The 57,671-nt window shown below is 54.3% G+C and carries 48 protein-coding genes, 1 tRNA gene and 2 riboswitches (1 of these 51 only partly in view); of the genes, 13 read left to right on the top strand and 36 right to left on the bottom strand.

Going from position 1 to position 57,671, the window contains the following annotated elements; translation table 11 throughout:
* The 6 genes from ACNQ6O_RS05330 to ACNQ6O_RS05305 form a co-directional block, all read right to left on the bottom strand.
* The coding region annotated (locus ACNQ6O_RS05330) for a DUF4347 domain-containing protein (protein WP_418052192.1) crosses the window boundary (this coding region is incomplete at its 3' end): on the bottom strand, positions 1 to 4,304 show 4,304 of its 7,182 nt. 2,878 nt of the annotated region lie to the left of the window's left edge.
* Between the two features lie 44 nt (positions 4,305 to 4,348).
* Positions 4,349 to 5,749 carry an efflux RND transporter periplasmic adaptor subunit gene (locus tag ACNQ6O_RS05325; protein WP_418052191.1) on the bottom strand — a complete coding sequence of 467 codons (1,401 nt, stop codon included), beginning with the start codon at positions 5,747 to 5,749 and terminating at the stop codon, positions 4,349 to 4,351.
* Between the two features lie 116 nt (positions 5,750 to 5,865).
* Positions 5,866 to 8,013, bottom strand: coding sequence for a hypothetical protein (locus tag ACNQ6O_RS05320; RefSeq protein WP_418052190.1), 2,148 nt, complete (start codon positions 8,011 to 8,013; stop codon positions 5,866 to 5,868).
* Positions 8,014 to 8,021: 8 nt separating this feature from the next.
* Complete coding sequence (locus ACNQ6O_RS05315) at positions 8,022 to 9,926, bottom strand: efflux RND transporter periplasmic adaptor subunit (RefSeq protein ID WP_418052189.1); 1,905 nt, start codon at positions 9,924 to 9,926, stop codon at positions 8,022 to 8,024.
* 116 nt (positions 9,927 to 10,042) lie between these two features.
* Complete coding sequence (locus ACNQ6O_RS05310) at positions 10,043 to 12,526, bottom strand: neutral/alkaline non-lysosomal ceramidase N-terminal domain-containing protein (protein ID WP_418052188.1); 2,484 nt, start codon at positions 12,524 to 12,526, stop codon at positions 10,043 to 10,045.
* 36 nt (positions 12,527 to 12,562) lie between these two features.
* Positions 12,563 to 13,870 carry a YncE family protein gene (locus tag ACNQ6O_RS05305; protein WP_418052187.1) on the bottom strand — a complete coding sequence of 436 codons (1,308 nt, stop codon included), beginning with the start codon at positions 13,868 to 13,870 and terminating at the stop codon, positions 12,563 to 12,565.
* A 266-nt stretch (positions 13,871 to 14,136) separates the two neighbouring features.
* Between ACNQ6O_RS05305 and ACNQ6O_RS05300 the strand changes: the two genes are divergently transcribed.
* Together ACNQ6O_RS05300 and ACNQ6O_RS05295 are read left to right on the top strand one after the other, a co-directional pair.
* Positions 14,137 to 14,589 (top strand): MgtC/SapB family protein, encoded by a 453-nt coding sequence (locus ACNQ6O_RS05300; protein WP_418052186.1) that lies wholly within the window; start codon positions 14,137 to 14,139, stop codon positions 14,587 to 14,589.
* Between the two features lie 38 nt (positions 14,590 to 14,627).
* A complete protein-coding gene (locus ACNQ6O_RS05295; protein WP_418052185.1) occupies positions 14,628 to 15,320 on the top strand; it encodes a haloacid dehalogenase type II in 693 nt (230 codons plus the stop codon).
* Here ACNQ6O_RS05295 and ACNQ6O_RS05290 read toward each other — a convergent pair.
* The 7 genes from ACNQ6O_RS05290 to ACNQ6O_RS05260 form a co-directional block, all read right to left on the bottom strand.
* On the bottom strand, positions 15,304 to 15,540 hold the full coding sequence (locus ACNQ6O_RS05290) for a hypothetical protein (protein WP_418052184.1): 237 nt from the start codon (positions 15,538 to 15,540) through the stop codon (positions 15,304 to 15,306). The two genes, ACNQ6O_RS05295 and ACNQ6O_RS05290, sit on opposite strands and share 17 nt — an antisense overlap.
* Positions 15,541 to 15,617: 77 nt before the next feature.
* Positions 15,618 to 17,285 (bottom strand): alkaline phosphatase D family protein, encoded by a 1,668-nt coding sequence (locus ACNQ6O_RS05285; RefSeq protein WP_418052183.1) that lies wholly within the window; start codon positions 17,283 to 17,285, stop codon positions 15,618 to 15,620.
* A 162-nt stretch (positions 17,286 to 17,447) separates the two neighbouring features.
* Entirely contained in the window at positions 17,448 to 18,056 is a 609-nt protein-coding gene (locus ACNQ6O_RS05280; RefSeq protein ID WP_418052276.1) for a trimeric intracellular cation channel family protein, read from the bottom strand.
* Between the two features lie 40 nt (positions 18,057 to 18,096).
* Positions 18,097 to 18,195, bottom strand: a riboswitch (glycine riboswitch).
* Positions 18,196 to 18,282, bottom strand: a riboswitch (glycine riboswitch).
* Between the two features lie 106 nt (positions 18,283 to 18,388).
* Positions 18,389 to 19,213, bottom strand: a complete 825-nt coding sequence (locus ACNQ6O_RS05275; RefSeq protein WP_418052182.1) for a lysophospholipid acyltransferase family protein — start codon at positions 19,211 to 19,213, stop codon at positions 18,389 to 18,391.
* Positions 19,210 to 19,968: a GNAT family N-acetyltransferase gene (locus tag ACNQ6O_RS05270; protein WP_418052181.1), complete on the bottom strand. Its 759-nt coding sequence runs from the start codon at positions 19,966 to 19,968 to the stop codon at positions 19,210 to 19,212. Before ACNQ6O_RS05270 ends, ACNQ6O_RS05275 begins: the two co-directional genes overlap by 4 nt.
* A 120-nt stretch (positions 19,969 to 20,088) precedes the next feature.
* The gene (locus ACNQ6O_RS05265) at positions 20,089 to 20,847 is read right to left on the bottom strand and encodes an alpha/beta fold hydrolase (protein WP_418052180.1); all 759 of its coding nucleotides are present in this window, start codon (positions 20,845 to 20,847) and stop codon (positions 20,089 to 20,091) included.
* Positions 20,847 to 21,953 carry a M14 family zinc carboxypeptidase gene (locus ACNQ6O_RS05260; protein WP_418052179.1) on the bottom strand — a complete coding sequence of 369 codons (1,107 nt, stop codon included), beginning with the start codon at positions 21,951 to 21,953 and terminating at the stop codon, positions 20,847 to 20,849. The genes ACNQ6O_RS05265 and ACNQ6O_RS05260 overlap by 1 nt, the downstream gene beginning before the upstream one ends.
* Positions 21,954 to 22,250: 297 nt before the next feature.
* Between ACNQ6O_RS05260 and ACNQ6O_RS05255 the strand changes: the two genes are divergently transcribed.
* A complete protein-coding gene (locus ACNQ6O_RS05255; RefSeq protein WP_418052178.1) occupies positions 22,251 to 23,993 on the top strand; it encodes an alkaline phosphatase D family protein in 1,743 nt (580 codons plus the stop codon).
* The gene (locus tag ACNQ6O_RS05250) at positions 23,993 to 25,153 is read left to right on the top strand and encodes a metallophosphoesterase (protein WP_418052177.1); all 1,161 of its coding nucleotides are present in this window, start codon (positions 23,993 to 23,995) and stop codon (positions 25,151 to 25,153) included. The genes ACNQ6O_RS05255 and ACNQ6O_RS05250 overlap by 1 nt, the downstream gene beginning before the upstream one ends.
* A 109-nt stretch (positions 25,154 to 25,262) precedes the next feature.
* Here the strand turns inward: ACNQ6O_RS05250 and ACNQ6O_RS05245 are convergent.
* From ACNQ6O_RS05245 to rpsB, 16 genes are all read right to left on the bottom strand, one after another.
* Positions 25,263 to 25,339: transfer RNA gene (locus ACNQ6O_RS05245), tRNA-Met, on the bottom strand.
* A 74-nt stretch (positions 25,340 to 25,413) separates the two neighbouring features.
* Positions 25,414 to 26,097 carry a ribonuclease HII gene (gene rnhB / locus ACNQ6O_RS05240; RefSeq protein ID WP_418052176.1) on the bottom strand — a complete coding sequence of 228 codons (684 nt, stop codon included), beginning with the start codon at positions 26,095 to 26,097 and terminating at the stop codon, positions 25,414 to 25,416.
* On the bottom strand, positions 26,097 to 27,275 hold the full coding sequence (lpxB, locus tag ACNQ6O_RS05235; protein WP_418052175.1) for a lipid-A-disaccharide synthase: 1,179 nt from the start codon (positions 27,273 to 27,275) through the stop codon (positions 26,097 to 26,099). Before lpxB ends, rnhB begins: the two co-directional genes overlap by 1 nt.
* A gap of 18 nt (positions 27,276 to 27,293) precedes the next feature.
* Entirely contained in the window at positions 27,294 to 28,085 is a 792-nt protein-coding gene (gene lpxA, locus ACNQ6O_RS05230) for an acyl-ACP--UDP-N-acetylglucosamine O-acyltransferase (RefSeq protein WP_418052174.1), read from the bottom strand.
* Complete coding sequence (fabZ, locus tag ACNQ6O_RS05225) at positions 28,085 to 28,519, bottom strand: 3-hydroxyacyl-ACP dehydratase FabZ (protein ID WP_418052275.1); 435 nt, start codon at positions 28,517 to 28,519, stop codon at positions 28,085 to 28,087. Before fabZ ends, lpxA begins: the two co-directional genes overlap by 1 nt.
* A gap of 14 nt (positions 28,520 to 28,533) precedes the next feature.
* Positions 28,534 to 29,559, bottom strand: coding sequence for a UDP-3-O-(3-hydroxymyristoyl)glucosamine N-acyltransferase (gene lpxD / locus ACNQ6O_RS05220; protein ID WP_418052173.1), 1,026 nt, complete (start codon positions 29,557 to 29,559; stop codon positions 28,534 to 28,536).
* A gap of 39 nt (positions 29,560 to 29,598) precedes the next feature.
* Complete coding sequence (locus ACNQ6O_RS05215) at positions 29,599 to 30,096, bottom strand: OmpH family outer membrane protein (protein WP_418052172.1); 498 nt, start codon at positions 30,094 to 30,096, stop codon at positions 29,599 to 29,601.
* Positions 30,097 to 30,139: 43 nt separating this feature from the next.
* Positions 30,140 to 32,458, bottom strand: coding sequence for an outer membrane protein assembly factor BamA (gene bamA, locus ACNQ6O_RS05210; protein ID WP_418052171.1), 2,319 nt, complete (start codon positions 32,456 to 32,458; stop codon positions 30,140 to 30,142).
* Positions 32,459 to 32,503: 45 nt separating this feature from the next.
* On the bottom strand, positions 32,504 to 33,853 hold the full coding sequence (rseP, locus tag ACNQ6O_RS05205; RefSeq protein ID WP_418052170.1) for an RIP metalloprotease RseP: 1,350 nt from the start codon (positions 33,851 to 33,853) through the stop codon (positions 32,504 to 32,506).
* Positions 33,854 to 33,906: 53 nt separating this feature from the next.
* Complete coding sequence (gene ispC, locus ACNQ6O_RS05200) at positions 33,907 to 35,091, bottom strand: 1-deoxy-D-xylulose-5-phosphate reductoisomerase (protein ID WP_418052169.1); 1,185 nt, start codon at positions 35,089 to 35,091, stop codon at positions 33,907 to 33,909.
* Positions 35,088 to 35,939, bottom strand: coding sequence for a phosphatidate cytidylyltransferase (locus ACNQ6O_RS05195; protein WP_418052168.1), 852 nt, complete (start codon positions 35,937 to 35,939; stop codon positions 35,088 to 35,090). Before ACNQ6O_RS05195 ends, ispC begins: the two co-directional genes overlap by 4 nt.
* Before the next feature lie 19 nt (positions 35,940 to 35,958).
* Entirely contained in the window at positions 35,959 to 36,729 is a 771-nt protein-coding gene (locus tag ACNQ6O_RS05190) for an isoprenyl transferase (protein ID WP_418052167.1), read from the bottom strand.
* A gap of 62 nt (positions 36,730 to 36,791) precedes the next feature.
* Positions 36,792 to 37,349, bottom strand: a complete 558-nt coding sequence (gene frr / locus ACNQ6O_RS05185; protein WP_418052166.1) for a ribosome recycling factor — start codon at positions 37,347 to 37,349, stop codon at positions 36,792 to 36,794.
* Positions 37,350 to 37,367: 18 nt separating this feature from the next.
* Positions 37,368 to 38,102: a UMP kinase gene (pyrH, locus tag ACNQ6O_RS05180; protein ID WP_418052165.1), complete on the bottom strand. Its 735-nt coding sequence runs from the start codon at positions 38,100 to 38,102 to the stop codon at positions 37,368 to 37,370.
* 193 nt (positions 38,103 to 38,295) lie between these two features.
* Entirely contained in the window at positions 38,296 to 39,165 is an 870-nt protein-coding gene (tsf, locus tag ACNQ6O_RS05175) for a translation elongation factor Ts (protein ID WP_418052164.1), read from the bottom strand.
* Positions 39,166 to 39,257: 92 nt separating this feature from the next.
* On the bottom strand, positions 39,258 to 40,007 hold the full coding sequence (rpsB, locus tag ACNQ6O_RS05170) for a 30S ribosomal protein S2 (RefSeq protein ID WP_418052163.1): 750 nt from the start codon (positions 40,005 to 40,007) through the stop codon (positions 39,258 to 39,260).
* A 250-nt stretch (positions 40,008 to 40,257) separates the two neighbouring features.
* On the opposite strand from rpsB, the gene map reads away from it, so the two are divergent.
* The 6 genes from map to dapE all read left to right on the top strand — a co-directional run bounded on the left by map (position 40,258) and on the right by dapE (position 47,539).
* Positions 40,258 to 41,028, top strand: a complete 771-nt coding sequence (gene map / locus ACNQ6O_RS05165; protein WP_418052162.1) for a type I methionyl aminopeptidase — start codon at positions 40,258 to 40,260, stop codon at positions 41,026 to 41,028.
* Complete coding sequence (locus tag ACNQ6O_RS05160; protein ID WP_418052161.1) at positions 41,029 to 43,674, top strand: [protein-PII] uridylyltransferase; 2,646 nt, start codon at positions 41,029 to 41,031, stop codon at positions 43,672 to 43,674.
* Positions 43,671 to 44,873: a succinyldiaminopimelate transaminase gene (dapC, locus tag ACNQ6O_RS05155; protein WP_418052160.1), complete on the top strand. Its 1,203-nt coding sequence runs from the start codon at positions 43,671 to 43,673 to the stop codon at positions 44,871 to 44,873. The genes ACNQ6O_RS05160 and dapC overlap by 4 nt, the downstream gene beginning before the upstream one ends.
* A complete protein-coding gene (locus ACNQ6O_RS05150) occupies positions 44,870 to 45,211 on the top strand; it encodes an ArsC family reductase (protein WP_418052159.1) in 342 nt (113 codons plus the stop codon). The genes dapC and ACNQ6O_RS05150 overlap by 4 nt, the downstream gene beginning before the upstream one ends.
* 104 nt (positions 45,212 to 45,315) lie before the next feature.
* Positions 45,316 to 46,344 carry a 2,3,4,5-tetrahydropyridine-2,6-dicarboxylate N-succinyltransferase gene (dapD, locus tag ACNQ6O_RS05145; RefSeq protein ID WP_114334011.1) on the top strand — a complete coding sequence of 343 codons (1,029 nt, stop codon included), beginning with the start codon at positions 45,316 to 45,318 and terminating at the stop codon, positions 46,342 to 46,344.
* 64 nt (positions 46,345 to 46,408) lie between these two features.
* Positions 46,409 to 47,539: a succinyl-diaminopimelate desuccinylase gene (gene dapE, locus ACNQ6O_RS05140; protein ID WP_418052158.1), complete on the top strand. Its 1,131-nt coding sequence runs from the start codon at positions 46,409 to 46,411 to the stop codon at positions 47,537 to 47,539.
* A 60-nt stretch (positions 47,540 to 47,599) separates the two neighbouring features.
* On the opposite strand, the gene ACNQ6O_RS05135 is transcribed toward dapE, so the two are convergent.
* Positions 47,600 to 47,818, bottom strand: coding sequence for a SlyX family protein (locus ACNQ6O_RS05135; protein ID WP_418052157.1), 219 nt, complete (start codon positions 47,816 to 47,818; stop codon positions 47,600 to 47,602).
* Between the two features lie 167 nt (positions 47,819 to 47,985).
* On the opposite strand from ACNQ6O_RS05135, the gene ACNQ6O_RS05130 reads away from it, so the two are divergent.
* Positions 47,986 to 48,525 carry a cold-shock protein gene (locus ACNQ6O_RS05130; RefSeq protein ID WP_418052156.1) on the top strand — a complete coding sequence of 180 codons (540 nt, stop codon included), beginning with the start codon at positions 47,986 to 47,988 and terminating at the stop codon, positions 48,523 to 48,525.
* Between the two features lie 64 nt (positions 48,526 to 48,589).
* Here the strand turns inward: ACNQ6O_RS05130 and ACNQ6O_RS05125 are convergent, their stop codons facing one another.
* Complete coding sequence (locus tag ACNQ6O_RS05125; protein ID WP_418052274.1) at positions 48,590 to 48,964, bottom strand: hypothetical protein; 375 nt, start codon at positions 48,962 to 48,964, stop codon at positions 48,590 to 48,592.
* Positions 48,965 to 48,983: 19 nt separating this feature from the next.
* On the bottom strand, positions 48,984 to 50,345 hold the full coding sequence (locus ACNQ6O_RS05120; protein WP_418052155.1) for a hypothetical protein: 1,362 nt from the start codon (positions 50,343 to 50,345) through the stop codon (positions 48,984 to 48,986).
* Between the two features lie 178 nt (positions 50,346 to 50,523).
* On the opposite strand from ACNQ6O_RS05120, the gene ACNQ6O_RS05115 reads away from it, so the two are divergent.
* Both ACNQ6O_RS05115 and ACNQ6O_RS05110 read left to right on the top strand, forming a co-directional pair.
* On the top strand, positions 50,524 to 51,432 hold the full coding sequence (locus ACNQ6O_RS05115) for a DUF1853 family protein (protein ID WP_418052154.1): 909 nt from the start codon (positions 50,524 to 50,526) through the stop codon (positions 51,430 to 51,432).
* A gap of 25 nt (positions 51,433 to 51,457) precedes the next feature.
* Complete coding sequence (locus ACNQ6O_RS05110) at positions 51,458 to 51,898, top strand: VOC family protein (protein ID WP_418052153.1); 441 nt, start codon at positions 51,458 to 51,460, stop codon at positions 51,896 to 51,898.
* A gap of 14 nt (positions 51,899 to 51,912) precedes the next feature.
* Here ACNQ6O_RS05110 and ACNQ6O_RS05105 read toward each other — a convergent pair whose 3' ends face one another.
* The 4 genes from ACNQ6O_RS05105 to ACNQ6O_RS05090 all read right to left on the bottom strand — a co-directional run.
* A complete protein-coding gene (locus ACNQ6O_RS05105; RefSeq protein ID WP_418052152.1) occupies positions 51,913 to 52,383 on the bottom strand; it encodes a hypothetical protein in 471 nt (156 codons plus the stop codon).
* Positions 52,384 to 52,641: 258 nt separating this feature from the next.
* Complete coding sequence (locus ACNQ6O_RS05100; protein WP_418052151.1) at positions 52,642 to 53,712, bottom strand: hypothetical protein; 1,071 nt, start codon at positions 53,710 to 53,712, stop codon at positions 52,642 to 52,644.
* The gene (locus tag ACNQ6O_RS05095) at positions 53,709 to 57,080 is read right to left on the bottom strand and encodes a hypothetical protein (protein ID WP_418052150.1); all 3,372 of its coding nucleotides are present in this window, start codon (positions 57,078 to 57,080) and stop codon (positions 53,709 to 53,711) included. Before ACNQ6O_RS05095 ends, ACNQ6O_RS05100 begins: the two co-directional genes overlap by 4 nt.
* The coding region (locus ACNQ6O_RS05090) for a bacteriophage T4 gp5 trimerisation domain-containing protein (protein WP_418052149.1) at positions 57,077 to 57,671 on the bottom strand (595 nt) is incomplete at its 5' end. The genes ACNQ6O_RS05095 and ACNQ6O_RS05090, both read right to left, overlap by 4 nt.

The following is a 57,671-nucleotide window of genomic DNA, read 5'->3' as shown; positions in this document are numbered from 1 at the left end:
CCGCTGCCGCTGAAGTCGGCCGCCGGGGTAAATTTCAACCCGGCACTACCTTCGGCAACTGTGATGAAATCGCCGTTGTTTATCTGAGTGATACCGTCGTTTTTATAGAGTGCTCCGTTAGTGATGCCACTGACCTTATAGTGAGTCACTTCGGAACCATCTGCGGGGTTTGGCAAAATCACCAGACCACTTGTCGATTGAATGTCCTCATTTGTGCTGGCATCGGTAACGGATGGGGTGTCAGCCATAGCGTTGACAGCCACATTCGCGCTAGCCGTCGTTGAGGAGAATGAAGAACTCCCGCCACCAAGCTCTACATATTCAATCTGAACATTGTCGATAGATAACTTGTTGTTTCCAGCGCCTGTTACTCCATCAGATACGTAAAAACGAACCTGCGTGTTTGAGGCAATATAAGCACTTATGTCGAGTGTTTGGGTGCCGACACCTTGGTTCGTACTCGCGTCAAATGTCACCAAAGTATCGTAGGTGGCACCGCCGTCTTTCGAAACCTGAGCGAACAGCTTGGCAGAACTCCCCAGCCCGTTATCGTAGGAAAACGAAAGTGTCGCACTGGTCGCGTTTTCCAGGTTAACTTCACGGTAAATATTGTTTCCAGCGCTGGCGACTTGGATCTTCAGCTCATTCCCAGAAACACTGATCCGGCCATCTTCTGCCGGGTTAGGCTTAACACCGCTTCCATCGACTTCGACCCAGTCAGTACTCCAAACGTTAGTGCCATCACTATTGCTATAAGAGACACTGCTGAACTCATCCCGTACGACCCACGGACTTTCCTCGATCGCCATGGACTCGCCATTGGCACCGTTAGTCTGATCCCAGGCATGGAAGGTAATTCCGTTGGCGACCGTACCGTTCCAGTTCGCATCAGGCACGAATCGCACTAGCGTGTTCACATCGGCAGCCAGCAAACGCGCAGCCGAGGTGCTTGGCGAACCAAACGCCGTCCAAACGCCACCGCCGTTGGTGGTGTACTCCCAAGTACCGTTGGTGTTATCGACCCCGACCACAGCAATACCAGCACTCGACCCACTATCGGCATCGGACACCTGCCCGGCAATCAGCTCCGAGACAAGGGTGCCTGAGTTATTAGAATCGTCTTCGTTGATCGGATTAAGGTCGTTAGCCCCGGTAAGTTCTGGCGCATTGTTACCGTTAGCGATCACAACATTCGCAGCAAACTCCGAGGTATCTCCATACGCAAGCTGGTCATCACTGCCCATTTGCCCTGCATCATCAATTCTGGTGGCAGTTGCAGTAACGTAATCCCCTTCGCTTAACGTAACGCCGCCTAGAGTGACATCAGTGAAACTGGCATCGCCATTAACATCGGTGGTTACTTGCGTGCTTCCTAAGTAGAAGCGACCTTCACCGTTGGTTGCATCCTGAGTTCCGGCCGTGTTACCAAAAAACTCGACCCTGTATCCGGCGCTTACACCATTGGTGTCGAGAGTGCCGCTCAGGGTTAGGTTCGTACCGGTGAGATCAGCCGTGGTGACTATGGGGTAATTTTGAAGATCATTGGCACCGCTATCGCCATCGCCGGAGTCGTTACTGGTCACGCCACTGGTGCCTAAATCGATTCCCAGGCCGCTATTGGAATGGATCTGGTTGCCAAGCACTGTATTGCCATTGCCATTTACAATATTGACACCGTCCAGCGCATTGAAGGCAATGAGGTTTCCAGCGCCTGTTTCGGTGCCGCCGATGAGGTTGCCTGTTGCACTTGATTGGATTTCAATGCCGTCGTCACTGCGATTGCCGCGATCCAGGGTGCCGCTTGCGTCGGTGCCGATGTAGTTACCCTGAAAGATGTTATTTGAGGTGTTAACTTCAATTCCTTCGAAGTTATTAGAGATGACGTTGCGCGCTGATGCGGTAGTGCCACCTATGGTATTACCGGAACCTGAGATGATCGCGATACCAACATCGGTATTACCTGAACCGGAAACACCGTCCGGGTCCAAGCCAATGTAGTTGCCCTGAATGAGGTGTGCAGTGACTCCTGTACCAGCAATGTTAATACCTTCATCGCCGGCGTTGGTGATCACGTTGCCCTCGTTAGCGCCAGTGCCTCCAATTGTGGCATAGGAGCCGATCAACTCAATGCCATCGTCACCGTTACCAACGCCCGTTGAACCCGCGCCTGACGTTCCGATCCAGTTGCCAGTGAACGTCAGGTGGTCGGCGCCTGCCTGAACGAGAATCCCGTCTCTTGTGAACCCGGTTATCATCATGCCTCGAACAATACTGTTGTCCGAGCTGGCCGAAAAACTGAGGCCGTCGACATTATTTCCCGCAGCACTGCCATCAATACGAATCACCGGTGTGCCGGAGAAATCCGGTTCAGAGGTGCCGTCAATCACCAAAGTATCGGTAATTGTGGGCAAGGCACTGTCTAGCGCGATGGTGTGCGCACCATTGACCAAAGGATCGGTAATATTGAACCGAATGATATCGGTAACATCGCTGTTACCCGGGTTGTTAGCAGCTAAGATAGCTTCACGCAGTGAAATCTTGCCATCAGTACCTTTATTGAGGAGTAATTCTTTAATCGAGGACGTGTTCCCATCGGCGACATCATTGGTGGTATCAACTATCACCTGACTGTAGTTGTACAACGCTAGGGCGTAGGGACTTTCCGTTCTTGGGGAACTATCGACCCCGACATCACTGCCATCGAGAAACATGGTAGCCGAGCCCGCGGTCGTGCCTATTCCGGTGGCTGTAAGGCTCAACACAAACACATCATTTTGCGTAACCGGTAGACCGTTGCTGCCCACCGACGCTGGTTCATTTCTAATCGTCGCTAGGATATCCCCTTTAGCCAGCGACTGACCGCCCACGGTGGTAGCAGCTTCGATTACTTCTATGCCCCTCAGCATATCTGGACTTATGCCCAACTTACTGATGTCAATCAGCGGTGTGGTTGTCCCTGTAGTGGTCCCTGCTCCAACCCCCGTCGGCACAAACAGGTCGATGGATGTGGTTACGGAGGTTGATGCAATGAGCAAGAAGCTACCTGCAGCAATATCAGTTCCACCGATGGTGGTGTCCTGCTCGATTAGGGTGACGCCCTTCAAGTCAGAAGAATCCACATCATCAAGTAAAACGGTAAAGGTACCCGCGCTGTAATCATTGAATGTGGATGGGCGAAAGACCAGTAGATCCTTTTCCTGTACCAACATATTTGCGCCGGTCGATGAATACGCTGCAAGTATCGTCTCTTCCTGCAAAAACGAAACAAGTACATCACCCGCTTTCAAATCAAAAGTGCCGTTTGCACCGCCGACAGTGATATCACGGGAAACGAAATGCAAGGCACCCGTATCGACGGGTTGATCAGTATCAACCGTCCCAATGGTGAAGGCATCAAAGTCGAGGACCATGGATAAGTCGCCAGAGGTTGCCTCGCCGTGCGCCAACGTTGCCCCGGAAAACTCAAGCACCTGCCCTTCTGTCCAACTATCCAAGCCATTAGCGCCTGATGACGTAACATCCTGGTCGGTGCTCAACCACAACACCGGTGACAGGCTGCCCTGCCACGTCGCCTGAACTTGCTCACTGAACGCAACATGAGCATCGATCTGACCAACGCTGTACTCCAGCTCCCAATCCCCACCCAGCCCCGCATTACCCGTAAGGTCATCCGATGCAGCAATATCGGCCCCCGTGAAGGTAGCAATACGATCGATCAGGGTTTGGCCATCGGCTGACGCTGCCAGCTCACAGCCATAGAACAAAATATCCGCGTCGGCATTCAGGTGTTCGGCCCAGGATTGCAGCTGGTATTGGTAAGCGGATAGGTTCTGGTTATTGAGCTGAGTATTGCCAAGGTCAACGGCACCATCCTCGCCATGCGAGATCAGGTGAATGGCATCAATTCCTTGGTAGCCTGGCAAGGCTGCTGTGATCTGCGCAATGCCATCGCTGTTATTGTCGAGCAAGATCACTTCAAAACGGCGGCTGTCGTCGCTGTTGGATAGCAGGTCATCAACAAGTTGCTGGTAATCCGGGGTATCGGTATCGACAAACACCAGCTCAAGACGGGGCGAGGCTTCTTCCAGAAGCGATGGTTCAGCAAGCGCGGCATCGGTTTGTTCTTTGTGCAGCTGAGCGGTCTGTTTTTCCAGAACGGCGGCGGTGTCATCCAGCAGTGAGGCCAGAGAATCGTCTGCAGCGGGGTTATCAACCGCTCCGCCAAACATATCTGCGGAGAACATCATCCGGGGCTCTAGAGCTTCGATGACTGGCGCCGTGCGTTTTTTTGTTTTCCTATCCATCAGGCGCCTAACTCCATTTAAGATGCCGCTTCGTCAAGGTTTACTTAACGGCGCGCCAATTCAGGGTAACAAGCCATTGGCTCGAAGGTGGCCGCCGATGCGAGGGAGGCGGCGATACTTTGTAACTGGTCTGGACTATCAGGCTCACCTGCTAAAGCGACATCCAGCCAATATTGTTCAATGTCTTTGCTATGGGGCGTGATTTCGGTAGCAATCCCATTTTGAGCAAGCATTTCCTGGCGCTTATGCGCGAAATCAAGCTTTCTAAAATACCCCAACGCGATACGACCCTTGCTCTCACCATGCGCTAAAACGAAGCGGTCTGTAATACCCACTTCATCAAGACGAGCAAGAAACTGCTTTACCTCTTGTGGGGTGGACGGTTCAACGGCTAACACTCGATAGCCCACGTCTACACTTGCGCTCGCGGTGCGTAACAACAGGCTTTCACTTCGTTGCTCCAGTTTCTCAGCAAGCAGTTCGGCCGTGCTTTTATCCTCAACCGGGCCAACGCTGTAACAGCGTTCCAATGAAGCCTCGCTAGCGCCTTCGATGGCAACAGCAGCACCCGCTTCGTCAGCCACCTGAGGGGGGAGATCCTGCGACTGCGGTAAAAAATTTAATTGGCACCGTAAGCCGGCAGGGATTTTGTAATCAGGGTTGGGAAGGCTTAAGCGCACGCCGTAGGTGCCGCTGGCAGCATCTGCCACACGATCAACACGCTCAACGGTTGCCCGGTAGGCTCCGGAGTTTGCTAGCCCCGTGCGTACATCCGCCTGCATACCCGGAACGATGCGTCCCAAGTAATCCACCGGCACAATCACTTCCACATGAAGGGGGTTGAGCTGAGCAACGCGAGCCACGGGTTCGTCTTCAACGAACTCACCCACCGATTTGAAGCGCTCCATCACCACGCCCTCAACCGGGCTGCGGATGCGGCGCTGCTCTAAAACCAACTGTGCTCGGCGATATTCAAGCTCGGAAATCGCTTTATTATCCTGCTCCTGTTTAACCTGTAATTCGGCGATGCGGGCTTCTGTTTTGGTTTTGTCCCAATCGTGTTGAGATATCGCAGACTTGCGTAAAAGTGCCTGCTCTCGATTTTGGGTAAGAGTGCCAAACCGGGCGCTCTCTTCGCGCAATTCAATCGCTGTATTCTGGTTGGCGCGAGCTCGCGCCAGATCCAGTGACGCTCGTTCTACGCTTGACTCAAGCTCGACGATCACTTCGCCTTTTTTCACCAGGTCGCTACGATAAACGTGAATGGCATCAACAACCCCAGGAACCACACTGCCGACATCAACAATTTCGCTCGGCTCCATGACGCAATCCTGCACGGGGATTTCGCCGTCCACTTCTTCCATCAAGTACTCGTCTGACTGGGCATTTCCAGCAAACAAAACCATGAGTACCAGCACCAATGACGTCCGTGTTTTCATTCTCATAGATAGACTCTTAAGCAACATGTTGATGGGTGATACTCCCCATACTCACTCCAAGCCGACACTTTCGAAAGGCAGGTATGTATTTGAATATGGAACAAAAACACCTATCCACAACATCAAAATGAAAGCCGGCTTAACAAAAGTTGGCGTCCACTTCGCAACCATTGGCTGGCTAACGGCTCAGCGCCATGATCAAAACGCACATAAGCACGCTCGCCCACACCCGCTAATTCAAGACTGACGGGCAGTGACAAGTCCACATGAAACACATCTTCAGCCGCCGTGGTTCCGCCGTTATCACTCATTTTTACGGCGATATTTCCGCCGCCAGCCGTACCCAAGGCTCGGCTGGGTAAAACCGTACTGCCCGCCGGGGTCTGGCGGCTAATATGTGCCGGCACCGTTTCACTCAGCCGTTCAGCAAAACGCACTTCAACTTGGGCTACTTGCTGGCGCACCAAGCCTATTTTCGATTGCGGCACGACCGCCCTGACGATCAATCGTTCCGGGCTGATCACATAACCGATCAACTCTCCTTTGCCCAGATAGCGGCCAACCAACCGGCTTTCATCGGGCAACACAAACACTCCAGGCACTTCGCTGCGAACAATCAGGGAGGCCTTCTGTTCTCTTAGCATAGCCAACTCTGCGTCAACCGATCGCAGCTCGGCATTGGCCATTTCAGACCGAACCCGCCGCTTCATTCGTTCGGCGGCACTGAGGATTCCCAACTCTCTGCGGCGCGCTTCAAGCTTTGCCATTTGCGTTTCCAACGACACCGCGCGCATTCGTATGAGCGGCGTATCCGCCGTTACCAAGGTTCCGGGCTCCACCAGCACTTCTTCCACAAAACCTTCAGCACCGCTATACAGCACGGCTTGTTCCGTAACCCAGACAACACCCTCGGTATGGCTAGTGAGCGATACGGGCACCCATAACAAGCAGGCACTCACACCGCCAATGACTAGGGCGGACACAGTTGCAGCCCGAGCCCGCCGGCCAGTCAATTGCCGCCCTTCAAGCAAAAATCGGGCGCCTCGATACAGCGGCAGTAAAAGCTGCATTCCGACGGCCCACACCCCCAATGCCACCCCGACAAAGAGATACTCTTCCGCCAGAAACAAAACGATGACGAATAGAATAAACAGCCGATACACGAGTGCCGCCAAACCATAAACACCAAACCAAACGGCTTCACCCTCGGCTGTTACCGGTGACCGAGCGGATGGAATCCCAAACAGATATCGCTGGATCAGATAGAGGTAGTAACGACTGGCACGGGTATACAGATTGGGGATCTCAGCAAGGTCCTGCAGGACGTAATAGCCATCGAACCGCAACAATGGATTAGCATTGAAGAGGAAGGTCGATACCGTACAGATCAGCAACGCGTTAAACGCCAGATCACGCACCAGGCCAGGCTCTACCGCCAGCCAGACGAACAGCGCCAGTGCAGCAATAAACAGCTCTACCAACACTCCTACCGCCCCGACTAACGCCCGTTTATACTTGTCGGCAATCTCCCAGGCGGCGGAGGCATCCACATAGGGCACGGGGGCAAGCACCAAGAGCGTAACCCCCATCTCATGGACTTCCCCACCCCACATCTTGACGGTAAACGCGTGCGCGAACTCGTGAATAACCTTGATGATAACGAAGGTCATCAGCATCAGAACAAGGTTGGCTGGCAAGAGGACATCCGCGTTAACGGAAGCGCTGATTTCCGGAATGTTCACCAAACCCAGTAGGCCTGCAAACCCCACCACCAGCAACCAGACGGCCGCCCCCATTGGAGAAAATACGGGGCGAACCCAAGGCATAAAGCGATTCAGTATGGTGTCTGGGTCCAGCAACGGAATCCGTATCGCCAATGGATTCATGACCGCCCGCTGCCTGCGGATACGGCGCTCATTCTGAAAACGGTTAAAAAACTCTTTCGCTTCGCTCGGCAACTCACTCCGCAGCAGATCCATGGCGAATAGCTGAGTCAGAATCAGCACGATATCGTCTTGGCTTGGTGCATCCTCGCCGAGAACCGCGTGTGTTTTGCTGAAGATCTCTTCCACGCTGTGCTCGCCATCAAGGCGACCGATAAATTCGTAGGCTGAGGCATTGAACCGAAGATGGCGCCCGCTGGCCTGATCACGCAGGAGATACCAACGCTCGCCACGGTACTGCCGAGGATAGGTTCGCACGTGCTTGCGCAGTCTGGGGCAAAGTGGGGCAAGCAAAGGCCAATTTGGGTTCGAGGATGCAGCGGTCATGTTTTCGGCTACCACCCCGCTGCCCAAACCCAAAGACGAATACGATCAACGATGGAATGGGTCCAAATCCAGAGCAAACTCTGTTGCCCCATATCGACCTTGGCCACTCCTCTCATGCCGGGGCGCAGTGATGATGCGGGGTCATCCAGCGAGGCTTCGACCCGGAAATAATTTCGGGTGTCTTTGGAAACCGCCACGGGAACAACTTGCTCAATCACAAAATCGAAGGTTGTTCTAGGCAACGCGGCTATGATCAGATGCCCGGCCTTACCTTTTTCCAGGCCAGCCGCGTCTTTTTCATCCACCTCCAACACCACTCGATAGCTTTCAAGTGGCGCAATCTCGTACAGCACCTGCCCGGTCTCAACCGGAGCCCCCAAAGACTGGCTGAGGTCACCACTCACTACCACGCCATCGAAGGGCGCGTAGAGTTCAGTCCGTTTTAGCTGCTCGTCCACCAGTCTGATTTCAGCACTGACCTGATCCAGTTGTGCTCGCAGCACACTGAGTTCAACTCTTTCACGCTTAGCCAGTGCATCCTGATACTCAGCTTGGATTTTGTTGTACTCACTTTGCCACTTCTGGCGTTCAAGCTGCAGGTTACGGTCGTCCAGCACCGCGATCAGCTGCCCGGTTTCAACTAGATCACCTGCCCTGACCTCTGCCTGTTTGACATAGCCATTTTGTGGCGCCGCCAACACCTGACGAACGGCACCTTCGATACTGGCCGGCGAAGTCATCTCATAGGTTCCGTCTACCACGGCAAGTACCGCCACTAGCAGCAAAACCGACAACAAGCCCATTTTTAACTTCATATAAGCCGGACCGAACACCCCAGCCGCCAGCTCTCTCAGTGCTTCGATACCTTTAGCCCAAGACGAGCGTTCTTCTCGCCGCTTCAATTCCAACGCGGGGCCCACCAAGTTAGCCAGCGATTGGCACAAGGCTATCGTTTCCTTGTTGAAGGGCTCACTCCCCCCACGCTCCAAGGTAATCGCACCGATGATGTTTGACCGGCCCCGTAGCGGGATGGTGCAGATCGCCATGCCCTGCTGCTCTTCCGCCAATTCGGCATGAGCCCGAGAGACCGCGGATTCCCGCTCTTTAATCGGGGGGTAAACCATGGTAATTCTTTGATCCACCGCCTCTTCCATGGCGGCCTCAATTTTTCGCACAAGCTGTGTACGGAGATCAAAGCTCGCCATGTGAGAGATCGCTTGAAGCCGTATGGGCAAGCCGCACCGAAACCCGACATTGACTCGTTCACACCCAAAGTGATCCGCTAACTGATTAGCCGTTTCCATAGCTGCGGCATGGGATGAAGAATGCCCGAGGATGGCGGTCATTGCCGCTAAAGAAAAAGCGCCGGCTTCCTGATCAGTAGCAAGTTGCTGTTGAATCAGGGTTTCCATCCATAAACCACCCCACTGCAATAACTGCAGTACAGCACGCTGCTGTGCCTCGGAACGTGGCGAGATCATAACAGCGACAACCGCTACCGGCTTCTGGTCAACCAGCAATGGACAGGCGAGCAGTTCACAAGTTCGCTGATTCTCAGGGCCATAGCGCTGGTGCGAGCGAACAATGCCTTTGTTTTTCAGGAGTGCTTGGTTAGCGGTTTCAATCAGAAGGGTTTCGCCTTCACCGACTTCGGGCCAGAGCGAGAGGGCTTGTCCCTGGCGCTGGGCATCCGCTGGCAAATATAGTGCCCCACGAATAATCCCGGTAATCATGCGGCATTGCCACGCCAACCAGCGTTGCGCCATGTCGGCTGACAGAGGGGGTGATTTCGTCGAGTTGCTTCCAGAATCCGAGGGGTTGTGTTCCGCTCGCTTTAGGGCTGCCACCTCGACAGTTCCATCTGAAAACTTATCAGATCCGAGGGGCGGTGGTACCAGCGAACTGTTTGGCATAGGGTGGCTCTTGAAGTGCAGTCCTTCGCATATGTAGATAAAAATAGCACGAAGCCACCCTATCGCCAGTTATCGAGTGTTATTTTTTGTACGATTTTCGAGCACTAAGGGGTCGATCAGGGGCAGATCGCCAGTGACCCCGCTACTTCGACCACCCCGCTGACACCTTCCCAAGCACCGCCTGGCTGCGCCACACCTTTGGCTCTCAGACGATAAGTGCCAGGCTCCAGATTCCTTGGCAACTGCCAGCTCACCGTCGCTTCCGATGCACCTGTAAACGGCAAATCTATAGCAAACGGCGGCAAGAATTTCGGATGCCAGGTGTATAAAAGGTTCGGGGCGCGGTCTGTTGCTACCACTTCCCAGTTGCCATCTTCGTTGAGTCGTTCTGCATAGGCATAACTGTCGTTCAGCATCAGATCGTTACGTGGGTGACTGGCCTGAAACCGGGCGGAGATCTCATCGCCAGGCGCCGCCACGGCCGACACATCCTCAAGCACCGTTCCGAAAGCCTGTTCGCCGGGGCTATCACTCGGAATATATAGAGGTCTGCGCAATACAGGTTTCACCTGCGGCAGATCCGGCCCAACAGGCAAAACGGTGCCCTGGACCATGGAATCCGCAAGCTTTCTGAGTTCTTGGCTCACGGCCGCCAGGCTCCATGGGCCAAACGCCGTTGAAGCGCCCTCATACTGCTGACTGGCGTACTCTTCTCGTGTGGTAAGGTAATGGATATAGCCATTCACAAGACCCGCAATGACCACCGTATCAACACCCACCGGCGCCAGCTCTTCCAGCACCATCTCCCGTAAACGCCGGGCAGACATAGTGGTGACTTCCCAAGGCAAGCCTACCAATGCCAAGTTACCAATCTGAAATATCTGCAAGGGATGGACCGCTGGTTCAAAATTAGACGTTAAACCTAGCAACCCCGTTACTGTGTTCGGTAACCCACCTGCAATTTCGCCAAGATTGGTTGGAAGCAAGATAGGCTTTTCAGCATGGCAGCCCAGCCCTAACAACGGCAGATGCTGCACGTTACACAACAGAAAGTCACTGACCACCTGTAGCGGCATAGCCATTTCGGTCAGACCCGCAAAGTCCGAGGCGGCACTTTTTAGGAGATCCGGCGAAACACTGCAGGTAAGACCTTCCTGACTGATGGGCCCCGGCCCATCTTCCGCGCCGGCCGGGAAGGAAACCCCAAGCGCAGCATTACAGGTTTGTTTACTGGCCACATCCAGTTCCGGCGGATGTTCTAGCCGGGAAAGGACCTTCGGGTCTGTGACGGTGACTTTGTTCATCTGCACGTGCAGCAGCCGATAATCCACACCACCGGTTAATAGCTGCCCTTCTTGCCAAAGCTCCAGCGCACGAGCCAGTTGTTTGGTGCCGGAGATAGCATTGGAATCCATCGGCGTTTCGCCGCCACCTCGGCGAGGGTCCGGATGCGGAAACTCATTGATGAAAATATTCGGGGAAGCATCTCCCTCATCCGCTTGAGCAAACGCTGCTACGAAGCTGTCTTTACCCGGGTCTGCCCGATATTCCGTTGCCATGATTTCCTCGAAACCGAGCGAGGCAAAGCCTTTGACATCGGAGCTGACGTAAGGAACTTCCGGTCCCATCACCGTCGGATGCACACCAAACCAGTTAATCACACCAACCGGGCTGCCACTCTTACGGCGCAGATTGAGTTGCACCATGGTTTTGGCAACATCCACTTCCTCGCCACGGACATTCACGTACTGCTGCCGTTCCTGCTCCGGGTTCATCGCGTAAGCCGGGCGCGAACGGTTAATGTTGGTGTTCAACAACTCCCCTACCGCCATTTCGATGGGGGCGGTTTGATCGTTGGCTTCGATATTTCGATGCGCACGGACAATGGCATCAACAATGCCATTAACGATGGTTTTGTAGACGAGAGAATCAAACCCTAGATGCAACGCGTTCCCGGCTTCGTGGTGTGCATAGCCGGCTGGCCCGTTATGGGTATGAGTAGCCGACAGCATAAGGTTGTCGGCGGTGTAATAAGCCGCCAACTCAGAATCTTTTGCCAAAGCGTCAAGAACGCCATTGCGAATAGAGCCCCACATCAAACCAATGTCGGCCGAAACGAACATCACGCGTTTGCCGTTGCAAGGTGATTCTATAGCAAACGCACGAGCATACTGACGTTGGTGAAGCCCGAGCATCACTTGACCGGTATCTTCCCAGCCCGCACCGCTTTTCAGGGCAATGGGGCCGGTAATATCCGACAACCCACTGCCGAAGCGAAACTCCTGGTTATTGGCACACGAACCGGCCACCGCTTGGACAATCGTCTGAGCGCTACGCGTTTCAGGACCCACCATCGAAGGCGCATCCCTTCCTTTGCCGACAGCTCGCAGCGGGCTTTCGATCACGCATTGGGCCAGCTCTGGATTAGCGAAAGCGGCCACACTTTGACTTGCTTCAACCGGAGGTTTGGGTTCTTTATGGTCAGCCCCTTGCTGTGCAGCAGCAGAACCATCCTCATCGCCGCCACAAGCCATTAGCAACGCACTGGCAAACGCCAACCCGAAATGACGAGACACTGTACGGTTTTTGTTGTTTTTCATCAGAGTTCCTTTTGATCGCTGCCAGTGATTCAGGTGTCAGAACGGCGTCGTCCAGCCATCAGGCACGCTGCCTTCGCGGATACGTTGCGGGTGGTCTCCCACATCTACTCGGACTACTTCCTCAGCCCGCTCGATATTGATCACTGACATTTGATCCGTGCCGCTCCAAGACACAAAGCAGTTCTCGCCAGAAGCATCACGGGTGATCCAATAGGGCTTCTCGCCCAAGCCTTCCAGCAATTCATATTCGAACGTTTCACGATCAACAATGGCCACGTAGTCGCTCATGGTCCCGGCGACACACAGCTTTTCGTCACCGCCGCCCATTGAGATTCCGTGGTGTGCTGAATCATTCACATACAGCTCAACCGGTAAGTCAGGGACACGGTTAGGTAGATTGGCCACGCGGGTAATTTTGTCGTTTTCCATATCGTATTCCACGAACCCGTGGAAGAAGGAGAGCTGGAAGTAGAAGAATTTTTCATCCTCGGTGTGCGCCATGGGGCGAATGGCCGGGCTCATATCGGGGTAACCCGCTTCCGCCAGCTTTTCACTGATGTCGAAGCTTTTGATGTCTTCCCAGGTTTCTGTATCAACCACTTTGAAGATGCGCTCGCCCTTGGTGTCCTTAAGTGCTCCACGGTCTGCCGCAGTGAACACGTGCCCGATGCTGGCGTGATAGATCTTCTTGCCGTCTTTCGAGTACACGTTTTCATGGGGTGAGTTACCGGTCGGGAAACGGGCTTTCTCTTCGCCAGTCCATACATCCAGAATATGAACCACCTTGCCGGTTGAGGCTGATACGGCAACCTCTGTGCCATCCGGTGACAACGCCATGTGGTCAGAGCGAATGCCCTCCACCTCGAACCGCCACACAATGTCGTTGGAAGCAATATCGATGGCTACGACATCCGCAAAACTGGGGCGCGAAACAATTAACAGCTCTCCGTTTCGGGTGCTGTACATGTCGTCTACGTACTGGTTGTGGCCTTCTCCGATCAACAACGCGATGCCATGAAACGCAGCCAACTTGACCGGATTGAGCCAAATTTCTTGCATCCGCTCGTCTTTATCAGGGATGCCATTGATGCGGCCAATCTTTACGTAGCTTTCGCCATCAATGACATCGATGACGCCATCCCAGTTACTGCCAACAAACACCACAGGTTTGGCACCGTCTTCAACAGGAAAGGAGGCTGAAGGCTCGTTGTCAGGTTGTGTTTGCTCCGTTGGGTTTGGGGCCGAGGTGTTGCGATCATTGTCACCAGTGCTTTCACTCTCGCCCATGCAGCCGGACAAGACCAGAGCCATCAAAAAGGGTGTAAGGGGGGCAGTTAAACGCATCGAAAGGGCTCCATATTGTTATCTATTGTTGTTCTCTGACCAAGCCACAAAATAACGTGACAGTTAGTCGTATTGAATTATGAGTACAGCGTCACATTTTCGGCTATGGCAGAAATGACAGAGCCATTGGCAGAATCGTCAATTCGGCCAATCAATGCCCTTCGGCGCACTCTCCCCACCACGGGAAACTCACCCGCGTTCGAGCCAAGCTCAGGAGCTGCTATCCTGTTCTAAAAGAAAACAATGCTTCACCACTGGAGAGGACTATGGACGAGAGCGAAATCCCCCTGCTAGACATGATCATTCGCTTTTTAGCCGCGGCCGGGCTTGCCTTTTTACTTGGTCTGGAGCGGGAATTAAGAGGGAAACCGGCGGGGCTGAGATCTCATATGTTGGTATCGCTTGGCGCTTGCGCTTTCATCATGATGGGTATGCACATTCTGCTGGCCACGGCGACAGGCGACCCCTCAGCCCGCATAGATCCCAGCCGCATTGTTGAAGGCGTTGTTGGCGGCATTGGATTTTTAGGCGCAGGTTGCATCATACAAAGCCGCGGCAATGTTCAAGGCATCACAACTGGCGCATCCATATGGATCGCTGGCGCCATTGGTGTAGCATGCGGGCTAGGCACCATAGTACTGGCAGGCTTGCTGACAGGCTTTGCTCTGATTACGGTGGTTGTTTTGGGCCGTTTTGAACGTGAAGTTATCGAGGACTGATCGAGCCCACATTCGCCTTGCCAGAACGAGGATGCCGCATGACCAGCAAGAAGTCCGCACCGATCATCGTATTCGATGTTAATGAAACCCTTCTCGACATTACCACCCTAGAACCCTTGTTTGAGCGCATGTTTGGGGACCCAGGCATTCTCCGGGAGTGGTTTGCACAGCTGGTGCTCTACTCCCAAACGATGACGTTGTCCGGCCTTTATACACCCTTCAACAAGCTGGGCGCAGCGGCTCTACAAATGACCGCTACAACTCACCAGATAACGTGCACCGATAACGATGTTGAAGAGTTAGGGGCACGAATGCGCAACATGCCGGCCCACCCGGATGTCGTCCCTGCTCTCACCCGCTTGAAAGATGCTGGATTCCGGCTAGTCACGCTGACCAACTCCCCCAGCGCTGCTTCACCGACGCCGCTGGATGAAGCCGGTTTAAGCCAGTTTTTTGAGCGTACTTTTAGCGTTGAGGCAACGAGCAAGTTCAAGCCGGCCCCGGAGACCTATCAACACGTGGCACAAAAGCTCTCTGTCCGGACATCGGAGCTGTGTCTTGTAGCCTGCCACCTTTGGGACACCATAGGTGCACAGGCCGCTGGCTGCCAGGGCGCTTTTCTTGCGCGTCCTCATAACGCGTTCTTACCCGCGCCCGGCGTTCCGCATCCTGACTTTATGGCATCAGACCTAACCGAATTGGCTGAGCGGATCATTAACAACGCGCTCTAAAGGCCTGTTGCCCTAAAGCAAAAAAACTCATCGACTCAGTGCTCTGCACTCCATCTGACTCAACGGGCGGCTCATCAGGTCCGGGACTCACTTTTGGCGGATCGTTGGGCAGATTTTCTCCACCATCCGAACCACCCTGCCCTCCACACGCGGCCAAAGCGGAAACACTGGCACCACCAATCAACAACTGGCGCAAAAAAACGCGGCGATCGTTACTCATGCCAGAGCCTCCTCTTGTACTTTATGTTCTGGCGCCAACGGAGGCGTAGTGCGCTTGGGCGCGCAGGGAACCTTGCTCTACTGAATGTGGTTGTCACCACTCGCGGTATACCAACCCATTGCAAAGTGCTCTTGATTACTAGGCTCTGATACGGTTTCTAAATGGAACCAGTCTGCCTGGCACCGCTCTGGCGTAACATCCAGAACCATATAACCGCGGTGGTAAAAATCGAGCCATTTGATGTGCGGGTTTGCGGGGATCAAATAACCTTTAGCCAAATCCGAGATTCCCTTGGTGGGCGCGCCTGGCGAGGTAACCGCCGGAGTAACGAACTCAACCGCCAACGCCCCTTCACCCGTGAACCGGTTATAGGCGAACCAGTTACCGGGATCGATGCTTACATCCATCGCCCATGAAGAATGAATATCACCGGTCAACACCACCGCATTATCCAGGCTCATCGCCTCGATACGCCCTAACAAAGCACGGCGACTGGCTTCATAGCCATCCCATTGGTCATAGTTCACTTGCGCACCACCGCCCAAATCCAGGTTGGGCATATCGGGCAAAGCGCCCAGCGTCAGCGGAGACAACATCACTTGCTGGCCCAGTAAATGCCACTGGGCACCGCGGATTTGAGAATGTTCCAATTGTTCGAACAACCACTTCTGCTGGTCATCTCCGAGCAGAGAGCGGTTTCGGTCACGAGCCGTGACCGGGGAATCGGTCTGCTGGTCGCGGCCGATCAGACGGGTATCCAACATCATCAGCGAAGCAAGCTGGCCAAACTCGAACGACCGGTAGATACGAACTTGCCGGTCAGGCAACACGGGGCTTATCGGCATCCATTCATAGTAGGCCTGCACCGCAGCCCGCTTGCGGTCCGCGTAGCTGCCTTCGCCCTCATTATGGTCCTCTGCCCCATCCGACCAGGCGTCATTCGTGATTTCATGATCATCCCAGACACAGATAAACGGATGTTGGCGGTGGCACTCTTGAAGATCGACGTCGGTGCGGTTGAGCGCATAACGGCGCCGATAATCTGACAAGCTGACGATTTCATGGGGAGGGTCGAGCGGACGAAGCTTTTCCACCCCTGGATCGCCATACTCGCCCGAGCCGTATTCGTAGATGTAATCACCCAGAAACAACACAGCATCCAGATCACGGCGGAAGGCAACTTTGCGATAAGCGTTAAAGAAGCCATAGGAATAGTTTGCGCAGGCCATGACTGCCAATCGTAAATGCTCGAGCGACTGATGAGCGTACGCGGTTGTTTTGGTTCGCCCTATCGGCGAGAAGTAGCCGAGAGACTCAAACTGATAGAACCAGATGGTATTCGCCTCGGGGAGCATCGCGTCAATTTTGATGGTGTAGTCTGCTTGTGAGCGGGCATAACCCACGCCTTCGTATACCACATCGCTAAACTCGGGGTTCCGTGATACACGGACAATAACCGGTATCTCATCCAGCCCTTCGGCAGTAATCCGAGTCCACAAGATCACTTGCCGAGCTAGGGGGTCGCCGCTTGCAACGCCATGCTGAAACGGCGAAGGCCCGCCCCAATCGGGCATTGCGGGCTTTTCGAAACCAGGCGTTCCAACCACATCGGAGCCACCACCATTTCCATCAGGGGACGTAACAACAGTATCAGCCCCGCCAGACCCCGCTCCGTTGCAGGCAGATAAAGCCACCAGCGATACGCCGGCAGCGCTGCTTTTCACCAAAAAGTCCCTGCGCTTCATCAAATACCCCCGTGATGATTTCGATTGGCCGCAAGCATGACGCGAGGATGTGTCAGCTTTGTGAGTCGAGCACGGCTAATGTGAACCTATGTCACGTTTTCGAAATGGCAGCAGAGACGATGGCAGGGCCTTCTAGGCCAATAATGTCGAGCGGGAGAGGATTTAAAGCTGTTCTTCCCAGCGGTCTTGGGAATAACTGAACACTGGCAGCGAAACATTCCAGCGAATGGCCACCATACGCAAGAAAAGGCCCAGACTGAAGGCTGCGAGCAGCGTAATGTTTTCACTCACGCCTTCGTGAATTAAAAATAGATAGAGCACAGCGACAATCAAGGAAACACTAGCATAGAGTTCATGACGCAGTACCTGAGGGGTACGATTGCACATAATGTCTCGAATAATACCGCCAAAGATGCCTGTGGTAATTCCAGCCATCACAACTACGACGGTGTCATATCCCAAACTCAGTGCGACATTGCAACCGATCACAGTAAAGGCCACCAGGCCAACAGCATCAAGGACGAGAAAAAGCTGGTTGAGATGCCGCATGAAACGCGCGAGCACAACCGTCACCAAACCACCGGCAATGGTCATGTAGATATAGCGGGGATGCTGGGTCCAAGTCACCGGAAAGTTACCCAGAAGAATGTCTCGGACTGTCCCACCGCCCAAGGCAGTAAAAAAAGCAATCACGGCAACGCCGAACAAGTCCATATTTCTTCGGCCCGCGGCAAGGGCTCCAGACATGGCTTCAGCGGTAATAGCAATCATATAGATAGAGGTCAACACACAGGGCTCCTGCGTTTCTGTCGCCTCTCCCCCTGTCCCTGATACCTGAGAGTTTACAGAACATGATTCTGCTTGCCCCTTCGGTGGACTGCCTTGGCAGCCTCTCTCCAGACGGCTTTGAATGATGGCCGCAGTACATGTGCCTGAGCGTTTATGGGAGGTTGCGCCTTCGGCGGGGCTAAGGAGCCCACTCTCCTGCGGAGCGCGGCATTATAAATAGACACCGGTAAGGCGTCGAGCAATTCAGAAAGCAATCCACTATTAGACTAAAAACTTTTAAGATGATCACAGAAGGACGATGGCCAAACACGCTATCAGTATTCGGTTGGCCTGCATGCTTTGTGACATAGCAACCCCATACGCCCATTTTTTTCACGCAATGTCACTAGCCCTTGGCTGACTTGCTTGTGAAGCATTTGGGCTAAATCGGCGGGATTATCACTGGCGGAAACTGCCACAGGTGGGTGGAACATAACATCCACTCGCACCGCAGGCTTTTTTAACAGGCGGCATAGGTGTGCGACAAAATCATCGTCACCCGTAAATGGTACTAACCAGTCAGGTTGCCCATCTCGGTGGTAAGCAAGCGTTATCGCCTGCACCGAGCACTTAGCCTCGATTGCCGCCCCGAGCATGTGCGGGTGAAACCGTTTCACGCTTTCACCGGTGGTTGTCGTTCCTTCGGGAAACACCATGACTGAACCCCCGCCTTGCAAAGACGAGACCAGTTTTTGTCGCACCTTAGCGGAATCACCTGCCCCCCTCTGCACAAAAATCGTACCGATTTCGCGCGCAATCCAACCAATCAGGGGCCAGGAGGCCACCTCGCGCTTGGCTAAAAATCGTAATGGAAGGCCCGCAGCCAGAATGGGAATGTCGGTCCAGGAAACATGATTGCACACACGCAATGCCGAGCCTTCCATTGCCAAACCGTGGGTCTGGATGCGCATGTCCAGCAATCGGCATAAACCAGCAGAGTACCAATTCACCGGAATGGTTCGGTCGATTCGTTGCCTGCTACAAAATTCAAAGGCTCGGACCAATACAAGGGTTGCCATACTGATCAACAAAAACCCTAAAAAAGCACTCAGGCGCGTGAAGAAGCGGAGACTCTCGACAAGGCTCTCTATTTTGCTCAAGCGATCTTGGCCTCTAGGTTGTAGCGCCGCGCATAACGGGCGGCCAAGTTGTCCACGTTCAACAGCACCAGCAGATCTGCACAACGAAAAGCAGGGTCCCAGCAGGGATCACCACACACCTCGGCACCCAAGCGCATATAGCTGCGGATCAGCGGCGGAATCACAACTTTGTCTGTTTGTTTACACTGGCTGGCAAGGTGAGGCAACGTGCGCTTCGGCGTGACTCGGAACTCCTCTGCTGCAAGGTACTCCTGTTGAACCTGCTGGGTGACCCGCCAGGCCTTGTAACCACCGTCAAGCATACTGATACTGGCGCAGCCCAGCAGATAGTCGATGCCGTTCTGAACCAGATACTGTGCCACTTCGGACCACAGCATGCTTAGCGCCGCTCCCGAGCGAAAATCACTGCGAATACAGGTTCGGCCAAGCTCCGCAAACACGCCGGAGTTCCGTTTCAGGCGATCGAGATCGAATTCCTCTTCCGAATAAAAACCACCAATTTTCGCAGCTACCTCACCGTGCAGAAGCCGCGTGGTTGCCACCACCTCGCCGCTCTGATTCATTACCACGAAGTGTTCGCACCAAGGGTCAAAGCGATCTTGGTCAATACCGGCATCCGTCTCCATGTCAGCGCCATATTCGCTGGTGAATACCTCATACCTTAGCTGTTGGGCCGCAATAATTTGGGCCGGCTCTGTTGCTACACCGGAGGTAAGCTTTCGGCCGCTGCTGGATGCTCTGGACTGACTCTGCATTCTCTAACCCCTTCCAATGGCTGATTCGCTGCCCGCTGACCTACAGCAGACCGATTTAAACCGAGATTAAAGACGGAGCTTTACAACCAGATGAAGGATTTACGATGAAGCGATGACAGTTCAGTCAGTGCGAGCCTGAACGCATTCATCAACTGGAAAGTAAGTATTCAATTGCTCGATCAGCCACGGGGAATCGTCCAGCGGCAAATCATGACCAGCGTTAGGGTGCACCTCAAAGGGACACCCAAGCGACTCAGCCAGATCCCGGCTGCAACGCCAGTCTGTCAGGCGATCGCGATAACTGGCCAACACAAGGGTTGGCATTTTGGGAGCCTTAAGTGGTGGTTTATAGCGGGAGGCCGCATAGAGCTGGCGAATCGCATCACTGCGCCGCACCGGGCGCTCACGTTGAATTGCCTGCCATTGCTGAGCGACCTCACAGCTAATGGGGAGGTTGCTCGTAAGAGCCAGAATGGCGCGTTCCCGCACATCACTGTCGGCTTGGGCCAGCATGCGCATGACATTTGCCCATTGAGCGGGGCGCATTCGCCGCCATGGAGCGCTAAGTCTGGAACTGGAGGAAATCAGCACCAGACTCGCACAATCTCCAGGCCGATTGAGTGCCCAGTCGAGCGCCACCATGCCTCCGAGAGACAGCCCGATCAGCCCTAGCGGGCGTGGCAGCCAGCGAGTCACCCGGTCAGCAAATTGGCGAGCCTCCATAATGGAGGTGGGCGAGCGCAAGTCCCGAGCTAGCCCTGTGCCAGGCAGATCGACTGTATGGAATCTATCTTCGGGGCGTGCCCGTCGAAGCTGGTCTGGCCAGTCGCCCCAGTGAGCACTTTCCCTTGCCAGTCCACGAATCAACAACCAATCCATTACAGGTTCTCGCCCTTACTGTACCAGTGCGTTCTGGCAGCTGCCCTCAGCCACTCGCCTTCAGACGGGGTGGGCAGCCAGCTGCCGTAATTAGCGCTTGCATTGAGCAGGAAATCAAACAAAAGCATATGGCTGCGAAGAACCCGGTGATGACGATGTATCACCAGAGGATTGAACAGCCCTTCCCGGCTGAACAACTGGCGGGGACGCTTGCGCAACCAGCGCCACGAGCCCATTTCAAGAGTCAGCGGAAGCCAAGGGGCGCTGGCCTCACGATTATGGCGTTTATAAAAGTAGTCCCACAGATCACCATGGGTAACGTAATGCGCCGATTGCGGCTCAAACTGATAGTCGTGATGGGGGTAGGCTTGCTCCCAAAGCAGCTTCAGCGCCATAACGGACGAGATGTTACGCATTGGGCGGCGCCGGTAGGCGTAGGGAAACCATATCTGATCACGCCAGCCGAAGCCTGAGTGGCAGTCGAGCGACACGCTGAATGGCCGGCCGGGCAACACCTCTTCGATAATACTCTGCAAGGCCAGGTTCTCAGGCTCCATCCCTTGTTCGAGCTTGCCTCTGTACCATGGAAGTAATGGTGATATACGCTGCCCGCCCACTAGAAAGGTACTCGGGCTCTGGGCCGAAATGGGCGCATTGCGCATAAGATCCACACCGGCAGGATTGCTGCGCCGGCTCAGGTACATACCGCCGGGATTGAGCATGGGCACAACCACCAACCGCACCTGCTGTAAAAGTTCAGCCAGATGCTCATCCCAGCGCAGCCTGTTGGCCAGGTTTTGCAGCCATGCCGTAACCACTTGGGTGCCGATGCGCTCCAGCCCGTGCACGCCGCCTAGTAGAAGCAGCGCAGGACGGTCCGCTGGCGCATCGCCAACATCGACACGGTAAATTGGCAACTCAAGCGAGCCCACCGGAATACTCGCGCTCACCTGCACGGAAAATTGCCTTGGCGATTCAGCTAGGGTGCGCTCCAACTCAATCAGCTCAGGTAAGCGTCGGCGCAACTGACGCCGCTGCTTTCCATCACGCAGTCCCTGTTGTTCTGGCACCACCTTGATGTGAGTGAGGTCACTAAGTTCAGTCATGATTCCATCTCATATCATTCGGTGCGTGCCTGCAGTCGGCGAAACGCGGAGTAATAGCGGACAACATAGACTTACCTCTGGCAATTTCGTCAAACATAACGAAACCAAATGAAGTCCACGTGTCAGCATTCCTACAGATACGTGACAAACCTAGCCTTGAACAGCTTGATCTTTCCTCCAGGCCTTACGATTGCAAACCCAGCTCAGTAATGGGTTCTGTATAAAAACCGTAACCGTGCTTTAACAATCTGACTATAGAGTGCTCCGCTGCATTGATTCTAAGGGGGGGTACACTCCATGAAACGAAGAGACTTTATCACTCAGGCAAGCGCAGCAGGGCTCTCGCTCGGGTTGCTGTCTGCGTGTGGTGGCGGATCAAGTGGATCCAGCCCGGACACCAACGCATCGAATAACACCAGCCAGCCGCCAGGCAATACTCTGGACAACATTCGAGATCACATGCCTGACTACAACGGCCCAACCCCGTTTATTCATGGCGTTGCCAGTGGTGACCCTCTGGCCTATCAGGTCATTCTCTGGACTCGCATTACAGCAGAAGGCCTGGATGAGATCCCTGTTATTGTGGAAGTCTCGGAAACGCCCGACTTCAGCGCACTGGTTTATGAAGGAATCGGCTACGCCCGATCCAGCTCTGATTACACGGTTAAAATTGACGCCCACCTTCCACGGGCAGGAACGACCTATTACTACCGTTTCGAGTCGCTAGGGCACCTGTCGACGGTGGGCCGCACTCGAACCACGCCGGCGCCCAGTGAGCAGATGGATCACCTGCGACTGGCTGTCGTTTCCTGCTCCAACTACCCTTACGGCTACTTTAATGCCTACCGAAGAGTCGCCTATCGCCCAGACCTTGACGCGGTCATCCACTTGGGCGACTACATCTACGAGTACGCCCAAGGCGAGTACGCCGATGAGAACCTGACAAAAGAACGGCCGATCGATCCGCCCCACGAGATTGTCTCTCTTGAAGACTATCGCCGACGCTACGCGTGTTACCGCACCGACAGAGACCTACAGGAATGCCATCGGCAACACCCGTTTATCTGCGTCTGGGATGACCACGAGATCACCAACGACTCATGGCAAGGCGGCGCCGAGAACCATAACCCCGAAAACGGTGAAGGCGATTATCTGGAACGCAAAAGAGCAGCGGTCAAAGCCTACTTCGAATGGATGCCCATTCGTCGCGTGGACCCCGACAACGAGATCCGCATCTATCGTCACTTCGAGTTCGGGCAACTGCTCTCGCTGATGATGCTCGACACCCGTTTAATCGGACGCAGTGAGCAGGTCTCCTTACCGTCACAAACCCGGGATCCATCCAGACAACTTCTTGGCCATGAACAGGAAAAGTGGCTATTTAACCAACTTCAAAGCTCCCACAGCCGTGGAGCTAGATGGCACGTAATCGGTCAACAAGTCATGCTTTCTCCTCTCACGCTGGGAACACTGCCAGACAATCCCAACTGGCATATTGGCGGCGGTGCCCAGCTGAACTACGACCAGTGGGATGGGTATGAAGTCAGCCGGAGAAACCTGCTCGGACGCATGGAAGCCATGGGGCTTAACAACGCCGTTGTGCTTACCGGAGACATCCACAGTTCCTGGGCCATGGATGTCGCCATGGACCCCGGCAACCCACTGTCTTACAACCGATTTACTGGCGAGGGCTCGCTGGCAGTCGAGTTTGTCACACCCGCAGTCACCTCACCGGCAGCACCCACCAAAGGCCTGTCAGACCTTGCGGCTGCTGCCCTGATCCCCCTGAACCGACATCTTAAGTGGGTCGACCTTTACCACCGCGGCTATATGGTTCTGGACGTAACCCCTGAGCGCTGCAAAGCCGACTGGTTCCATCTCGAAACGGTGTCCGAGCCCAGCAACCAGGAGCACTTCGCCCGCTCCTACCTGACGAAAGACGGCGGCAATCACGTGGAGCACGCAAATGCTCCTAGCGCACCTAAGCTGCACGCCCCGGCCCTCGCACCGACTGCCTCTCAGACCAAGGAGATTCTCTGATGAGCGTTGATCGCAGAAAGTTTTTGAAAAATTTGCTAGCTGGGGCTGCAACGGTCCCAACACTGACCGCCTGTGGTGCCGGTGGCAGTAGCAGTGATAGCAACAACACGAATGGAGGAGGTTATACCTCCCCCGATTTACCGGAAGGCCAAGAAGATGGGCCAACCGAGAAACTTCAGTTTATGGTTGTAGGTGACACAGGGACAGGCACACAAGGGCAGTACTACGTGGCGGCAGCCATGGAAAAGGTTGCCAAGGCTCAAGGCGCCCAATTTGTTCTCGGCGCCGGCGACAATATCTACGAGGAAGGAGCAACATCGGTTGATGACCCTCGATTCCTAGATAGCTTTGAATACCCCTACCAGAACCTAGATCTGCCGTTCTACATGTGCCTCGGAAACCACGACTGCGCCAGTACAATTATGGGTGGTGGGAGCAACAACAAGCGCGGTGATTATCAAGTTGACTACCACTACAGCACCAATCGGTACTCCAATAAATGGAAAATGCCGGCTCGCTTCTACAATGAGATGTTTGGCAAACAAACCGACGGAGCACCGTTCCTGGAACTGTTTGTAGTGGATTCCAACCCCTTGACGAGTTTTTACCTCGACAGGGATGAAAACTTCAATTGGCAGAACTATGGCTACCCACAACAGATGTGGATGAAAGAGACAGTAGAAGCCTCACAAGCTCACTGGAAGATCGCCATGTCTCACGTTCCCTACAAATCCAACGGCAAACACGGCAACGCCGGAAATCTCGACGAGGGCACGAGGATTCTGTTCAACAACCCGGATGCAGATGGGCTGAGATATAAGGCGTTTCTGGAAGATGCCTTCGCCCATAAGGTCGACATGCTGTTCACCGGCCACGATCATTCAATGCAGTGGATCAAGCCGGTTCCGGAATTCGGGCCTGCACACATCATCGTTTCAGGAGCCGGCGGTAAAACCGACACCCTGAAAGAACCTGAGAGGAACCCTACGTTCTACCAGAGGGAAGAAATGTTGGGGTTTGTCTGGGTCGAACTGACCAAATCGACCATGAAGGTTGAATTCTACGTCGTTGACCCGGATACCGGGGATTACCGCGTCGGATTCGCTCGGGAAACCACAAAACCGGTAACCAGCGAGGCTCTGGAGCCGGAGCTGGCCTGACGACCTTTGTGCCCGCTGAGAAACTCTGGGTTGCGGGCACAGAGGAATTTCGACACTCAGAAAGCAAAAAAGGCAGACCAGTAAGTTACTGATCTGCCTTTCTCTTATATGGTAGCGGGGGCTGGATTCGAACCAACGACCTTCGGGTTATGAGCCCGACGAGCTACCAGACTGCTCCACCCCGCATCAAACTGTTCGTCTTATTTCGGGGCTAACCCCGATCAACGTGGCGCAAATATTACAGACAACTATCTGATGCGTCAACCAATATCTTCAAACAAATCGGTTGGATAATTCAGAACATCATCTGCACTGCCCTGCTGTTGGTACAAGCCTACCGTTTCGATCGCCACCTGAACTGGTTTGAATGACCGCCGGTGCTCCGGGGTTGCGCCTAATCGCATCAAGGCTTCCTGATGAACCGGTGTTGGGTAACCTTTGTGTTTGGCGAAACCGAAGCCAGGGTACTTTTCCTCCAGCGCGTCCATTTCCCGATCACGGGTAACTTTCGCAATAATCGACGCCGCACTGATCGCCTCAACCCGGCCATCCCCTTTAACGACAGGCTCCGATGGCCAGCTCCACTTGGGGCAACGATTACCATCCACCAAAACGTATTCCGGAGCGATAGCCAAGCCATCTACGGCACGCTGCATGGCAAGCATGGTTGCCTGATAGATGTTGAGCCGATCAATCTCTTCCGGCTCGCAGCGGCCGAGACTCCAGGATGCCGCCTTTTCGATAATTTCGTCGTACAGCTTGGCGCGCTTCTTCTCGGTCAGCTTTTTAGAATCCGCCAAACCCTCGATTGGACGCTCCGGGTCGAGAATGACGGCAGCGGTAACCACGGCGCCCACCAACGGGCCCCGCCCTACTTCATCAACACCCGCCAAAAGCGTTCCTTGATAGGCACACTCAAACGGTGGCAAGTCTTTGCCAGCCATTAACGCTTACTCTCGATTAATTTGGACACGGCTGCCGCCGCCCGCTCATCGGCATTTTGCTTGAGCGCAATGTGCAACTCAGTAAAGGCTTCTTTCAGACCGGCACGCCCCTCTTCGTCCTCAAGACGTTCCAGTACCGCGGCACCCAGCGCTTCAGGTGTTGCATCGTCCTGCAACAGCTCAGGCACAAGCTCTTTCTTAGCAAGCAGGTTCGGCAAAGCCACCCAAGGCACTTTCACTAAACGCGAAAGTAATGCAAAACTGAAGTTGCTGAGCCGGTAACCCACCACCATTGGCTTTTTCAGCAGCATGGCTTCCAATGTGGCCGTTCCTGATGCGAGCATCACTACGTCACTGGCTGCCATAACTTCACGAGAGCGACCACGTACCAAAGTGACTGGCAGCTTAACCTCAAGCGATGCCACCAATTCCTGGATCTGCCTCTCTCGGTCTCGATTTGCACACGGAACAACCAACTGCATATCGGGCCTACGACTTTGCAGCCACCGAGAAGCTTCCAGAAACAGAGTTCCCAGGCGCTCAACCTCACCACCACGACTCCCGGGCAGCACCGCCAAAACCGGCTTATCCACATCGAGGCCAAGCGCTTCTCGGGCCGCCAAGGTATCGGGCTCCATAGGTACCCGATCAGCAAGCGGGTGGCCCACGAAGGCCACAGGTACGTTGTGCTCTTCATAAAAACGCGCTTCGAAGGGAAGCAACGTGAGCATCAGGTCCACCGATTTGGCGATTTTGAAAATGCGTTTTTGGCGCCAGGCCCACACAGAGGGGCTGACATAATGCACGGAAGGAATGCCTGCCTCGCGACAACGGCGCTCAATCGTGAGCGTGAAGTCCGGCGAGTCGATGCCTATGACAACATCTGGGGGAGTCGCAAAGAAGTAGTCCATAAGCCGCGCACGGATGCTGAACAGCTCCCGAATACGGCCCAGAACTTCCACCAAGCCCATAACGGAAAGCCTTTCCATCGGCACCAGAGAGTGGAAGCCTTCGTCTATCATCTCATCGCCACCAATACCGACAAAGCGGGCATTGGGGTAGCGTAGGCGGAGCGAACGAATGAGCCCGGCACCGAGAATGTCTCCCGATGCCTCGCCTGCGATGATAGCAATGGTTACTTTGCGAAAGCTGACTGGATCAACCTGAACGTCTGCCACCGACAGTCTCCTGTCGACTTAGCGAATGATGCCGCGATCCGATCCACGGAGCGAGGCAATCAGAGGCTTCATCACAGGATTGTCAGCATAACTTTGCTCAAGTTCCACCAACGCTTGCTCGCTGGTTAAACCCTGACGGTATATAACCTTGTAGGCGCGACGCAGCGCCAGCAAATCTTCTTTGCTAAAGCCGCGGCGCTTCAAGCCTTCAACGTTCATGCCATGCGGCTGAGCTGATTGGCCACTCGCCATCACATACGCTGGAATATCTTTCAAAACAATACTGCCACCAGCCGCCATACTGTGAGGGCCGATATGACAGAACTGATGCACCATAGTGCCGCCGCCGAGAATCGCGAAGTCACCTACCGTGACATGACCCGCCAAGGTGGCGCAATTCGCCAGAATGGTGCCATTACCGACTACGCAGTCGTGCGCAACGTGCACATACGCCATCAACAGATTGTCGCTACCAATGCGGGTTTCACCACGATCTTGGGTAGTGCCACGATGGATGGTGCAGTTCTCGCGAATGGTATTGTTGTCGCCGATAACGAGAGTCGTGGGCTCACCCGCGTACTTTTTGTCCTGGCATTCTTCACCAATACTGGAGAACTGGAAGATCCGGTTGTTTTTACCAATAACCGTAGGACCTTTTACAACAACGTGGGAAAGAATCTCGGTGTTATCACCGATTTCCACATCCGGGCCAATATAACTCCAAGGACCTACCGTTACGTTGGCCCCCAGCTTGGCTGATGGGTCCACAATCGCTTGAGGATGGACACCCGACCAGTCATTTGTCGCCATCAAACTTCTCTCTCAGCGGTTAAAATTTCTGCCACGCACACAACATCGCCATCGACCAAGGCGCGACACTTAAATTTCCATAGGCCTCGCTTGGCAGAAACAAGCTCGGACTCTAGTTCCAAGCGGTCTCCGGGACGCACAGGGCGCTTAAAGCGGGCTTTATCGGAACCAGCCAAATATTGTATCACGCCGTCGGAAGGTTTCCGCCCCACCGTCACAAACCCAAGAATGCCGGAAAGCTGGGCCATTGCCTCGATGATCAACACACCGGGCATGATCGGGTTATCCGGGAAATGTCCGGTGAAGAACGGCTCGTTGAATGATACGTTCTTATAACCTTTGATCGAGACACCTTTTTCGACTTCGGTTACCCGGTCGACCAACATAAACGGGTATCTATGTGGCAAATATTCCAGGATTTCTTCGATGTTCATCGTCATGACCGGCCTCAGCCCTTAAATTTCTTTTCGAGTTCTTTAATTCGTCGCGCCAAGCCGTCTAACTGCCTGAAGCGCACTGCATTTTTTCGCCACTGCCGGTTTTTGTCCGCTGGCAAGCCCGACGAGTACACACCCGGTTCCGAGATATCATTGGTGACCATGCTCATCCCTGTCAGGTGAACCTGATCCGTAATTTCGAGGTGCCCAGCTACTGCTGAAGCGCCACCAAAGACACAATACTTACCAATGTTCGTGCTACCGGCGAGAGCAACCATCGCTGCCATGGCACTGTGATCCCCGATTCGGACGTTGTGTCCTACCTGAATCAGGTTATCAAGTTTGACACCGTTACCAATTACCGTGGGATCCAACGCCCCCCGGTCAACCGTCGTATTGGCGCCCACTTCCACATCGTCACCCAGAATGACACCACCCAACTGGGCAATTCGATGCCACTCACCCTTCTCGTTTGCAAACCCGAAGCCAGCACCACCGATGACAGCGCCACTCAGAATACTGCAGCGCTGCCCAACAACAACGTCATGGGCCAGAGTGACACGCGGGCTAAGTACCGTGTTGTCGCCAATGCGAGACCGGGCTCCTACAACGGAACCTGCGCCCACAATCACCTGCTCACCAATAACAACCTCTGCCTCAATAACTGCGTGAGGACCAATACTGGCCGTTGAAGATACTGTAGCGCTCGGGTCTACAACTGCGGAGGGATGAATCCCGGCTTCGGCAACCGGCGTGCGGTCAAACCAATGACTCAAGCGAGCATAGCCCATGTACGGATTGTCCAATATCAGGACATTAGTCTGAGCTTGATCGGCCATTGCCTGGGAGACGATGACCGCTCCGGCGTTGGTATCCTTTAGATACTTGCTATAAGAAGGGTTGGCGAGGAAGCTGATCTGGCCGGGACCCGCCGCCTGCAAGGTTGCCATACCAGACACCCGGGCCTCTGGATCTCCCCGGAGGCTGGCCCCCAACGCATCAGCAATTTCCTGAAGACGATAGGATGTTTCTGCCATTTTGATCTCCAAATACCTGGACCGGGGAGGCCCTGTTTTTTAGCGGTTCAGTTTTTCGAGCAACTGTGGGGTCAGATTCATTTCCGGTTTCACGTAGACAACCGCTTCGCTCGGCAAAATCAAATCCAAGTCGTGCTCATCCAAAAGCTCTTTTACCGCGGCATCAACTTCAGGGCGGGCGTTTTCAAGGAACTGCTGCTTGCGCTGCGCCACGGTGGAATCCAAACGTTGCTTCAGGAAATTAAACTCCTGAACCTTTTCCTGAAATTCTGTGGCCAGCTGCGTGCGCTCACTTTCGTTCATCATCGCCCCGTCTTTTTCAAGGCGATCTTTCAATTTACGAGCCGCTTCCTGAGTTTCACGCACTTTCTTTTCATCGGCTGCAAAGTCTTTCTGCAGCTTTTCACTGAACGCCTGCGCATCGTTGGACGAAAACAATGCCTGACGCAGATCAACCACGCCCACACGGGTTTCTGCCGCAGCGTGAAAAGAGAAGGTCAGTAATAGCGCACCTAGCACCGCTGAAATACGTTTCATCAAAACTCTCCTTTGCTTCATATCTTCGTTTTTATATTACGCGTCAGAACGTTTGTCCCAGCGAGAACTGGAATACCTGAGTATCGTCGCCACTCTTATCATTCAGCGGCTTAGCCAGACTGAACGCAAGCGGACCAACGGCTGTTATCCATTGGAAACTCACACCTGCCGAGGTACGCACTTCTGTCAGTTCAGGATCAAAGCCTCGATCGGTATCAAAAACCTGACCCGCATCCAGGAAAAATGACGTACGCATGCTCCGCGAATCACCCGCAAACGGTGTCGGGAAGATCAACTCAAGCCCTGCCTCGGTCAGCAGGTTACCGCCAAACGGATCCGGGTCAGAGAAATCTCCTGGCTGGTTGGTCGCTCGGTTACCCAAGGAGTTGGCACGATAGCCCCTCACCGAGCCATAGCCACCCGAGTAGAAATGCTCGAAGAACGGCATTTGTGAACGATCGCCGTAACCATCACCGAAACCAACTTCAGTTCGGGCCCGCACGATCCAGCGATGGCTATCTACCAGCGGGAAGTAAAAGTCCGTCCGGTGGCTCGCCTTGTAGAAAGTCAGATCACTGACCGGAACGGCCACATCCAGCGATAAGGAATGACTGTAACCCTTGGATGGAAGCACACCACGGTTCAGAGTACTCCGGCGCCAGCTTCCAAACAGGAAGTAGTTGGTGAAGGAATCCCCTTCATCTTCAATGAACGTTCTGACTTCTTCCGCTGAGAAAACACCTTTCTTGATGTCAGAACGAGTAACACCCACACCAAAGTTCAGGCGCGTAATGGAATCCGTCGGGTAACCGAAGGTCATCCGGGCACCGTATTCATCCAGCAAGTAGGATGAAATATCCTCTTCCTGATAATCCGTTTCGCGTGCGAACAGGCTGAAGCCGCGGCTGACTCCATCAACGGTGTAATACGGATCCATGTAGGAGACGTTGGCACTCTTGACGGAATCGCTGAAGTTCACACCGAACGATACCCGTTTACCACTACCAAAGAAGTTGTTCTCAGAGACCGAAGCCCCGAGGATCACACCGGAGTTCTGCGAGAAGCCCACCGAAGCCGACAAGCTTCCGGTTGGCTGTTCTTGAACGCTGTAATTAACATCAACCAAGTCGTCCGAACCCGGAACCGGCACGGTTTCAACATCGACGGTTTTGAAGAAGCCCATGCGCTCAAGACGAGTTTTCGAGAATTCAATACGATCAGAAGAGGCGACACCGCCTTCCATCTGGGTCATTTCCTGACGCAGCACTTCGTCTTTGGTGGATACGTTGCCGTTGAAATTGACACGACGCACGTACGCACGCTTGCCGGGTTCGATATAGAAGGTGACCTTTGCAGTGTGATCGTCGTTAGGCTCGGGCACCGCATTCACGCTGGCAAAGGCATAACCTTCTCGACCAAGGCGGAACGACAGCGCCTCGGAAATAGCGGTCATCTGCGCCCGAGAGAACACATCGCCCTCTTTAACCGGAATAAACTTACGCAGTTCTTCCTCTTCGAGGATCAGGTTGCCGCGTAACTGAATGTCGGAGATGGTGTACTGAGGACCTTCGTTAAGGGCCATCGCAATGAACACTTGCTGCTTATCAGGAGAGATGGATACCTGACTGGATTCGACATTGAAATCCAGATAACCGCGGTCCAAGTAGAACGAACGCAGGGTTTCCAAGTCGCCACTGAGTTTTTCGCGAGCGTACTTGTCGCTGTTGGTAAGCGAATTCCACCAACTGCTGCTCCGAAGCTCAAAGAGATCCGTCAGCGTTTCATCATCAAATTCCCGGTTACCGACGATGTTAATGTGCTGAATAGCCGCAACCGAGCCTTCATTAATATCCAGGCGAATGGCAACACGATTTCGTGGCAGCTCTTCAGCCGATGCCTTCACCCGGGCGTTGTAGCGGCCCTGGGCGATATAAGAGCGTAGAATCTCAAGTTCCAAACGCTCAAGCGTCGCCCGGCGAAAAACCTGCCCTTCATCAAGGCCTGCACCCGCTAGGGCATCTTTCAGCATATCGGTTTCAATGTTTTTGTTACCTTCAATTTCGATGGACGAAATTGAAGGTCGCTCACGGACCGACAGGATCAATACGCCCGCTTCCCGACTGACCTCAATATCGGTAAACAAGCCTGTCCGAAACAGATCTTTGATGGCCGCTGCCAGGCGAGCTTCATCAATTTGCTCACCCATGTTGATCGGAAATGCGGAAAACACCGAGCCCGCAGATACCCGCTGCAGGCCTTCGACCTCAATGTCCGCAACCGTGAATTCGTCCGCCAACGCTGGCTTCATACCGGTTGCGGTAATCGCGAGGCCAACAGCTACAGCTAGAAGAGAACGTCTCATTCAGTTATATCGCCTGGTTAATGTGCGGTAAGGAGCCCGCAATTCTCACAACCGCATCAGGTCGTTGTAAAGAGCAAACACCATTAAAGTCAGGATCAAAGCCATACCAATTCGTAACCCTAGCTCCTGAGTCCTTTCCGATAAGGGTTTCCGGCGAATGGCCTCGATGGTGTAATAAACAATGTGACCACCATCCAGCACCGGTACTGGCAGTAAATTCAAAACGCCAAGACTTACACTTAAATAAGCCAGAAATCGAACAAAATCCTCAAAGCCCGAACTGACGCTGGCTTCTGCAACCCGAGCAATGGTAATCGGGCCGCTAAGATTAGTCGGTGACAGAAGTCCCGTCACCATCTTCTTGATAGCCACTAAAGTCAGCCGCGTGTCGGCCCAGGTTTCATGTACCGCGTTTGGTATTGCAGCCAAAGGCCCAAACCGCACTTCGCGGAGCACCTCATCAGGCCATGAAATCGCCTCAACGCCCGCGCCCACAAAGCCGATCACCTGCCCGTCGTCCAAGGTACGCGCTCCGGGTGTTACCGACACAGACAAGCGCGCACCGTCCCGCTCAATCGTGAGCGTTAACAGCTGCTCTGGGGCATTGCGAATGTGCTCAACCAAGGCAAACCAGTTGGCTACTGGCTCATCGTCAACTGCTAAAATTCGATCACCGGCCTGAAGCCCAGCAGCTTTAGCGCGGCCATCTTCAACGATCTGCCCCAGCACTGCAGGTACTTCGGGGCGCCAAGGAGTAATACCAAATTCAGCCAACGGGTTCGGCGCATCGTCACTCAGGGCCCACCCGTTCAACGGTCCTGACACAACACCCCGTGAACCGTTGTCGGTGATTTCCAAAGAAACCAGTCCTTGCTCACCGGCGCGTTCCAACAACCGCATGTTCACGTCACGCCAAGAGTTTACCCGGTGACCGTCCACCGAGTGAATTTCCATACCTTCCTGCAAACCCGCCCGCTCAGCGGCACTGTCCGTCGCCACCTCGCCCACAATGGGCGCTACGGTGGTGACACCCACCACGCTGATCAGCCAATAAGCAAAAATGGCAAATATAAAATTCGCTAGTGGGCCAGCGGCTGCGATAGCAATGCGCTGAGAAGGTGGCTTGGATGTAAAAGCCTGATCCCGAAGTTCTTCGGGAACGGGACCTTCCCGCTCATCCAACATTTTAACGTAGCCACCCAAGGGGATGGCCGCGATGGCATATTCGGTGCCTTGGCGGTCATGCCACGAAAACAGCGGTTTGCCGAAACCGACCGAGAATCGAAGAACTTTAACCCCGAACCGCCGGGCCACCCAGAAATGCCCGTACTCGTGCAGGGTAACCAGGATTCCCAGAGTCAGCGCTAACGCCAATACGCTTTGAATAATCTGCATAGGTTTTCCGGTGTTGGTCTGGGGCTACAGCTTAACGAAATGTCACTACAATATCAGGCTGGCAGCAAGCCAATTTGCTCATGAGCTCGCTCACGGGCTTCGGTATCTTTGGCGAAGATGGTCTCGAAGCTATCGGCTTCCACCACTTCAGTGGCTGCAAGCGTTCGATCTATGATAACGGGGATATCAGTAAAGGACAGCTTACCGTCAAGAAATGCAGCAACCGCAATCTCATTGGCCGCATTCAGCACCGCCGGTGCCGTTCCGCCGGTCGCAAACGCTTCGGCAGCCAATCGCAAGCACGGAAAACGCTGAAGATCTGGTCGCTCAAAATGAAACTTGCCAATAGCGAACAAATCCAATGGTGCCACACCCGCGGCAATGCGCTCCGGCCAAGCCATGCCGTTGGCGATCGGGGTCCGCATGTCGGGGCTTCCCATCTGGGCCAGCACCGAACCATCGGCATACTCCACCATCGAGTGAATGATGCTTTCTGGATGCACGTGAACTTCGACATGATCCGGCGTGGTGTTGAACAACCAGCAGGCCTCAATGAGTTCCAAACCCTTATTCATCAGGGTGGCGGAATCGACCGAAATCTTTTGGCCCATCGACCAGTTCGGGTGCGCACACGCTTGGGCTGGTGTTACCGAACTCAAAGACTCGGCTGAAAAGGTGCGGAAAGGTCCGCCAGAGGCGGTCAATAAAATGCGAGTAATGCCGGCAGCAATGGGGTTACGCACCTTATCAGCGGGCATGCACTGGAAGATAGCGTTGTGCTCGGAATCAATCGGCAGAAGTTCAGCGCCTGACTCAGCAACGGCATCCATAAACAGCTTGCCAGACATCACCAAGGCTTCTTTGTTCGCCAACAACACCCGCTTACCCGCGCGAACCGCCGCAAGCGTCGGTGCCAGACCTGCAGCGCCGACAATCGCCGCCATCACTGTGTCTGCTTCATTGGCCGAAGCCACCTGACACAGGCCCTGCTCGCCACTTAGCACGGCGGTTTCCGGCAAGTCTGTAAGCAAACCCTCAAGCTCAACAGCGGCATCGCTATCCGCCATCACCGCAAAGGCCGGCTTGAACTCCCGGCACAGATCCGCCAATTCTTGCGCCCGCGTGCCAGCCGTCAAAGCCCACACCGAAAACCGCTCCGGATGCCGGCGAATGACGTCAAGGGTACTCAGACCAATGGAGCCGGTCGCCCCAAGAACTGTAACGCTTCGCTGGGTCATAAAGACACGCTGGTCGCGCTCAGCCAACCGAGCAACGTAATGATCAAGGCAAACACGGGGATCGCGGCGGTGAGGCTGTCAATCCGGTCCATAATGCCACCATGTCCGGGCAATAGCTGACTGCTGTCCTTGATGCCGCGGAATCGCTTCAGCATGCTTTCCAGCAGATCACCCAAAACAGATACGAGGCCGGTAAACAAGCTGGCAACGAGCAAAAATAAGGTTTCCGAAACGCTCGCGCTCGCGATATAGCTAGCCACTAAAGCCAGCACACCAACCGCAACCAATCCACCCCAGACGCCCGCCCAGGACTTCCCTGGACTCACCCGTGGTGCCAGTTTGGCTTTACCAAACGCGCGTCCGGCGAAATAAGCACCTATGTCAGCCACCCAGACCATCAGGAAGATATAGAGAATCACCAGCAAACTGTTGTTCAGAGCACCAAACTCGAAAACTCCAGTGCGCAAGTGATTCAAACCGACCCAGGCGGGCAGAAGCACAAACAGCCCCATTAGAGCCCTCACAGGCGTGGAACCCCAAGTTTCAGACCCACCGGGGTATCGGCTAACCAACCCCAAGCACACCAACCACCATACAAAGGCGAGTGACAAAACCGCCACTGCCGGCACGTTAAGCTGTGAGATCAACGCCATCAAAACGGCAACACCAATGGCATAAGATACGCGGCCACCCTGCCCTTCTATCCCGGACATGTTGGCCCATTCCCACGCCCCCAGCGCAATGATTGCACCGGTGAACAGCGAAAAACCAAACGATGGCAAAAAGAAAATGCCACCAATCGCAATTGGGGCAAGAATAAGGGCGGTAATAATTCGAGTTTTAAGCACAGTGATAATCGCTATGTCGTTATTGTTTTGTGGCTTGAGAAGCTAGCTGGTCGTCTGTTTGGCCAAAACGACGTTTACGCTGGCCGTATGCCTCCAGCGCTTTCAGCATTTCTTCAGCTTTGAAATCGGGCCAGTAAACGTCGGAGAAGTAAAACTCCGTATAGGCCAAGTGCCACAATAAAAAATTGCTGATGCGCTGTTCACCGGCGGTACGGATCATCAGATCTGGCATCGGCAAATCCCCGATACTCAAGTTTTGCTGAATCAAATCATCGGTAATGTCGGAAGGAGCCAATTCACCGGCACGAACTTTTTCCGCAACCGCCTGAGTGGCCTGCGTAATGTCCCAATGCCCGCCATAATTGGCGGCAATCACCAAGGTCATGGCCGTATTCTCTCGAGTGAGCGCTTCGGCCTTTTCCATATGATCCTGGAGTAGCGGGTTAAACGCGGTGCGATCGCCAATAATCCTCAACCGGATATTATTGCGATGGAGCTTTCGAACTTCCCGCTCAAGGGCGATCACAAACAGCCGCATCAGGGCCGACACTTCGTCCTTCGGGCGGCGCCAGTTTTCACTGGAGAAAGCAAACAGGGTGAGCACTTCAACACCCTGTCGAGCGCAGGTTTCAACAACGGCTTTAACCGCATCCACTCCAGCCTTGTGGCCCGCGACTCCCTTCAACCGGCGAGCTTTCGCCCACCGATTATTGCCATCCATGATAATGGCCACATGCCGGGGACGACTGCTTGCTGTCACCGGAATTTCTGCGGTTATTTGATCCGTCATGAAACCCTCTACGCAGCGGCACGTTCAACCGCTGCTGACTCTGTTTCTGAACGATCTGACGGTTATACCGCCATCAGATCCTCTTCCTTCGCCTTCAGCATCGTTTCGATCTCGGCAATGTACTTGTCCGTCAACTTCTGGACCTCGTCCTCACCACGACGCATTTCATCTTCATTGATGTCCTTCTCTTTCAGAAGGTCCTTCAGCATGCCATTGGCATCACGACGGGCGTTACGGACAGACACTCGACCCTGCTCTGCATCGGCACGAGCTTGCTTGACCATTTCTTTACGAGTCTGTTCCGTCAGCATGGGCATCGGAACGCGAATCGCATCGCCGTTGTTAGAAGGGTTCAGCCCCAAGTCAGACATCATAATCGCCTTCTCGATGGCTGAAATGATGTTCTTTTCCCAAGGCGCAACCAGCAACGTGCGGTTGTCTTCCACGTTCACACTGGCCACCTGCTTCAGTGGCGTTTCCTGACCGTAGTAATTCACCATCACGCTATCAAGAATCGCCGGGTGAGCACGGCCAGTACGGATTTTGTTGAAGGCCGAGTTCAGCGCCTCAAGGCTCTTCTTCATCTTTGCATCAGCGTCAGCTTTAATATCGTCAATCACGTCAAAACCCTCAATTCGTTACTCAATCAATGTGCCTTCTTTCTCACCGGTCACAATGCGGGTGAGAACGCCTGGCTGGTTCATATCGAATACCCGCAACGGCATACCATGATCACGAGCCAGACAGATAGCGGTCAGATCCATCACGCCGAGCTTGCGATCCAAAACCTCATCATAGGTCAGGCGATCGTATTTTACGGCCGTGGGATCAAGCTTGGGATCTGCACTATATACACCATCTACCTTGGTCGCTTTCAGAACCGCATCCGCCTCAATCTCGATACCACGCAGGCAAGCAGCAGAATCGGTGGTAAAGAAGGGGTTACCTGTGCCAGCACTGAAAATGACCACATCTCCTTCTTTCAGGTCGCGGACGGCACGGCGACGATCGTAATGCTCAACAATACCGCTCATGGGGATCGCAGACATAACCCGGGTACGAATGTTCGAGCGCTCAAGCGCATCACGCATTCCCAAGCCATTCATCACGGTTGCCAACATACCCATGTGGTCGCCGGTTACCCGATCAAGACCCGCCTCGCTCAGCGCTGCACCGCGAAAAAGGTTTCCACCACCGATCACCAGTGCAACCTGAACACCGATACCCACAAGGGCTCCAATTTCCAATGCCATGCGGTCAAGTACTTTAGGATCAATACCGAACTCGTGCTCTCCCATTAGGGCTTCGCCGCTGAGCTTCAGCAGAACACGCTTATATCTGGGTTGATTGGATGAAGTTGTCGGTGTCGGCATGATGATCCCCTTTTCGTCTTTTGGCTATGCGGCTTCAAACCCGTTGCAGGCTTGTATCTGACATACCCCTCTCATCTTAACGCAAAAAAGGGGTATCTCAGATACAAGCCCGCCACGAAAGCCGGGCGGACCCAACTAACGTGGCAGACTTAGGTAGCGCAACTGTCTTTGACAGTAGCGCTCAAAAAATGGATCAGGCCTTGCCTGTGCCAGCGGCAGCAGCCACTTCAGCAGCAAAATCCACTTCTTCTTTTTCGATGCCTTCACCCACTTCCAGACGAGTAAAGCCAACCAGCTCGCCACCGGCGGCCTTGATCAACTCACCCACTTTCTGCTCAGGGTTCTTAACGAAAGGCTGTTCGATCAGGCTGTTTTCAGCCAGGAACTTCTTGATACGGCCGCCCATCATCTTTTCAACGATTTCGGCAGGCTTGCCTTCCATATCTGGCTGAGACTTGATGATTTCCTTCTCTTTCTCCAGCTCTTCAGCAGGCATTTCTTCCGGCTTGCCAACGCGCGGGTTAACCGCAGCTACGTGCATAGCGATGTCACGGGCCAGCTCTTCAGTGCCAGCAGTCAGCGCAACAACGGCAGCAATCTTGCTGTTGCTGTGAACGTATCCACCAACAACCGGACCTTCAACCTTAACCAGACGACGAACAGTGATGTTTTCACCGATCTTCTGAACCAGCGCTTCACGCTTGCCTTCCAGATCGCCTTCCATCAGCTTCGCAACGTCGGTTTCGCCTTTTTCAAACGCAACATTCAGAACATCGTTAGCGAAGTTCATGAAGTTATCGTCACGGGCAACGAAGTCAGTTTCAGAGTTAACTTCCAGGATGAAAGCAACAGTCTTGTCGTCAGAAACCTTAACCAGAGACACACCTTCAGCAGCTGTACGACCGGCTTTCTTGGCAGCCTTCAGGCCAGACGACTTACGAAGCTCTTCAATTGCAGCATCAACACTGCCGCCAGCTTCAACCAGTGCTTTTTTGCACTCCATCATGCCAAGACCAGTGCGCTCACGCAGCTCTTTGACCATTGCAGCGGTAATTGCAGCCATGTTCAGTCCTCTCAATCAGTTACAAATTCGGTGGGAAGGCATGCCCGGATAAAAAGGGGCATGCCTTATAACTTAAACCTGACGGTTAAGTATTACTCGGCAGCTGGAGCAGCGCCTTGGGCATCTTCGCTAACTTCTACGAACTCGTCAGCGCCGCCTGCAGCCTGGGAAGACTCCATGCAAGTATCAGCAACTGCTTTCACGTAGATCTGGATAGCGCGGATAGCGTCGTCGTTACCCGGGATTACGTAGTCAACGCCGTCAGGATCGCTGTTGGTATCAACAACACCAATAACAGGGATACCCAGCTTGTTCGCTTCTTTAATAGCGATACGCTCGTGGTCTACGTCAACAACGAACAGCGCGTCTGGCAAGCCGCCCATATCTTTGATACCACCGATAGAACGCTCAAGCTTATCCATCTCGCGGGTACGCTCAAGAGCTTCTTTCTTGGTCAGCTTGTCAAAAGTGCCGTCCTTGCTCTGAGCTTCCAGATCGCGGTAGCGACGGATAGACTGACGGATGGTCTTGTAGTTGGTGAGCATGCCACCCAACCAGCGGTGGTTAACGTACGGCTGGCCAGAACGCAGTGCTTCTTCCTTGATGATCTTGGCTGCGGCACGCTTGGTACCCACAAACAGGATCTTGTTCTTGCTTTCAGTCAGCTGCTGAATGAAATCCAGCGCCTGATTCATCGCAGGAACAGTCTGCTCAAGGTTGATGATGTGAATCTTGTTACGAGCACCAAAGATGTATTTACCCATCTTCGGGTTCCAGTAACGAGTTTGGTGTCCAAAGTGAGCACCTGCTTTCAGCAGGTCACGCATATTTACCTGAGCCATGATATTTACCTTTTAGCTTCGGGTTAGGCCTCCACGCGTCCAATTGCCCCAACCTGTCTCCTTAAAGCAGGAGCCGGCACCCTGGGACAACGTGCTGACACGTGTGTGAATTTGCCGAGTTTTGTTTCGGCGGGCGCGTTTATACCATATTCCGCTTCCGCAACGCCATCACTTTTGGCAAATACCTTCCTTGTACCTATTGCTCCGGCCCCTTAAAATGCGGGCTTGATGCATATAAACAGGAAGTCCGATGCAAGTATCTATTAAGACCCCCGAAGAAATCGAAAAGATGCGGGTAGCCGGCCGCCTGGCAGCCGAAGTTCTTGAAATGATTGGCGAGCACGTCAAGCCCGGCGTTACCACCGAAGAGCTTGACCGCATCTGCCACGACCACATTGTTAATAAGCAGCAGGCCATTCCAGCCCCGCTCAACTACAAAGGATTCCCGAAGTCCATCTGCACCTCGGTAAACCACGTGGTATGTCACGGCATCCCTACAGACAAAAAAGTCCTGAAGGATGGCGATGTCATCAACATCGACGTCACCGTGATCAAAGATGGCTACCATGGCGACACCAGTAAGATGTGGGTCGTCGGCAAGCCCAAGCCCGGCTCTGAACGCCTGATCCAGATTACCCAGGAATGCCTATATAAAGGTATTGAACTGGTTAAGCCTGGCGCACGGCTTGGCGACATTGGTCACGTTATTCAGAAGCACGCAGAGAAGCACCGCTACTCGGTGGTTCGGGATTATTGCGGCCACGGCATTGGCGCTGTGTTCCATGAAGAGCCTCAGGTCATGCATTACGGCACACCGGGCACCGGCCTTGAGCTGAAAGAAGGCATGACCTTCACCATCGAGCCCATGCTGAACCAAGGTAAGTACCACACCAAACTGCTGGCCGATGGCTGGACTGCGGTCACCAAAGATCACAAATTGTCCGCGCAATGGGAACACACCATTCTGGTTACCGCGGATGGTTATGAAGTGCTGACCAAGCGATCAGAAGAGTCGTTCTAAGTGGAGCAAAGCGAGCTGGAACACCGCATCAGTAACGACCCTTCACCGGTTGTTGCGGCAAGGGAGTTTTTACAGCACCACTATAACGCCGATGCCGAAGCCTTCCGGCAAGGTGCTGACGTCAGGGCTCTGGTGCACGCCAGAGCCGCGACGGTAGACACGGTTCTTCGATTAATCTGGAACCGCTACCCTCTTTCCAGCTCGCCCGACATCGCCTTAGTGGCCGTTGGTGGTTACGGCCGGGGCGAGCTTCACCCCCACTCTGATATTGACCTACTCATACTCACCCGAGCCGACACTGAAAGCGCGTGGCAAGACGACCTCAGCGCATTTATCACCTTGCTCTGGGATCTGAAACTGGATATCGGTCACAGCGTTCGCAGCGTAGACGAATGCATTGCGGCCGCGAAACAAGACATCACCATTCTCACCAACCTACTGGAAACCCGTACCATCGCCGGCCCGGACAGTTTGAGAGAAGAGCTCACGGAACAGGTTTACCTGGACGACGTGATGTCAGACAAAGATTACTTTGTCGCCAAATGGGAAGAGCAGCAAAAACGCCACAAAAAGTACGGTGATACAGAGTACAACCTGGAACCCAACGTCAAAGGCTCTCCGGGTGCCCTGCGAGACATACAAACGATCGGGTGGATCACCAAACGCCACTTTTTGCTAGAAAGCACGGCCGATCTGGCCCGATTCAGCATCATCACCGATGAAGAGCACCGGATCTTGCTTGAAGGCGAAACCTTCCTCTGGCGCTTGCGCTTTGGTCTGCAGCTCATTGCTGATCGCAATGAAAATCGACTGCTGTTCGACCACCAGAGAGCCCTCGCCGCCATGCTCGGCTATAAAGACGAAGGCAAACGTCTTGGCGTCGAGCTGATGATGCAGTCCTATTACCGTACCGTCCTGGCGTTAGCCGAGCTCACCGACGTCATTCTCCAATATTACGACGAAGCGATCCTCGGCAGTGGCAGCGAAGACGAAATTCGCCCGCTGAACAAGCGCTTTCAAATGCGCAACTTCTACATCGAGGCCATCAACAATCAGGTCTTTGCCTACGCCCCCTATGCGATCATGGAAATCTTCGTGCTGATGGCGCAGCACCCGGAGATCAAAGGCATCCGAGCAACCACCATCCGGTCACTTCGGGCGCACCGGCACCTGATCGATGATGTGTTCCGGTCTGACCTGGCGGTGACCAGCCTGTTCATGGAGCTTCTGCGCACGCCTCACCCCTTGCACAAAACGCTCTCCGCGATGAAGAAGTACAACGTGCTGGGCCGATACCTGCCCGAATTTGGCGAGATCATTGGCCAGATGCAGCACGACCTGTTCCACATTTACACCGTTGATGCGCACACCATGCGCGTCATCCGCAACATGGTCAGGTTGACCAGTGATGAGGCCAGAACCGAGTACCCGCTAGCATCACGCTTGATCCACCGCCTGCCCAAAATGGACACCCTGTTTATCGCCGGCCTTTACCACGACGTAGCCAAAGGCCGGGGTGGTGACCATTCTGAACTCGGCGCGATTGATGCCGAAGCTTTCTGTGAACGGCACCATCTAAGCGAGCGCGACACTCGGCTGATCTCCTGGCTGGTGGAAAATCACCTGCTCATGTCGATGACCGCCCAGCGCAAAGACATTTCAGACCCTGACATCATCCAGGCCTTTGCCCGCGCCATACCCAGCCAGGCACACCTGGACTACCTTTACACGCTGACCGTATGCGACATCAGTGCCACCAATCCCAAGCTTTGGAACACCTGGCGCGCCTCGCTTTTGCGCCAACTCTACATAGAAGCAAAGCGGGCACTGCGCCGCGGCATAGATACACCGGTTGACCGGCAAGCGTGGATTGACGCCACCCGCGAAGAAGCCCGGGAAATTCTCAATGCCCAGAACATGAGCGACGAGCAGATCGACCAAATCTGGGACACGGTGGACGAAGAATATTTCCTTCAGGATTCCACCGTCGATATCGCCTGGCAGACCGCTGCGATCATCCGCCATGGCGACAACCCGGACCCACTGGTATTGATCCGCGATACCCGCGGTGGCCCAACCGATGGCTATTCCCAGATCATCATCTACATGCGGGACCGGGTCGCCCTGTTCGCGGCAACCACCGCCGTACTTGAACAACTGAACCTGAACATCGTCGATGCCCGCATTAACTCCAGCGAGGGCCCCCACTCCATCAGCTCCTACATTGTGCTGGACGAGCAAGGGCAGCCGCTGGGCATCGACCCCGCTCGCAAAGAACGGGCACGCAAGCGCCTGATCGAAGAACTGGATGACCCGGAAGACTACCCGGACATTATTCACCGGCGCACCCCAAGGCAGCTGAAACACTTTGCCTTCCCCACGGAAGTGACCTTTTCGAACGACACCATTAACCAGCGGACGTTAATGGAAGTCATCACCCCCGACCGCCCCGGTCTGTTGGCGCGAATTGGTCAGGTACTGCTGGAGCACAGGGTACGGCTGACCAACGCGAAAATCGCCACCTTGGGCGAGCGGGTAGAAGACGTTTTCTTTATTACTGATGAACAAGGCCGACCACTAAGCGACCCTGCCAAGTGCGAAGCCTTACAACAGCACCTCTGCAAAATGCTGGACGATATTCAATGAATTCCAATCTTGAAAGACTGCACCCTTACCCGTTTGAGAAACTGGCGAAGCTGAAAGCCGGCATCAATGTACCGGAACATCTCGCTCCAATTTCACTGGGCATTGGCGAACCCAAGCACCCTGCCCCGGCTTTCGTGAAGCAGGTGGTGGCCGACAATTTGGACAGGCTCGCCAACTACCCAACCACCAAGGGCATCGACGAACTGCGCGAAACCATTGCCAACTGGGCGACGCGCCGCTTCAGCTTGAGCGAAGGCTCACTCGACCCGGCTCGCAACATTGTTCCCGTTAACGGCACCCGCGAAGCCATTTTTTCTCTGGTGCAGGCCGTTGTTGATTCGAGCAAACCCGCTACCGTGGTCAGCCCGAACCCCTTTTATCAGGTGTACGAAGGTGCTGCTTTCCTCGCGGGCGCCGATCCGGTTTATCTGCCTTGCGATGCCAGCAATGGCTTCATCCCGGAATTCGATAAGGTCCCCGAATCCGTCTGGGCCAACTGCCAGGTTTTATTCCTGTGCTCCCCCGGCAACCCGAGCGGCGCCGTAGTTAGCCGTAAGACATTGACAAAGGTGATCGAACTGGCCGACCGCCACGACTTTATTGTTGCGTCTGACGAGTGCTATTCCGAACTTTACCCAGACGAAGCCAATCCGCCCGAAGGCCTGCTGGAAACCTGTGCCGCGATTGGTCGAAACGACTTCAAGCGCTGCGTGGTGTTCCACAGCCTATCCAAGCGCAGCAACCTGCCAGGCCTGCGGTCCGGCTTTGTTGCAGGTGACGCAGAGATACTTGGCGGTTACCTGAAGTACCGCACCTACCACGGTTGCGCCATGCCCATTCACAACCAGCTGGCCAGCATCGCTGCGTGGAACGATGAAGAACACGTCAAAGAAAACCGGGCGGCTTACCGCGCCAAATTCGAAGCGGTGGTTCCCATCCTGCGCGAAGTGATGAACGTAGACTTCCCGGATGCCGGCTTCTACCTCTGGCCGGAAACACCGTTCGACGACGAAACCTTTGCCCGGGAACTGTCGGCGCAGCAAAACGTACACGTACTGCCCGGCCGCTACCTGTCCCGCACCGTGGACGGCCACAACCCCGGCGAAAACCGCGTGCGCATGGCATTGGTAGCACCCTTAGAAGAGTGCGTAGAAGCGGCCCACCGCATTGTCGAGTTTGTAAAAGGATTCAAGGCATGAAGCTCTATGGCATCAAAAACTGCGACACCGTCAAAAAAGCCCGAAAATGGCTGGATGAAAACGGCATCGCCTACGAGTTCCACGACTTCAAAAAAGACGGCCTCTCCAGCGAGAAACTGGCCGAGTGGGAGCAGTCCTTGGACTGGGAAACGCTGATCAACAAACGCGGCACCACCTGGCGAAAACTTCCCGATGAGGTTCGTGATACCATGAGCGCCCAACGGGCCCACCAGGTCATGCTGGAGAACACCTCCATCATCAAACGCCCGGTTGTTGAACGCGGCGAAACGGTTACCGTGGGCTTTAACGCAGACGAATGGGCTGCGTGGACGAACTAACACATTGACACCGCCTGTCCCCAACACTTCCCCATTGGAAAGATGTAAGGGCGAGCGGGAAAAGAACTCAGTTTTTAAACTTAAGAAACAGGAGCAACCACCAGATGAGTTTTGCATTCGGCATCGGCATCGGCACCCAGAACAACCAGGGCGAATGGCTGGAAGTGTTCTACCAGCAACCGGTTATGACCCCAGGCAAAGACCTGATCGACGTGGTTGAAACCGCGCTGAACTACAAGGGTGGCAACCAGGCCATCGAAGCAAGTGCCGAGCAGCTGACTCAGTTCGCCACCTCACTTCGCCAGCTGGGCGAAACCGCTCAAGCCAAACTGGCCGAGCAAGCGGCTGAAAGCAAAAGCCCGGTTGTTGTCACTGTATTGGCGACCGACGACACCGCCTCCAGCACCCCAGAGGTGTACCTGAAGCTGCACCTGATCTCTCACCGCTTGGCCAAGCCCCACAGCCTGAAGCTGGACGGCATCTTCGGCCTGCTGCCGAACCTGGCCTGGACCAACGAAGGTGCCATTGACCTGAACGAACTGCCAGCCCGTCAGCTGCAGGCTCGCGTCGAAGGCCGCACTCTGGAAGTGAAGTCTGTCGACAAGTTCCCGCAAATGACCGACTACGTGGTACCGAAAGGCGTGCGTATTGCCGATACATCCCGCGTTCGTCTGGGCGCTTACGTGGGCGAAGGCACCACCGTGATGCACGAGGGCTTCATCAACTTCAACGCCGGCACCGAAGGCACCAGCATGATCGAAGGCCGCATTTCTGCCGGCGTTATGATCGGCAAAGGGTCTGACCTGGGCGGCGGCTGCTCCACCATGGGCACCTTGTCTGGTGGCGGCAACATCATTATTTCCGTAGGCGAAAACTGCCTGCTGGGCGCAAACGCTGGCATCGGCATCCCGCTGGGCGACCGTTGCACCGTAGAAGCTGGCCTGTACATCACCGCCGGCACCAAAGTTGCCTTGCTGGATGACAACAACGAACTGGTTGAAGTGGTTAAAGCCCGTGACCTGGCCAGCAAGAACGACCTGCTGTTCCGCCGCAATAGCCAGACCGGTGCAGTTGAGTGCAAAACCAACAAGTCAGCCATCGAGCTGAACGAAGAACTGCACGCCAACAACTAAGACCCGCACAAGCCCCTCTTCCTCTGCGAAGAGGGGCCATTCCAGACTAAGCAAGAGCCGCCCTATGACCTTATCGCCTACCCTCGAACTCGCCATGGACCTCATTCGCCGCCAGTCGGTCACACCCGATGACGCCGGTTGTCAGGAACTGATGATGTCCCGCCTTGCACCTCTTGGCTTCGCCGGCGAGAACCTGCGATTTGGCGAAACAGACAACCTGTGGGCTCGCAAAGGTACTGATGGCCCGGTACTGGCTTTTGCCGGCCACACCGATGTGGTGCCAACCGGCCCCGAGCGGAACTGGGCCCATGCACCCTTTGAGCCGGTCATTGAGGAAGGCTTTTTGTACGGCCGCGGCGCTGCCGACATGAAAGGCAGCCTCGCCGCCTTTGTCACAGCTTGCGAGCGCTTTGTGGCCAAGAATCCAAACCATCGTGGCTCCATCGCCTTGCTGATCACCAGCGATGAAGAAGGCCCGGCTCACGATGGCACGGTCAAAGTGATCGAAACACTGGAAGCTCGTAACGAGAAAATCGACTGGTGTTTAATTGGCGAACCGTCCAGCACACACGAAGTCGGGGACGTCATCAAAAACGGCCGCCGTGGCTCGCTACACGGCTATCTGACCATTCACGGCACCCAAGGCCATGTCGCCTATCCGCATCTGGCCGAGAACCCGGTACATACCGTAGCCCCAGCCCTAGACGCCTTGGCCAAAGAGTTTTGGGACAACGGTAACGATTTCTTCCCGCCGACCACCTTTCAGATCACCAAGATCGAATCCGGCGTGGGCAGTAACATCATTCCCGGCGAATGTGTGGTGCACTTTAATTTCCGTTACTGTACCGAAAACACCGCGGAAAGCCTGGAAGAACGTGTGGTGGCCATTTTGGACCGCCATAACTTCAAGTACGACCTGCAATGGAACCTCAGCGGCCGCCCCTTCCTGACCGACCGAGGCGCATTGGTCTCCGCCAGCCAGGAAGCCATCCGCACCGTCACCGGCCGGGAAACCGAGCTGTCTACCTCTGGCGGGACGTCTGACGGCCGCTTTATCGCGCCCACCGGCGCACAAGTGGTCGAACTCGGCCCCATCAACGCCACCATACACAAAGTGGACGAATGCGTGAAAGCGGAAGATTTAGATACGCTGTCTGAAATCTACGAACAGATTTTAGTCGAACTGCTGGGGTAATTTGAAAGGGGTCAGACCCGCGCGAGGGTCTGACCCCGGAGCTAAAACCAAGCTCCAAAATCAATAATGCGGCGGAGGAGTCTCCTCATCCTCCCGCCGAATGTTGGAAGGCGCCACATCCTTAAGCTGCTGGTGCATCAGCCGCTTCGCATCCCACAGCTCCCGAATGTCCATTTCCTGCTTGGTTACCTGCTCGCTCAGGGTGTTGATTACGTCATCCTGGAACGCAAGTCGCATTTCCAGATCCGCAATCCGGTCTTCGAGAGTCTTTTTGCTCATGAGATTTGGTCAGCCCTTTCCTTAATCTGGTATCATGGCGCCTTTTACCGCCTACGCCAGATATTCTAACTACAGAATTCAGCGGCGGTGTTCACTGCCGGACATGCCATTTTACCCGATGTGCGGCTTTTTATCGTTAGCGTTTAATTATGGAGAATAACCAACCAATGCGTAATCCAGCCAAAGCGATCCTTGTTGCTATCCTGATCGCAATTCCGGCACCGTTTGTACTGGGCCTGTTACTGTCTGCCACCCCGGCACCGCTGAAACTGCTCGCCATGGGCGAAGGCGTTGAAGCTCTGGGTAGCCAAGGTGGAATTGCCGCGTATTTGATGGCGTTTGCAGTGTTCGCCATTGTGGGCTTTGTAGCCGTTTTGGTTGCCGGTAAGCAAGCAGCTCCTGCTGCTCCAACTCGCGCCCAAAACCGCCCGGCTCGTGCCAGTCAGCCACAAAACGATTACGACGACGAAGACGACTTTGACGACAGCACTCCGGAAGGAGATGAAGAAGGCACCGTCAAATGGTTCAACGTCAAAAAAGGCTTCGGCTTTATCGTGCGTGAAAGCGGTGACGAGATTTTCGTTCACTTCCGTGCCATTCGTGGCCGTGGCCGCCGCGTACTGCGCCAAGGCCAACTGGTTCGCTTCAACGTGGTTGATGCCGACAAAGGCCTGCAGGCAGACAACGTGTCTATCCTGAGTGATTGATCTTCCCCTGCGGAAACGAAAAAGGCAGCCATCATCGGCTGCCTTTTTTACGTTCCGGGCCCTGTTAATTCCACACGACCTGCTGTTCCCCGCGGTGATCTATCCGCCACCACTTTTCATCGTCCAGCGAATCGCCTTCCTGCCACTCGCCTAAGCTGCAGCGGATCTCGCCTTCCATCATTCGCCACGCGCTGCGCGCGCACTCCAGATCACTGTTCCAAGGCAACTCGTCACCCTCGATCACCAACGACGTGAACCGTTTGCCGAACGCGCCCGGATACAGCGTAATGCGCAGCGGTATTCCGTTGAACTGACCTGTGCCCTTTGAAACCGTGGCGACGTCCGCATCATCCAACCGAACATTATCAAGCTGACCTTCAAGCCACCGGGATACGGCACCCGATTCAAGGTCACGAATATATATTTCCAGATCCTGCACCCAAGGTATCTCCATGCTGTTACTCGTACTGCCGCACATAGTGAACCGGCTCTGGCGCGGCTGCAAGCCATCGCTCCAATTCCTGCCGAAGATCTTCCACCATTAATCTGCGCAAACTGCCAGCACGCTTGCGTTCATGCCAAAGCACTTCGGCGGCAGCCCTCTCCAGCTCCAAATCTTTTAAACCTTGGTCCTCGACGCTGCAACCTTCTCCCCGCGCCATTGCTACCAGAGCCTGTCTTCGGGAAACCTCCTGCCTGCCGGCAAGCTCTGCGGATTCCAACGGGCCACGGCTTGCAACCAGCTCCAAGCGGGCCGCAGCTCTTCGAACCCACTCCAGCATGCCGCCTGGTGACGCAACGCAGCGGCTGTGGCGAGTGGCTGCATACTCAACCGCCGAAAGAGCAATTTCGACATTGAACCTTTTCTCGATCAACGGTTGATGAGCGGTGAGAATCGCTCGGCGCTGCGCTGTGCTCACAGCCGGCATTGATATGACATCAAGCGTTCTTCCAAGCAAATGGCTTAGCCGTTGCTCGCCGCCGACATCCCCTCCCTCATTCGGCGCCAAAAGCAATATCGGCCCTTGCCAGCCCGAGACTAACTCTCTCGCAACACCGTTTGGCTGCGCCATCAACTCCAACAACCCCGCAGGCGATACGTTATCCAACACTAACACGGGCCACCCAAAAGCTTCTTCGCCCTGTGACGGCACCGTGGGCTGTTCCAGAGCCATGACTTCGGCCTGTCGGCGCAGGTCTACCTGCACCCAATAGATACCTGGAGTTTCCAGAAGCGATTGCAGCCAAGCAGTTTTACCGCTGCCACGTTCGCCTGCAACCCAAATCAGCCCGGCTTTATTAGCCGCAAGCGCAACGGCGACATCCTCTGCCAACTTGAGCCAGCCAGGCTCCACCACGGTGAGCGGGACTTGCACCAGCCCATTCGCGCCGATTGCCTGCGCCGGTTCTTCAGAATTATCCGGCCAGAAATTCACCAACTCCAACACAGCAACATAGGCTTTATCTTGCAGGCGCTCGGCGCAGCTCACCAGCCCACGTAAAAGCTGAGACCAATTCAACCAAGGGCCTTCAACAACCTCTCGGGTTGCAGAGATCCAATAGATCAGCTGCGACGACAAATCCCCATCCCCGTGAACCTCTGCAACGATCGGCTGCTCCCCCTGAATAGTGCGCACCAACTCGTCAAAATCCACGCCCTGGCGCTTGAGAAACAGCGCAATGGGTTCAATCACATCCAACATCGCCAGCAGAAAATCTTCGGCGGTAATCACCGATCCACCGCGCTTCTCAACATTGTCTCGTGCCACAAGCAGTGCTTGCTGGCATTGGGGCTCCAGGCATCCTTGCCAATCTTCCATTGCAGCGTTCTCCATCAGGGAATAAATCAGGCCGGAACTCTATCAAAGCGCACGCTTCACTTTGGCGGTTAAAGTCACATGCTACTCACTAAGTTGGATTAAACTTCTGAAAGCTATCGCTTTTAGGCGGCAGCGCTTCAAGCTCTCAACCGCCTCCGGATTAAGGTATCCTGAACAAATGGATACAACTTCGGCGCTATTCGCTCTGCATCGGTTCAAAACACCCACGATACGCCACTTGGCGTGGCTGTGTGAGGCACCCCAGTTGCTGGCATCTCCAATCAGTTTCCACCCCATGGAGTTCCTTCCAGGGGACTACCTAAGCACGCTGACCCATTGGGATAACAATCCAGAAGCGGCACCGTCTCGATTAATCGCTCCCATGGAAAAACGGCTCGGCCACTACGTTGAACGACTTTACGAAGTGATGCTAAGCGACCTCATGGGCTGGGAAGTTGTGTTGAAAAACCAACAAATACGAACCGAGAAACAAACCCTGGGAGAGCTGGATTTCCTGCTACGAAACCCGGTTTCCGGCGAACTGGAGCACCATGAAATCGCCGTCAAATACTATCTGGGCGTACCCGCTGCCAATGAGCCAACCTTGTGGTACGGCCCCAATGCACGGGATCGGCTCGACCTTAAAACCAATCATATGTTGTCGCACCAAAGCCAAATGACGCAGCGGCCTGAAACCCGAAGCGTGTTAGCGGAACTCGGCATCCAGGAAACCATCAAACCGCGCATCTTCATGCCCGGCTATCTGTTCTACCCGAGTGAGGTAGCAGGTACACTCCCGGACACGGTTCCCGACGACCACTTAACCGGGAAATGGCGCTATGCTGCGGACCTCGACACAGAAGACACCAGCCGCTGGGTACGCCTGAACAAGCCCCACTGGATAGGCCCCTGGAACCAGAAAGGCAAACCCGATGCCAATGCAGCCCGAGCAACCCTCCAGTGGGTTGAGGCAGAAAGTGTACCGGCACTGTTTGCGGAAATGGTCTGGCAAGCCGAGCTATCCTGCTGGGTAGAGGCCGACCGCTGGTTTGTGGTTCCCAGCAGCTGGCCCCAAAGCCGTCGTTAGCACAACATCAACACAGGAGATCATCATGAAATACCTGCACACCATGATTCGGGTCAGCAACCTAGACGAGACCCTTCACTTCTTCTGCGACCTACTTGGCCTGATCGAAATCAGCCGAAAAGACAGCGAGAAAGGCCGTTTTACACTGGTATTTCTAGCGGCTCCTGAAGACGAAGCACGCGCCCGTGAAGACAAAGCGCCAACTATTGAACTTACCTACAATTGGGACCCGGAAGAATACACCGGCGGCCGCAACTTCGGGCACCTCGCGTTTCGAGTGGACGACATCTACGCTCTGTGTGAAAAGCTGCAAGCGAACGGCATCACCATTAACCGCCCTCCGAGAGACGGTTACATGGCATTTATTCGAACGCCAGATGGGATTTCTATTGAGTTACTTCAGAAGGGTGAGGCGCTGCCGGCTCAAGAGCCTTGGGCGAGTATGGAGAATGTGGGGAGTTGGTGAGGGATTGGCCGATACTAGATCGGCCATGCACCTGTCGGCCGCTGCTTCCGGTAGTCGTCCATTGAGATCTTGCCGAGCTGCGGTGTGAGTTTGCATTTTCGCTTACCCCAGGGATATTCCGCCTGCCGCTTCAGCCACTCTGCGCCCTCTCCATGCTTCCAAGCTTCCAGATCCAGATCGCGCCAGAAGCGAGGATTGCGGCCGGTCCGTTCGTCATGCTCTGCAGTGATTGGATCCAAGTGCCGGAAGGGTTCCAGCCTTGGTACGTCGGGTAGGGGCTGGGTTACATCCATGTAGGTCTGGAGCACATTCCAAAGCGCCAAGACCTCCGATTTGCTGGACTCAATGCTACTGAAAGTGGTTTTGTGAAACGATTTTTGGGTATAGCGGTGCACGAAAATGAGGCGGTAGAACACACCGCTCTGCTGGATCACCCGATCCACATAAGCATCGAATTCTACAAACGGGCTGGAGCTCCTCGCCAATGCACGTTCGTTCTTTTGGGGATTTGGGTAGTGGATTAATCTCCATCGCCCGAAGGGCGGTGTCGCCCACTCCAGATCGCTGTTTCTGTTCAGTCATCCATACCACTCAAATCGGCCAAGCCTCGGCCGGTCGTAGATTGCGGTATTCATACATCAAAATCTTACCGAGTTGCGCCGTGAGCTTGCAGTTGCGCTTATTCCAAAGATACTCCTCCCGCCGCTTTAGCCAAAACTTCCCTAATAAACCAAAGAGGTGCCTTACACGACACAAGCTGTTTTAGGTCGACTTTGGCGATAGGTGGGCATATCCACACTACCCAATTGCGGAGTGACTCTGCATTGCCTGCGGCCCCAACCATACTGCCGCTGGTTTCTCAACAGCTCCGCACCCTTTCCCTTCAGCCAGCCATCCAGATCGAGGTCTCGCCAGTATCGGGGGTTACGGCCAGTACTCTGATCGTACTCGGCAGTCACTGGATCCAGGTGGCGAAACGGCTCCAACCGGGGCATGTCTGGTAGGGGCTGGGTGATGTCCATGAAGCGTTGCAACATATCCCACAGAGCCAGCACCTCAGTTTTCTCTGCCTCAATGTTGCTCAGAGAGGTTTTGTTGAATTGCTTCTGGGTGTAGCGATGCACGAACATAAGCCGGTAGAAGATACCGCCGCGCTGCACAACGCGCTCCACGTAGGCATCGAACTCCACAAACGGGGCCTCAAAAGAACACCCCTTGCCGAGGGCGAACTTTACCTGCCCGGTGACCCGGTTAAATTCGCTACACCCATCTTCCAAAGTTTCGTCTAACTTCTTTTCCAAGGTTTTCTCGAAAGGTTTCAAGAGGGCTCCAACGAAGTTTGTCATAAGCCAGTTGGTGGTAAGAGGGATAACTCGGAGCGCGAAAAACCACCATCCAGCCCACGAAACCAGCAATAAAACAACGAAAAAAACCGGTGGCAGATCTCCCCTCAGTTCGTTTACAAAAACATACCCAATGCCGAAACTGCCACCGATAAGAAGAGTGAATATCCATGCAAAAGGGAGCACCAATATCAAAAACTTAAGCCCCATCTTCTCGTTAAGAAAACGCAAGCGCTGGTGATCCCACCACCAGTTGTGCTTATAAAACTCCGGATCCTCGCGCTCACTGAACTGGACTGTATCAATATCCTCCACGATTCGGTGGTACGGGTTAAGGTTAGCATAGGCACCATACGGCTGAAGCTCCTCCCCAACTCGTTCCCGTTTAGTTCGGGTTTCGGGTAGCTCCACCGCCTCGCTCGAGCGATAGGCGGTCGGAGCGTAATATTGGGTCTCCATCGGAATAGTCATACAGAAACTTCCTTAACGGACCAATAGGGTACGAATGGTTCGGAATGCGGGTTCAGAATACTACGAGGTTTATCCGGTGCACCGCCATGGAGAGAATCATTATAGGGTTCGTAATTCTCCATGACAGGCGTAGGAAAGACTACGGGGCCCAGCTCCGTATCCACCAAAGCCTGCAATCCAACACGTATCGCAGTGCTGACATCTTCTTGATATCCAAAACTCTGATAGCTGCTGCTCGGGAACTCCCGCATCACCAGAAAACGCACGGCGGATTCATAAGGCAGGGACTGCCTCGCAACAATTTTTGTAAGGGGAGCAGTCGACAAAATGACTTCCTGCTCCACTGGACCAACCGCGGCGTTGGCGGTTTCAGCTCGGCTTTTCATGTATGCCACTTCCTGTACCACAATCTTGAAAGGCTGGGCTGGCAAGTCTGGACGGCACTCCTGCAGCAACTTTAACCGACTGACCACTGGCGTTTCTAAAGTGATGACATAATCATCCGGCTGTGGCAGATAGTCCGGGTTAGTCAATGCCGGATCCGGATCGACATCCCCGTATCTTTGTACGGAAAAATTGACGGGGGAAAGCAATGTTAACAATTGTCCGTAATAGGCCGAATCGTCCAGGTTCACCAAGGACTCCTGCGGGTGCGTTCCCAATGGCCCCTGTTTCAGCACCCTTTCGAAAAGGTCGTCTGCCACGTTTCCCGCATACAATGCCCCACCCAAAGCCACGCTCATTCCGAGAACAGCCCACCCCCAACCCGGAATCGACAGCAGCCCTGCCATCAGTGGTGCTGAGAGGAAGATCAAACCACCGGCAACCGCTATTCCGTGCCCGTTCGCAGCATCAAGATCCCCCCGGGACAGGCTGATCCTCATATCCCAATAGCTCAACCCAACTGCCACTCCACCTGCTACGAAACTGGCTAGACCAACCGTTCTGACAAGGGTGCTTGCCCCTAATTTTGCAAGCCTTTTTCCAATTAGGGGTACTCTCTTCATGTCGAAGAGTGGACGACTGGAAACCCTATACAACTTTGACGAGCTAGCCTGCTCAGTTCCGGCTATTTCATGGATTACAGTGTTTAATTTCATAGAGGCGGCGAGCAAATCGACAAACGCACCAAAGACCTTTGCAGAAGGCAAAGCGATTGACTGATCAGAACTTGTTAGTTTAATAAGCGCACGCCCCTCCAAAAACAAATTAAACGCCGCCAATGCCACCAATCCACTGGACACAGCCGGGCCATCCACCATAGCCCCAACACGTTTGGCGAGATCCACCTTCAACACACTGAGTTTCCCTGCCTCCGGGTGTCCGACAGGCACCACGTAGACCCAAGTATTTCCAGCAATTTTCTTGATAGCTTCGTCCAGCTCACTCGAGGCACGGGCGGGGCTGGTGGAACCTTGGACTTGTCCAGACCGATCAACAAGATCTGCATAGAGGTAATCATTGGCGCGAGTGAGCACTCCACCCTGGCGGCGGTCGAAGTCGGTCAGGCCACGGCGAATGCCGTCTCCCTCCACGCCAATAATGGTATGTTTGGTAGGGTCTACGTCACCCCGACGCATCAAGTTTATCCCTGCCAGACCAGGATCAGAGAGGATGGCATTAGCAGAGGCGGCCTGCATGATCCTTTGAACCTGGATGGCCTCCACGCTCCCATCTTCCATTAGCCTTCTGCAGGCGGCCAGCAGTGAGGCACTCCACTCCCCCAGCACCCCACTTACCAGTGCCCCAACACGCCCTGCATCCTTAACCTCCCCTGCGACTTGCTCTCCAGTGGATTGTTCGTCTTTCTGGAACAGTTTCTCAGTGTAGGCCAGGGCCTGAAGGTTGAGGCGGCCAAGGTGCTGATCGTTAATCTTCGTCTGGTCGCTGGCGAGCGACCGAAGCTGTTCGTAGGGAGATGACTGCTCGCCGTCTGCCCCTGTTTCGGCGACGATTCCCGGCGACCACTTTGCCAACATTGATTCGTCCGATAACCATCTTGCCAGAGCGCTAGGGATTCCCTGATCCTCATCCACTCCCTGTGCTTTGAGCACCCCTGGGATTTGCTGCAACACATTCAAGTTGTCCGCGCACAGCAAAAAGGCTTCACAAGCGGCTACATCCGGGCTTTGCAGGTAATCGTCGAACACCGAGTTGAATGACGAGCTCTTCATCAATTTCTTCAGGCGGCGCGCCTGATCTTCTATGTTCCGAATGGCGTGATTCCTTTCAGCCGTTTCCAGAATGTCATCCAGCTGTTCCCGGTTAATGGCGTTCCGGTAATTCGCAATGTTCACGCCCTGGCCACTGGGGGCCGGGTCGAATACTGCCTGACGGATTAACATGGCGGAATGAACCAAGGGCTTATCCTTTATGGCAATATCGATGGCATCCAAATAATGCATGGCCAAATGCAACTGGGCTAGGGCGTGACGGAACAGGAAAAAAGGGTCCGGGATAGCTACGCAAACGACGCCCTTCTGGGAGCGCAGATGCTGCAAAAGATCCGCCCCGAGGGGGCAGGAAAGGTCAAGAATATTCGCCGATTCCCTAGCCTGCTCCTCGTTGCTCTCTAATAACTTCGCGAGCTTGCTACATAGTTCGACTTCACCCGGCTCTTCAAAACTGAGCACGAAGTCGCTGGGATCCTCTATCATCAACTCAATGCCTAGGTCCCTGTGCCTCAGTTCCGTAACATCTTCAACACGTGATGCAGGAAATCCGGTTTCAAAACTCAAGGAATCAACCAATGTGGCAGCCCAGGCGTGACCCACTCCGTGTGTCCTCGCATTACGGGCTGCGTCATTCTCTTCAAGTTTTTGGATGTAAGTCCAATCCCACTGGATTTCACTATAAGCCATGCGGAATTCGTGCATGACCGCTTGCCCCTGCAGAAATACCGGCATTAGCACATCATCGAGCCACTGACCTGCGGACGGACGAAACCTTCGGTATCCAGATTCCGGATTGTCCACACCCTGTCGCACGGCCTGCAAATCAACATCGCTAAATTGAGAGTTCTGACTGATTTCCAACTCTCGCCATAGCTGGTTGTCACGGAAGATATACAAAAAACCTGGCCGCAGCAGCGCTACCCCTTTTCCTTGATAAACCGTTACCCCGCCGCTTTTAACAGGCAGATTGCTGGCGATCTCAGCCAATGGTTTTACCCTGAGCAGGGTGTTCTCTTGGTAATCCTCACGCTCAACATTAGAACGAGCGCGCTCCAGAAGAGGAATCGTAATTTTTCCGCCATCTCGCTTGGGTACCGTCAGCACCAAATCCTTCGGGTCAGAATCGTCATATTCGGCTTTTCTCAGAATCGAGCGATCCCGGGACTCATCCACAAAATCCACTGTGCCGGTCATGCGTTTTCCTCCCCTTCAGATTCCTTGACGACTTCGACTGAATCCCGCTCGAGATTCCCTCCAATGACATCAATAATCAGTTTTCGATCAGCTCCCGGTAACGGCTCAACATCCATCTGATCAGGAACGGCTGATTTACGCTGCGCCACCTTTGCCAATGCGGGTGGCTGCGGCATTGCTGCTCCATCTTTCCCAAGCAACTGTGGCAGTTCAGGAGCAGCTGCGCTTTGTCCACTCCCACTCCCCGGCGCACCACCCGAATTAATCTTGATCCCCGGCCCACTCAACGTAACCCCACTTGGGTCCAGTTTGATAAAACTCCCACCACCGGAAATGGTGATTTCAGCGCCCGCATCCAATACCACCTTGGCACCGGCTTTGTGGTGCATTTCGGTGCCAGACTCCGAAGCCATAGTTCGGGCAACTTTCTGGTGAAAGCTACCGCCAACGGTCTGGCTGCAGTCAGCGCCGAACGCGAATCGACTTTCGCCATCGGTAGTGCAGTGGTCAGCGGCTTTTATGTGATTGAACTGATCGTTCTCCACCGTGAGGTGACTGTCGTTCTTGATCACTTCGGTGCGGTTGTTTTCC

The organism is Marinobacter sp. SBS5, from assembly GCF_048285575.1.
Taxonomy (GTDB): domain Bacteria; phylum Pseudomonadota; class Gammaproteobacteria; order Pseudomonadales; family Oleiphilaceae; genus Marinobacter.
This window is presented reverse-complemented; position numbering and strand designations above follow the sequence as displayed.

What these genes read in the sequence shown, in the direction of transcription:
- ACNQ6O_RS05150 (WP_418052159.1), top strand. Translation starts at nt 44,870, where the DNA reads ATGAAGCTCTATGGCATCAAAAACTGCGACACCGTCAAAAAAGCCCGA.
- ACNQ6O_RS05190 (WP_418052167.1), bottom strand. Translation starts at nt 36,729, where the DNA reads ATGACGGATCAAATAACCGCAGAAATTCCGGTGACAGCAAGCAGTCGT.
- ACNQ6O_RS05300 (WP_418052186.1), top strand. Translation starts at nt 14,137, where the DNA reads ATGGACGAGAGCGAAATCCCCCTGCTAGACATGATCATTCGCTTTTTA.
- bamA (WP_418052171.1), bottom strand. Translation starts at nt 32,458, where the DNA reads ATGAGACGTTCTCTTCTAGCTGTAGCTGTTGGCCTCGCGATTACCGCA.
- ACNQ6O_RS05295 (WP_418052185.1), top strand. Translation starts at nt 14,628, where the DNA reads ATGACCAGCAAGAAGTCCGCACCGATCATCGTATTCGATGTTAATGAA.
- ACNQ6O_RS05265 (WP_418052180.1), bottom strand. Translation starts at nt 20,847, where the DNA reads ATGGATTGGTTGTTGATTCGTGGACTGGCAAGGGAAAGTGCTCACTGG.
- map (WP_418052162.1), top strand. Translation starts at nt 40,258, where the DNA reads ATGCAAGTATCTATTAAGACCCCCGAAGAAATCGAAAAGATGCGGGTA.
- ACNQ6O_RS05130 (WP_418052156.1), top strand. Translation starts at nt 47,986, where the DNA reads ATGCGTAATCCAGCCAAAGCGATCCTTGTTGCTATCCTGATCGCAATT.
- dapD (WP_114334011.1), top strand. Translation starts at nt 45,316, where the DNA reads ATGAGTTTTGCATTCGGCATCGGCATCGGCACCCAGAACAACCAGGGC.
- fabZ (WP_418052275.1), bottom strand. Translation starts at nt 28,519, where the DNA reads ATGAACATCGAAGAAATCCTGGAATATTTGCCACATAGATACCCGTTT.
- ACNQ6O_RS05095 (WP_418052150.1), bottom strand. Translation starts at nt 57,080, where the DNA reads ATGACCGGCACAGTGGATTTTGTGGATGAGTCCCGGGATCGCTCGATT.
- ACNQ6O_RS05290 (WP_418052184.1), bottom strand. Translation starts at nt 15,540, where the DNA reads ATGAGTAACGATCGCCGCGTTTTTTTGCGCCAGTTGTTGATTGGTGGT.
- rpsB (WP_418052163.1), bottom strand. Translation starts at nt 40,007, where the DNA reads ATGGCTCAGGTAAATATGCGTGACCTGCTGAAAGCAGGTGCTCACTTT.
- ACNQ6O_RS05325 (WP_418052191.1), bottom strand. Translation starts at nt 5,749, where the DNA reads ATGAGAATGAAAACACGGACGTCATTGGTGCTGGTACTCATGGTTTTG.
- ACNQ6O_RS05260 (WP_418052179.1), bottom strand. Translation starts at nt 21,953, where the DNA reads ATGACTGAACTTAGTGACCTCACTCACATCAAGGTGGTGCCAGAACAA.
- rseP (WP_418052170.1), bottom strand. Translation starts at nt 33,853, where the DNA reads ATGCAGATTATTCAAAGCGTATTGGCGTTAGCGCTGACTCTGGGAATC.
- ACNQ6O_RS05280 (WP_418052276.1), bottom strand. Translation starts at nt 18,056, where the DNA reads ATGATTGCTATTACCGCTGAAGCCATGTCTGGAGCCCTTGCCGCGGGC.
- dapE (WP_418052158.1), top strand. Translation starts at nt 46,409, where the DNA reads ATGACCTTATCGCCTACCCTCGAACTCGCCATGGACCTCATTCGCCGC.
- dapC (WP_418052160.1), top strand. Translation starts at nt 43,671, where the DNA reads ATGAATTCCAATCTTGAAAGACTGCACCCTTACCCGTTTGAGAAACTG.
- lpxD (WP_418052173.1), bottom strand. Translation starts at nt 29,559, where the DNA reads ATGGCAGAAACATCCTATCGTCTTCAGGAAATTGCTGATGCGTTGGGG.
- tsf (WP_418052164.1), bottom strand. Translation starts at nt 39,165, where the DNA reads ATGGCTGCAATTACCGCTGCAATGGTCAAAGAGCTGCGTGAGCGCACT.
- ACNQ6O_RS05310 (WP_418052188.1), bottom strand. Translation starts at nt 12,526, where the DNA reads ATGAAAAACAACAAAAACCGTACAGTGTCTCGTCATTTCGGGTTGGCG.
- ACNQ6O_RS05285 (WP_418052183.1), bottom strand. Translation starts at nt 17,285, where the DNA reads ATGAAGCGCAGGGACTTTTTGGTGAAAAGCAGCGCTGCCGGCGTATCG.
- rnhB (WP_418052176.1), bottom strand. Translation starts at nt 26,097, where the DNA reads ATGGCTGGCAAAGACTTGCCACCGTTTGAGTGTGCCTATCAAGGAACG.
- ACNQ6O_RS05215 (WP_418052172.1), bottom strand. Translation starts at nt 30,096, where the DNA reads ATGAAACGTATTTCAGCGGTGCTAGGTGCGCTATTACTGACCTTCTCT.
- pyrH (WP_418052165.1), bottom strand. Translation starts at nt 38,102, where the DNA reads ATGCCGACACCGACAACTTCATCCAATCAACCCAGATATAAGCGTGTT.
- ACNQ6O_RS05100 (WP_418052151.1), bottom strand. Translation starts at nt 53,712, where the DNA reads ATGACTATTCCGATGGAGACCCAATATTACGCTCCGACCGCCTATCGC.
- ACNQ6O_RS05255 (WP_418052178.1), top strand. Translation starts at nt 22,251, where the DNA reads ATGAAACGAAGAGACTTTATCACTCAGGCAAGCGCAGCAGGGCTCTCG.
- ACNQ6O_RS05135 (WP_418052157.1), bottom strand. Translation starts at nt 47,818, where the DNA reads ATGAGCAAAAAGACTCTCGAAGACCGGATTGCGGATCTGGAAATGCGA.
- ACNQ6O_RS05315 (WP_418052189.1), bottom strand. Translation starts at nt 9,926, where the DNA reads ATGCCAAACAGTTCGCTGGTACCACCGCCCCTCGGATCTGATAAGTTT.
- ACNQ6O_RS05115 (WP_418052154.1), top strand. Translation starts at nt 50,524, where the DNA reads ATGGATACAACTTCGGCGCTATTCGCTCTGCATCGGTTCAAAACACCC.
- ACNQ6O_RS05270 (WP_418052181.1), bottom strand. Translation starts at nt 19,968, where the DNA reads ATGCAGAGTCAGTCCAGAGCATCCAGCAGCGGCCGAAAGCTTACCTCC.
- ACNQ6O_RS05110 (WP_418052153.1), top strand. Translation starts at nt 51,458, where the DNA reads ATGAAATACCTGCACACCATGATTCGGGTCAGCAACCTAGACGAGACC.
- ACNQ6O_RS05320 (WP_418052190.1), bottom strand. Translation starts at nt 8,013, where the DNA reads ATGACCGCTGCATCCTCGAACCCAAATTGGCCTTTGCTTGCCCCACTT.
- ACNQ6O_RS05305 (WP_418052187.1), bottom strand. Translation starts at nt 13,870, where the DNA reads ATGCGTTTAACTGCCCCCCTTACACCCTTTTTGATGGCTCTGGTCTTG.
- lpxA (WP_418052174.1), bottom strand. Translation starts at nt 28,085, where the DNA reads ATGGCGACAAATGACTGGTCGGGTGTCCATCCTCAAGCGATTGTGGAC.
- ACNQ6O_RS05250 (WP_418052177.1), top strand. Translation starts at nt 23,993, where the DNA reads ATGAGCGTTGATCGCAGAAAGTTTTTGAAAAATTTGCTAGCTGGGGCT.
- ispC (WP_418052169.1), bottom strand. Translation starts at nt 35,091, where the DNA reads ATGACCCAGCGAAGCGTTACAGTTCTTGGGGCGACCGGCTCCATTGGT.
- ACNQ6O_RS05120 (WP_418052155.1), bottom strand. Translation starts at nt 50,345, where the DNA reads ATGGAAGATTGGCAAGGATGCCTGGAGCCCCAATGCCAGCAAGCACTG.